The following is a 56413-nucleotide window of genomic DNA, read 5'->3' on the forward strand; positions in this document are numbered from 1 at the left end:
AACGCCCCAGATTCGGGATGCCATCTTGCGCATGCGGGAGCGCGGCATACTGACAATTCCTTTTATTTCCAATCAGCAGAACGATGAAAACGACGTGTTCGTTGGCATTGATAACCGCGCAGCAGGGGCTACGGCCGGACGGCTGATGGGACGCTTTGTTTGCGCACAACAGGGCGTTGTGGCCGTTATTACCGACACAGTGCAGGCACGGGACAGTCTGGAAAGGCGGCTGGGGTTCGACGATGTCATCAACCACGATTTTGCCAACCTGAGAGTGTTACCGACCCTTGAAACCTACGCTGATCCGGAACGAACACAGCGAATCATCCGGACCATTATGGCCAGTCAACCGGACCTTGTCGGCATTTATATGATGGGGTCGGAGGCCCGGGTTCCACTTGAAATGCTTAGCCAGTTCAGAACCGATGAAGACTTGGTAACCATCGCCCATGAGAAGACCCCCTCCACTGTGGCGGCCCTAAGGGATCGAAAGCTTGACGCGCTGGTTGCCCAGAACCCTGGGCACCTGGTAAGAAGTGCGGTCCGGATTCTTCGCGCTAAATGCGAAAACCGACCTACCCTGGCCTCACAGGAAAAAACACGAATTGAAATACTGATCGCGGATAATCTTTACTGATCCATGTTGAGGAAAAGCCAAGGACGTGCGGAGACACCGTGGTCGGCTCAGTGGCGGAGGCGACTCTACCCGCCCCCGCCTGAATCCGGTGTTATTCCAACACTGGGCGTGCGTTGGTTGACTGGATGGGGCGGTTGTTGTGATGGTGCATAACCTGCAGGAACTGGTCGATCTGCGCCTTGGACGCTGAGATCGGTTGCTTCATCACCAACCAGCGCACACCCTCTGAGCAAGGTGGGGTGGTTAACGAGCCGTTAAAGCGGTAGTAATCATGCTCTTTCGGCAGGATTTCCAGAGGAGAGATGTCTGATGTCAGGGCTTTTACCTCCCCTTTTTCGGGCATCTGTGCCCACGCCTTTGCAAGCGCCGTATTTTCCTCACCTTCGGTAACCATAACCGCTACGACAGCCAGGTTGCCATCGTTGTCAGCATGGACCAGGTGACCTTCCATGGGGTACGACTTGCCATGTATCTGGTTTTCGCTCGGCACGTGAAAGTGGAACTGCTTGAGCTCGAACTCGATGCCATCAACGGCGATGGTGCTACCCGGAAGCGTGTTTACCTGAACGGTATGGCCGTTATTCAGGATCTCTGAACTGCCAGCCCCATACTTGAAGAAAACAGGCTCCAACTTGGCGTCTATGAAGCCCGCCAGGTTAATGGGCGACTGATTGCTCCCTGCGCATGCGCCGTATTCGGGGCTGAGTTTCGCCCAGTTGTCGGGCCCTGTGTCGCCGGTATAGTCCCAGGCTGCACCATTACCGCTGAATGCAAAGCTTGAAAACAACAGCATACCAACTGCAATCAATGCTCTTTTCATGATTCTCCTCTCGAATACTTTGTTTAGGGAGTCGACAAGATAGAGGGCCCGGCGTTAAGGCCGCGTTAAGGTATGTCAGGAGGGTTCAACCGAGGGCACAGAAGGAAAGGACAGCACAAACCGGGTTCCCCCGCCTTGCGGAATTTCAAGGTGGATGTCCCAGCCGATATGATCCGCCACACGTTTTACGATCGACAGCCCCAGCCCCGCACCTTCATGTGCCGGCCGGTCATCACCGTGGACGAACCGTTCAAACAATCGCTCGCGCACGTTTTCTGGGATGCCTGTGCCGGTGTCTTCAATCACCAGGCTGCCAGCGGCAAGTTCGACGCAAACCAGGCCCTGTTCCGTGTGCCTGCATGCGTTACGCAGCAAGTTGCCGATTACGATACCGGCCAGTTCCGGGCGCACAAGGGTCGAGACCTGTTCAGACCATTCCAGCCTGCATTCGACTTCCTTATCCCGCAGTAGCGGCCTGCAACGTTCCATTTCCGATTCAATAATAGGGTTAAGCGCAGTACGAGGCGCATCCAGGGATTCCGGGCCACGTGAAAGCAGGAGCAGTGCACTCACCCGTTGCGCGGTCTCGTCCACCACACGCCGGATGCGCTCAGCGGTAGTGTATTGCGCCGGCTGCCCTGATAGCTGCGAAGCCAGCACTTCTGCCGCACCCAGTATGACGGTCAATGGCGTGCGCAACTCATGGCTGACGTCGCCGGTGAACAATCGCTCGCGATGCAGGATTTGCTGGAGTTCATCGGTGCGCTTGGCGAAGGCCCGCGCCAAGACGCCAATTTCATCGTGCGCACGCAGTGAAGGCAATTCGGTTGGCCCGGCGTTGCGGGAAACAGCATCGGCAAGCGCAGCGACCGGCGCGATCGTACTGCGGGCACTCAACACGCCGAGGATCCCGGCTAACAGGACGCTGAACACAAAACCGATGGCCAGGGAAAGGAGAATGACCAGTTCAGTATGCTCGAGCTCTTCGACTTCCTGTACCACGGCATAACGGCTGGCATCGTGATCGCGCAGCAACGCGTGAACATGCCGATCGCTGATCGGTAGCTCATGGATGCCGGCGGACAATGCCCTCAGCTCTGTCGGAATAGCTTCATCAATGAGGAATCGCACGTCCGGTGGCGCATCCGGCATATGCCCCTTCTGATGGAATTCAATCAGCCGATTGGCCATCTTTGCCAGTCGCGCATCGATGACCTGCTCTTCAATGACTTTCACCGAGATATAGGTAACCAGACTAAAGGCGCCGGCTACCGCAACTGCGAGCAGGATATAGGTGAGCGTAATGCGCTTTTTGAGCGAAAGTCTAGGCTTCACCGGGCACCACGAGTCGATAGCCTGTACCCGGCAGGGTCAGCAGCATCGAATGGGAAAACGGTTTGTCGAGCGCCTGGCGCAACGTATGAATATGAGTACGCAAGGCATCGCTGTCCGGTGGATTGTCACCCCACACTTCGCGCTCAAGCGCTTCACGAGGCAGCAACGCCGGCGCGACACGCATTAGTGCGACGAGGATCTTGTAGCCGGTCGGCGTCAGCTCCAGTGCCTGGCCGGCGCGTGTGGACTGGCCGGTGCTGGTATCCAGTTGAAGATCACCAAAGGTCAGAACTGACTGCACATGCTCGTTGCGCGCACGGCGTACAAGGGCTTTCAGGCGCGCATCCAGTTCCGGGAGTGAGTAAGGTTTGACCAGGTAATCGTCGGCGCCGACCTCGAATCCGGTCAGCTTATCATGCACCGTGTCACGCGCGGTCAGCATCAGAATCGGCGTCGCCAGCCGATGCTCACATCGAAGCGTGCGGCACACCTCCACGCCATCCATGCCCGGCAGTGACAGGTCGAGGACAATCGCATCATGGATGGACTCCGTTGCGCAGCAGACCCCGGCCTTGCCAGTGCGCGCCACGTTCAGCGTATAGCCAAGCGGTTCCAGATAGCCGTACAAGTTCGCGACAATATCCGGATTATCCTCAATGATCAGCACATGCATGGGTTTTCCGTCTAACATCCAAAACGGCATTCGGAACAATGTCTATTGTCCACCATCCACTGGTAGCGTTCCCGTTATTTTTCAGGAAACGGCGTTAGACATTCGTCAGGTACTGCCCTTGGCTGAGAATCAGTTTTGAGCGGAATATGGTGCCCGGAGCCGGAATCGAACCGGCACAGCCTTACGGCCGAGAGATTTTAAGTCTCTTGTGTCTACCTATTCCACCATCCGGGCATTCGGAGGGGGTTGTGAGGAGCTTTTGAGGGGCAGGATTGTATAAGGCCCTGCCCGGTAACGCAATTGGGATTGCGGGTGAGGATGGTGAAGCCGGGTTAGGCGGGCCGCTGCGCCCTGCCCTTGTAGATATAGCCGGCGAATTTCGGTGCCTTTGGTAGGTAACAGTTTTCCAGTTCGGTGATGTCGAAACCCGCTTCCTGGATCAGTTCTGTGATCGGGCGGTTCAGGTGGCAGCCGCCGGCAATTTTCTTCCAGCCCGGGGTGATGCGGTGTTGCCACTTTCGAACGCCCTGGTCCGGGGACTGGCCGTGTTCCAGGAACAGCAGTTCGCCACCGGGCTTGAGCACCCGTTTCATCTGGTCCAGGGCGGCCCGCCAATCCGGGATGGTGCACAGGGTGAAGGTCAGCAGTACGGTATCTACGCTGTCATCCGGTAGTGGGATCTTCTCGCCGGGCAGGTCCAGCCATTCCACGTTAACGGGGGATTTGGCGAGATTGGCCTGGGCCTTGCGCCGCATGCCTTCGGACGGCTCCAGTCCGTAGACCAGGCTTACTGTGTCGGGGTTGTAGAATTCGAGATTGATTCCGGAGCCCATGCCTACCTCCAGCACGGTGCCCGTTGCCCGGGGAACGACCTGGCTGCGCAGTTTCATCACCGGCCCTACGGAGCAGGAATAGTCGATCAGGTGCGGCAGTATTCGTTCGTCGTAAAAGCCCATGGTTATCCCCGTGCTTGTCTTAAATCAATAGGTGCGACATTCTGTCCCTTGGTTTCCGCCATGCTATTGGTAGCATGGTAACCATCTGCCGGCGAAAACAACACTACAATCCAGTCAAGGCAGCGGCCAAACGGGCGCCGTGTCCGTTTATTGTGTTCACTGTAGTGTCCGGAGGTTCCGCATGGAGCTTGATCCCATTATTCTATCGCGAATCCAGTTCGCGTTTGTGGTGTCCTTCCACGCCATATTCCCTGTGTTTACCATCGGGCTGGCGTCCTATATCGCCGTGCTGGAAGGTTTGGCGTTCAAAACGAATAACCCGGCCTGGGTGAAGCTCTCTGCCTTCTGGACCAAGGTGTTCGCTGTGGTGTTCGGTATGGGTGTGGTGTCGGGCATTGTGATGTCGTTCCAGTTCGGCACCAACTGGAGCAATTTTGCCCAGGCGTCCGCCAACTTCCTGGGGCCGATGCTGAGCTACGAGGTGGTGACGGCCTTCTTCCTGGAGGCATCTTTCCTTGGCGTGCTTTTATTCGGCCGTGACAAGGTGCCCGCAGGGGTTCACCTGTTTGCGGCGGTGATGGTGGCAACCGGTACCTTTATCTCGTCGTTCTGGATACTCTCCGCCAATAGCTGGATGCACACCCCCGCCGGTACGGAATTCCGGGACGGGGTGTTCTTTGTCACCTCCTGGAGCGAGGCGATTTTTAACCCGTCCTTCCCCTACCGCTTTGCCCACATGGTGGTAGCGTCGTTCCTGACCGGCTCGTTCGTGGTGGCGGGTGTCAGTGCCTGGTACCTGCTCCGCAAGCGTGAGGTGGAGGCGAACCGGCGCGCGCTGTCCATGAGCCTGTGGCTGATTCTGGTTCTTGCTCCCACCCAGGCGGTTATCGGGGATTTCCATGGCCTGAACACATTAGAACACCAGCCCATGAAGGTAGCGGCGATGGAAGGCAACTGGGAGACTTCCCGCAACGTGCCACTGCTGCTGTTCGCCATTCCGGACCAGGAAAACCAGACCAATCACTTCGAGGTGGGCATTCCCAGCCTGGCCAGCCTGATACTCACCCACGAATGGGATGGCGAAGTGCCCGGGCTGAACGAGGTGGCAGTGGATGAGCAACCGCCGGTGGCGATCGTGTTCTGGTCGTTCCGGGTGATGGTTGGCCTAGGCGTATTGATGATCCTGTTCGCTTTTACGGGCCTGGCGTTGCGAGCCGGTGGCCGCTACTGGCGCACACCCTGGTTCCTTCAGGGGTTGCGCTTGATGAGCCTGACGCCCTTCGTGGCGGTACTGGCCGGATGGTTCGTGACGGAAATCGGCCGCGCGCCCTGGCTGGTGTACGGGCTGATGAGCCATAGTGAGGCTGTCACCCCTTCGTTGACTGGCGGTATGGCGCTGTTTTCACTGATTGGTTACATCGTGGTCTATTCTTTGGTGTTCAGTGCGGGCGTTTATTACCTGATGCGTGTCCTCTATGTGGGCATTGAGGACAACGAATTCGAGGAGGAGAATGAGGCCGACAGGCCGAAACGCCCCTTCTCTGCCAGCCATGTACCGTTTGAGATCGATGACAACGGTAGCCACAAGCCACTGAACCAGGGAGGCCACTGATTATGGAACAGTTCGATCTGGCCCTTATCTGGGCATTTATTATCGGTTTCGGCATCATTATGTATGTGCTGATGGACGGTTTTGACCTGGGCATTGGCATTCTCTTCCCCTTCGCGCCAAAAGAAGAGGACCGGGACACCATGATGAATTCCGTGGCTCCGGTCTGGGATGGCAACGAGACCTGGCTGGTGCTGGGTGGCGCTGGCCTGTTGGCCGCGTTCCCCCTGGTCTATTCCACCATCCTGCCAGCACTGTACATTGGCGTGTTCCTGTTGCTGGCTGGCCTGATCTTTCGTGGGGTGGCGTTTGAGTTCCGCTTCAAGGCCAATACCTCTCGTTACCTCTGGAACTGGGCCTTCGCCGGTGGTTCAACGGTGGCGTCCTTTGCGCAGGGCGCTGTGGTCGGGGCCTATATCCAGGGCTTCGAGATTACCAACCGGGTATACACCGGCGGTGCGCTGGACTGGCTGACGCCATTCACGGTTCTGACCGGCTTCGGGCTAATGGCAGGGTACGCCCTGCTGGGCTCTACCTGGCTGATTATGAAAACCGAGGGGCGCCTGCAGGAGTGGGCCTACAGGATCACCATTCCACTGTTGCTGGGCGTGCTGGGCGTGTTCGCACTGATCAGTATCTGGACACCGTTTGTGGACGAGATGGTGAAGGACCGCTGGTTCTCCAATATCACCATTATCTGGATACTGCCGGTACTCGCCCTGCTCTGCGCGTTCCAGGTGTATCGCTCCGTGCGCAACCGGTTTGAGGGCATGCCCTTCGTGGCCACCGTGGGGTTGTTTATTTTCACTTACCTGGGGTTGATTGTCAGTCGCTGGCCCTATGTGGTGCCGCCGGAGTATACGCTGTGGGATGCCTCTTCCGCCTACGGTTCCCAGCTGTTCCTGCTGCTCGGGCTGCTGTTTGTGATTCCCATAGTGCTGGCCTATACCGCCTGGACCTATTGGGTGTTCCGCGGCAAGGTGCGCGCTGGGGAGGGCTACCACTAGGTGGTTGAGCAGGCCGTGGCAAGGCGTTGGTTGGGCGGGCTATCCGCCCACAGCCGGCCGCTGATCCTGGCGACGGTATCGGCGGGTGTCGTGGTGGGCATTGCCACCATTGTACAGATGGCACTGCTGGCAGGGATTGTCCATCAGGGCATCGTTGAGAAGGTACCAGTTGATGAACTTTCCCTGCTGTTCACCGGTGCCATCGCCGCCATCCTGATCAGGGGTGTTGCCCAGGGGCTTCAGGCCCGTTATGCGGCACGCTGCAGCCGCACAGTACGCAGCGAGGTAAGGCATCAGATCAACCGTTGCTGGCAGGCCAGTGGGCCTGTTGCCATTGGCCAGACCTCCGCCGGCACCCTGGCCAGGGAATGGCTGGATCACACCGATGCCCTGCACGGCTATTTCGCCCGTTTCCTGCCCCAGATGATGCTTGCGGTGATTGTACCAATGATCATCCTGGTGGTGGTGTTCTCACTGGACTGGCTGGCCGGTGTGTTCCTGTTGCTGTCCGCCCCCCTCATCCCGCTGTTCATGGCATTGGTGGGGATGGGTGCGGAAAAGCTGAACCAGCAGCACTTCCAGACCATTGGCCGGCTTTCGGGGCAGTTCCTGGACAAGGTGCGAGGGCTCACCACTCTGCAGTTGTTCGGGCAGACAGCACCGGCGGCGGAGACTCTGCGCAAACGGTCGGACGATTACCGCCGCATTACCATGAAAACCCTGAAGATCGCCTTCCTGTCGTCGGCGGTGCTTGAGTTCTTCTCCTCGGTGGCCATTGCCGTTGTGGCGATTTACATCGGCTTCGGGCTATTGGGATACATCAGCTTCGGGCCAGCCGGGGAGCTTACCCTGTTTTCGGGGCTGCTGATCCTGTTGCTGGCGCCGGAGTTTTTCCAACCCCTGCGGCTGCTGTCCCAGCACTATCATGATCGTGCCGCGGCCATGGGCGCCAGCGCGGAGATTGTGGACCGACTGCAGAATGGTGATCCGGCAGGGGAGCCCGCAGAACCGGCGCACCAGCCGGAATCGCCGGACATCATCGCCATTCGCGACGTATCCCTGGCCTATGATATCGCACGACCGATTCTGGACCGGGTATCGCTGGTGATTAACCAAGGCGACGTCATCGCGCTCACTGGCCCTTCCGGTGGTGGCAAGTCATCCCTGCTCTACCTGTTGGCGGGCTTTATGCAGCCGGACCACGGCCACATTTTGGTGTTCGGTGACCGGCCTGGAGAACAGACCTTTGGGTGGCTGGGGCAGTCGCCTTTCCTGGTGCACGGCACCTGGGCTGACAATCTCCGCCTTACCACTCCGGGCGCCACCGACATCGCCATTGAAACGGCACTGCATCATGTTGGCCTTGAAGGCCTGCTCAGTAGTCGAAAGCGGGGCATCTACAGTGCCATTACCGAGGATGGCCAGGGTTTGTCCGGCGGGCAGGCGCGGCGGCTGAGCCTGGCACGGGTATTCGTTGCCAATTACGACCTGATACTGCTGGATGAACCCACGGCCGGGTTGGACAGCGACAGTGAGATCTACGTGCTGGAAGCGCTCCACAAACTGGCCCAGGCCGGTAAAACCCTGGTTTTTGCCACCCATCACCAGGCCTTGCTGACGCTGGCAAACCGCACACTGCTGGTGACAGAGGGAGGTGTTCGGGATGCATGAGCTCACGCCCTGGCTGGCCCTGATTTTCCGCCGCCCCGGCCGCCTGGTGATCGGCGGCGCGCTGATACTGGCGACCCTGCTTGCGGGCATGGGCCTGCTGGCGTTGTCCGGCTGGTTTATCACCGCTACGGCACTTACGGGCATTCTGCTGGCAGCCGGCGTGCAGGCATCGCTCAACCTGTATGTTCCTGGCGGAGGGATTCGTTTCTTTGCCGTGGCGCGTACGGTCGCCCGCTACGCTGAGCGGGTTTACAACCACGATACCGTGCTGCGCCTGCTCACCGATATCCGCGTCACGCTGTTCAAGCAGTTGTCCGTCGCAGGTCGGAAACGCAGAACACAGTTGCGGGGGCCCCAATGGTTGTCCAGGCTGACCAGTGATGTGGACGCCCTTGACACCCTGTACCTTCGACTGATCGCACCGACGGCCCTTGCAGCACTGGTAACCGCCATGCTGCTTGTGGCCGCTTGGGTGGTGTATCAGGTCGAGCTGGCTATTGGCCTGGCGTTGGTGCTGATTCCTGCCTTTTTGGTCGCTACGGTTGCGGTCTACCTGCGTACCCGCTACCTGGTTTACCAGCAGACCGATGCCCGCGAACGGGTACGCACCGATGTGATTGAACACATTGAGGGCTTTGGAGAACTTACGGCAGCGGGCCGCACCGGCAAGCACGCCGCCCTCTGCCTGCGCCAGGCGGGCCAGATTAACCGCAACGAGGCCCGCGCCGACACCCGCACCGGATGGAACCTGGGGCTATCGCAGGTGATGGTAAACCTGGCGGTGGTGCTTGCTTTGTGGGTGGGGCTTGCACTGTTCCAGGGTGGTGCAATCTCGGGGCCGATGGTTGTATTGCTTCCCATCGCGCTTCTGGGGCTCCAGGAAATCTATTCGATGCTCCCGGATGCCTTTGCGCGGCTGGGGGGAACCCTGGCGTCGGCGGCCCGGTTGAACCAGGACTGTACTGCACCCGCTCAGGACCAGCGCACTGACTGCAAGGCCCCGGTGGACAGAGACCATGCCCTGGAGCTTGATCAGGTCACCATCCGGTTCGGTGACCATGCACCCGTGCTCAGTCATTTTGATTTCGCGGTTCAGAAAGGCCAATGGGTTGGAATCATTGGCAGCTCTGGCGCCGGCAAGTCGTCACTCGCCGAGGTGATGGCAGGGTTGGAGCAACCGGCGTCCGGTACCGTTCGCCATATACCGGCTGCCTACCTGACCCAGAAGACCGTTCTGTTCGACGATACCCTGAAAGCCAACCTGCTGATTGGCCAGCCAGACGCCTCCGATGCCGAGCTATGGCGAGTGCTGGAACTGGTGGCGATGTCAGACCGGTTTGTTCACGAACCCGCGCAGCTCAATACCTGGCTGGGTTCCATGGGCAGCCAGTTATCCGGAGGCGAGGCCCGGCGCATTGCACTGGCGCGAGTGCTGCTGAACGAGGCGCCTCTGCTGATTCTGGATGAGCCTTTTACCGGTGTGGATACCCACACCAGGGCCAGTATTGCGACGGGAATGAAACAGTGGCTGGAGGGCAGAACCGTCATTTCTCTGGGGCACGCGCCGGAGGCCTTGCCTGCCTCCGACCGTACCATCCGGCTCAGTTGAAGAGCCTCAACTGGTTTCCAGCACCTCAAAGGTCAGGCCCGCCTTTGCGGTAAGGCGCTCAAAGAGCTTGCCATTGAGAAGTGACGAGGGCGTCCAGAAGCCACCCTGCTTGTCGCCATCCACGTCGAACGCCAGGCTCACTCCGGCCTCGCCCAGCATTTTTCCGGTGGAACCGTAACCCGGGTCGCGGTCACCGGTTACCTTGGTCTTGATGGTTTTGCCATCGGCGGTCTTACCCACGAAACGCAGATCGTAGAAGCCGTTTTTCTGGGCTTCGGGGCTTGGTCCCTCGCCCGGCTTGGGCACGAACTTCTCGACCACCCAGCGGGTCGGCCTGAAGGCCGACGCGGTAAAGAAACCACCGAGGGCCCCGGTAATACCGTAGGCCGCAAGACGACCCTTGGTGCCGCGACCGGTCATCATGGCCTCGTCGTAGGTGAACTCCTTACCATAGCGAGCGTTCTGCAGCGCGTTGGAGCGATGCACAACCCGGGTGTTGATAGCCCCCATCACGAAAGGCGCCAGCCAGACCCCGAAATCCCTGTCGAACTCAGCGCCTTTCAGGCTGGGCTGACGGGTTTTGGAGCGATGCTCAGGCGGGCAGATGGAGAACGGGTTCGCCAGCTCCTTGCGCAACTTCGGGTCGGCGGCGGCTTCCTTCGCCACGTTCATCATGCTGGCGACGGTGCCACCGGAAAACTCCCCTTTGGCGACCTTCACTCTCATGCGCACGTCCTGGCAGGGAGTGCCAAAGGTTTCCTCGGCCTTCTCCTGCAGGAACCAGACACCCATGTCTGACGGGATGGAGTCGAAGCCACAGCAATGGACGATGCGGGCTCCGGTTTCCTTGGCTTTGTCCTCGTAGGTTTCCACCATCTTGCGAATCCACTGTACTTCACCGGTCAGGTCGCAATAATCGGTTCCGGTTTCAGCGCAGGTTTTCACCAGCGGTTCGCCATAGAGCGCATAGGGGCCGACGGTGGAGATCACTACACGGGTCTGGTCGCACATGGCTTTGAGGGCGCTCTCGTCGCCGGCATCCGCGACAATCACCGGCAACTCCCCTACGCCTTTGCCAAGATCCTGCTTCAGGGTATTCAGTTTGCTCTCAGAGCGCCCGGCGATGGCCCAGCGAACGTCCTGGCCGACGCCATAGGTTTCCAGCAGATAACCGGTGAGAATCTGCCCCACGAAACTGGTGGCACCAAATACCACGATATCGTAAGCGGTGTCCGTTTTTGTGCTCATTCGTTGTCCTTAATCCGTCAGGATCGGTTATGAATTGGCAGAAGCCGACCGTGAGGCCTTTGCGCCCATCAATACCAGGAAAAGCGCAACACCCAGGCCCCAGAAGCCATTGAGAATCAACCCGCCGACCCAGGTCTGGGCAGTAACGGCAAGGCCTTTGAGCGGGAAGACCACAAGCATGGCAACGGCTGTCGGCCCGATGGCGCCTACTATTACATTACCCAGCCAGAACTTAAAGCCGGCGAGGCGGCCAAGAATAGCCCAGAGCACCATCCCCCAGAGGCCGCCAAAAAAGGCCAGGGAAAAAACAGCGGGGACACCGAGCGGCGGTACCGGGTTCATATTAAAGGGTGCTGCTGGCACCATGCCTGCGAAGTAGAACAGTGCAAACAGGCCCTGATGGAAAATCAGGGTCGCCAGCAAACCACTGACAAACGCTTTTAACCAGATCATGTCATTATCCTTGCAGTTGTTTCCCTGAAGATTGCAAAAAAGCGTCGCATCGGCCAATCGAATCGTCGTACCGATACTGCACACTCTTTCAGACTGAATGAACCCGAATCCCGGAGGTTAACCCATTGAACACCCTGCTTCTGGTACTGAGCCTCATACTCGCTATCCTGAGTGCCTGGCTGTTCTGGCAGGTGCGCTTACAGAAACAGGCCATTGGCAAGGCGATGGCAGAGAGCTATGACCCTGATAATACACGGGAACCGGAAATAATACTTACGCTGCGGGTGCGGGATCCGATCGCCCTGGCCAAGCGGGAGTCGAAATCGGCCCGCATGCTGGCTGATCGGCTGCCCGTTATGGTGAAACGGCTGGTTTACCAGGAAGTGATGAAAGAACTGGAGATGGAATTGGCAGAGAGGGAAATCGACGTGGACATGAATCTGGAGTACCGCTAGGAGACGTTATGGACGCCATGACACTGCTCAGTTCCGCCGCCATTCTCACCACCGGGGGCTTGCTGGCCGTTGCGTTACGCGACCACAGGCGCAATACCCATCAACTCCGCATTCTCACGGCGCAGCAGATTTCGGCGAACAGCCACCTGCAGAAAAGCCGTATGGACTTGATGGAAACCCGCAACCGTGCCCGGCTACTGGAAGAGACGGTCAAGAACGGTACCAGCGCGGTTGAGAAAGTGCACAAGGCCATAACCACCACAACCTTCAGTCTGATCGACCGCTTTTCCACCAACGAGGAGTTCCGGGAAAATGCCCGCCGGGCCCGGGAAACCCACGACCAGACCAGCAACCAGATCTACCGTTCTGTTCACACTACCAACAAGGCACTGCACATCCTGGCCGATACCCTGTTTTTCGGTAAAAAGGAAAAGCATCTGACGGCGCGGAAAAAGCCGAAAGACAGACATTAAAAAAGGCACCATTAGGTGCCTTTTTACGGAAAGTCAGAAAGTTACAGAACTTTCTTCAACTCTTCCTCAAGCTGCGGAACCGCTTCAAACAGGTCCGCAACCAGGCCGTAATCGGCCACCTGGAAGATTGGCGCTTCCTCATCCTTGTTGATCGCAACGATCACCTTGGAGTCAGACATACCGGCCAGGTGCTGGATGGCACCGGAGATGCCAACAGCGATGTACAGTTGCGGTGCAACGATCTTACCGGTTTGGCCAACCTGCATGTCGTTGGGCACGAAGCCGGCATCGACAGCGGCACGGGAGGCACCCACAGCGGCACCCAGCAGATCAGCCACCTGCTCCAGCATCTTGAAGTTGTCGCCGTTCTGCATGCCGCGACCACCGGAAACCACGATACCCGCGCTTCCCAGGTCCGGACGGTCAGACTTGGCCAGCTCTTCGTTCACGAAGGCGGACAGGCCAGCGTCCTTGACCACGTCCAACTGCTCAACCGCAGCGGAGCCGCCTTCACCGGCAACCGGATCAAAGGCCGTCGGGCGAACCGTGATGACCTTGATGCTGTCGGTGGATTTCACCGTGGCAATGGCGTTACCGGCGTAGATCGGGCGAACGAAGGTGTCTTCGGACTCCACACGCATGATGTCGGATACCTGGGCAACGTCCAGCAGCGCAGCAACGCGCGGCATGAAGTCTTTACCCACGGTGCCGGCGGCGGCCAGGATATGGCTATAGCTCTTACCTACCTCGGCAACCAGCTCACCCAGGTTCTCACCCAGGAAGTGGCCATATACGGCGTTGTCGGCAACCAGTACCTTGTTCACACCTTCGGCCTTCGCCGCTGCTTCGCCTACAGCGCCGCAGTTCTCGCCGGCAACCAGTACGTCGATGTCGCCACCGATGGCCTTGGCAGCGGCCACAACGTTCAGGGTGGCCTGCTTCAGCTCGCTGTTGTCATGTTCAGCAATTACAAGGATGCTCATTTAGATCACCTTCGCTTCGTTCTTCAGTTTGTCGACCAGCTCAGCTACATCAGCCACTTTCACGCCCGCCTGGCGAGAGGCCGGGGCCTCCACTTTCAGGGTGGAAAGGCGCGGAGCCAGCTCAACACCCAGGTCAGCCGGGGTCATGGAGTCCAACTGCTTCTTCTTGGCCTTCATGATGTTGGGCAGGGACGCGTAACGGGGCTCGTTCAGGCGAAGGTCGGTGGTCACCACCGCCGGCAGGTTCAGGGCCACGGTCATCAGGCCGCCGTCGACTTCGCGGGTCACGTTAACCTTTTCGCCCTCAACAACCACCTCGGAAGCGAAGGTGCCCTGGCCCATGCCAGTCAGCGCAGCCAGCATCTGGCCGGTCTGGTTGTTGTCGGAATCGATAGACTGTTTGCCGAGAATGACCAGCTTGGGCTCTTCCTTCTCGACCACGCTCTTGAGCAGCTTGGCCGCTTCGAGAGACTGAACCTCTTCGTCGGTTTCGATGTGGATACCACGGTCGGCACCCAGTGCCAGGGCCGTACGGATTTGCTCCTGGCAGGCCTTCGGGCCGATGGAGACCACCACGATTTCGCTGGCAACGCCCTTCTCCTTCAGACGAACCGCTTCTTCAACAGCGATTTCGCAGAATGGGTTCATTGCCATCTTGACGTTGGCGAGATCAACGCCGGTGTTGTCCGGCTTGACGCGCACCTTTACGTTGTAGTCGATAACTCGTTTTACAGCGACCAGAACCTTCATAGATTCCTCGTTCTTCTACGATGAGTTTACATTTGAGAACAGCACATGCTCGCGGGACCTGCTGTCTGTAAGGCGTCATAATACTGCAGGCAAAGGCCCCCGGGGTCAATAGTCCCTCAAGACGTCACAGCGCCGCATTCGCGGCCAATGAACACCGGTTGACTCCACCTGAGCGTGAGACGATACTAAAAAACGATTCAAAACACACGTTTTGGCCCAGCGCCAGCAAACAATGCCAAAGGTAAGCCCAAATTTCAAACAAACGTTTGTTTGATTATTCAATTGCGGTATCCTTTTACTTTATAAGACAGGTGCTTTCACTTTGAAGGAGTCGTCTATACGAACTTTTACCGGTATGATGACGCCCCTGAGAAATTGCCTGTTGGCATCACTAAAACAGATGAGGAGACCAACGTGGAACGCGAATCGATGGAATTTGATGTTCTGATCGTCGGCGGTGGGCCAGCTGGCCTTTCGGCAGCCTGTCGTATCATGCAAATGGCTCAGGAAGCCGAGCAGGAACTGACCGTCTGCGTCGTTGAGAAAGGTTCCGAGATCGGGGCTCACATTCTGGCGGGCACGGTGTTCGAGCCCACTGCCCTCAACGAATTGTTCCCGGACTGGAAAGAGAAAGGCGCACCGCTGAACACGCCGGTCACCCGCGATGATATTTTCCTGCTCAAGAATCAGGAAAGCGCCACCAGGGTTCCAAACGCCTTTGTGCCGAAGAACATGCACAACCACGGCAACTACATCATCAGCCTGGGCAACCTGTGCCGCTGGCTGGCCGAGCAGGCTGAAGGCCTGGGTGTTGAAGTCTATCCCGGTTTTGCCGCCTCTGAAACCATTGTTGAAGACGGCCAGGTGAAAGGCATCATCACTGGCGACATGGGCGTTGCCCGTGACGGCTCCGAAAAAGACGGCTACATGCCGGGGATGGAACTGCGTGCCAAGTACACCCTGTTTACCGAAGGCTGCCGCGGCCACCTGGGCAAGCGCCTGATCCAGGATTTCAAGCTGGACGAAGGCAAGGATCCCCAGCACTACGGCATCGGCATCAAGGAACTGTGGGACATCGACCCGGCCAAACACGAGCCTGGCCTGGTGATCCACACCACCGGCTGGCCCCTGAACGAATCCGGTTCCACCGGCGGCTCCTTCCTTTATCACCTGGAGAACGGCCAGGTCTATGTGGGCCTGATTGCCGACCTGTCGTACAGCAATCCGCACCTGAGCCCGTTTGACGAATTCCAGCGCCTGAAGCTGCATCCGGAAATCAAGAAGCACCTGGAAGGTGGCAAGCGAGTGTCCTACGGTGCCCGCGCCATCACCAAGGGCGGCTTCAACTCCCTGCCCAAGATGAGTTTCCCCGGTGGTCTGTTGCTCGGCTGTGATGCCGGCACCCTGAACAGTTCCAAGATCAAGGGCTCCCACACCGCCATGAAGTCCGGCATCCTGGGTGCGGAAGCGGTGTTCGAGGCGCTGAAGGACGGCAAGAGCGGTGAGGAAATCACCAGTTTCGAGGAAAGCTTCAAGGACAGCTGGCTGTACAAAGAGCTTTACGCCGAGCGCAACTTTGGCCCGGCCATGCACAAGTTCGGCAACATCGTCGGTGGCGGTATCGCCTACTTCGAGCAGAACATCCTGCGGGGTAGCCTGCCATTCACGTTCCACGACACCACGCCGGACTACGCAACCCTGAAGACCGTAGACCAGGCGAAGAAGATTGATTATCCGAAGCCGGATAACAAGCTGACCTTCGATAAGCTGTCGTCGGTGTTCATTTCCAACACCAACCACGAAGAAGACCAGCCGGTTCACCTGAAGCTGTCCAATCCGGACATCCCCATCCAGGAGAACCTGCCGAAGTACAACGAGCCCGCGCAGCGCTACTGCCCGGCCGGTGTGTACGAAGTGGTTGAGGCGGACGATGGCAGTGGTAAGCGGTTCCAGATCAACGCGCAGAACTGCGTGCACTGCAAGACCTGCGACATCAAGGACCCGGCCCAGAACATTACCTGGGTAACGCCGGAAGGCGGTGGGGGTCCGAATTATCCAAACATGTAACAGAGTTTGAATAGCCATAAAAAAACGGCCCCTTTTGGGGCCGTTTTTTTGGACAACGATGATGAGATCAGTGAGCGTGACCGTGCTCTTGCTCTTCATCAGTTGCTTCGCGCGCTTCAACCACTTCCACATCAAAGTGCAGGGTCTGGCCTGCCAGCGGATGGTTAGCGTCGATGGTGACGGTTTCGTCGCCTACTTCCACGACACGGACTACCTGGGGGCCGCCCGGAGTCTGTGCCTGGAATTGCATGCCCGGCTCGATGGTGTCCACACCTTCAAACGCAGAAACTGGGACTGGCTGGACCAGCTCTTCGTTGACTTCGCCGTAGCCTTCAGCAGGCTCAACAGATACTTTCACCTGATCGCCGGCGTTCTTTTCGTTCAGCGCATTTTCCAGTCCGCCGATAATGTTCTGAGCACCTTCCAGATAAGACAGAGGCTCGCGACCTTCTACACGGGAGGAATCCAGTTCTTCTCCCTGGTCGTTGGTGAGCGTGTAATGGATGGTGACAACACGAGGTTGGGCCATGTGATCTCCTTGCGTGTCGCAATGACTGTTTGATTTAAATTTGGGTAATCGAAAGTAATCTTGAACAGCCAGACTGCACAGAGGGACTAACGACCACCGGGCCTCGTTAGAGAGCCAGGCTCGGTAACAAGTTCGAAAATACAGTTTAACAAGTGTCGGACTGCGTTTTCTACCGTGAGTTAGTTGGGACGGTGCCCGGTAATTCAACCGCCGGCGGCAATTTTATAGAAATTTCCGCTGCTCCAAACACCTATGACGGTATCGGCTCCGGCTTTTTCTTCGGTAACCAGGCCGGCAAGATCGTAATAGGCTGCTGTGACAAGCCTCGCTTCAACACCATGACGCACTCCAACGACCGGCCGTGGTTCATCGGTTCCCTCGTAGGTGCCTATAGAAAGAGGGTGATCCTCACCGATAACCAGCGCCTCGCCAGTGTTGGTTGTTACCGACAGAACCTGATCCCTGCCCTCACCGGACACTTCCAGCGAGTGGGCCAGAATCGGCGCATCCTCAACAGTAATCCGCCACTTTTCAACCGGCGTGACCAGATAGTGGTGCCCGTCGCTTTCTCTCCGCAGGATGGTCGAGAACAGTCGTACAATCGCCTCCCTTCCGATAGGCTTGCCCTGGTACAGCCACTGTCCGTCACGGTTGATGACAATATCAATGTCGCCGGACAGTTCCGGGTCCCACTTCTCAAGCGGTGGCAGCCCCTTGCCAGGAGCCTGTGCGCTTTCCACCTGCTGCGCGATTGTCTCGGGTTTCTGGGTCATAACAGCGATTCCTGAGTGAGTGCATCACGAAATATGGGCGCTGGGGAGCTGATTTTAAAGGTCCGGCGAGGATTATTGTGCAGAACGGCAAAGCCTAGGCGTCAGGGCAGGAACTGGGCTCTCAGGTCCGCACAGCCAGGGCCGGCGACCGGCATTTCAAGTACCACTGCCTGGGCTGTCATGAACGGAATCCCTTTCCGGTGTCCATCCACCAGCAGGGTTGATAGGCTGCCAACAAAGGGCATATGGGATACCACGAGCAGTGGCGAAGGCGCCGATTCAATCAATTCATCAAGGCAACGGCCGGGATCATCGTCCGGTGTGATGAAATCCTTCTCGGTGACCGGGCAATTGAGAATCTCGGACGCAATGGCGGCGGTTTGCCGGGCTCTTACCAGCGGACTGCACCAGATAAACTCCGGCCGCCAGGGAGACTCCGCGATCTGCGCAGCCACATCCGCCACCCCGTGGCGACCAAACTCCGTCAGTTCCCGCTCCCTGTCGAGCGTGTGCCAACCGGCCTCGCCGTGGCGCATGATGATCAGATGCACTGGCTTCCCTCCGGTTAATCGAAACCCTACTGGGTAATGGTGCGTGGAAGGATGAATTCCACGTCTGAGTTCTGGACTGACATCATAAGGCTGTTGATAACCGCGCTGATGGAGGCGCCTTCGTAAAGGATTTCATAGAGGCCGCGCACCAGTGGCATATAGATACCAATGGCCTCGGACTTCTCCTTCACCAACTTGAGCGTATAGATACCCTCTGCCACCTGGCCCAGCTCGGCAACGGCATCGTCCAGCGCTTTGCCCCTACCAACAGCATAGCCGACCCGGTAGTTCCTGCTTTTTGGCGAGGTACAGGTGACGATAAGGTCCCCTACGCCTGCCAGGCCCATAAACGTCATGGGATTGGCGCCCATGCTGACAGCAAACCGGCTCATTTCGGCCAGCCCACGGGTGATCAGCATGGCCTTGGCGTTCTCGCCCAGGTCCCTTGCCGAGGCGAGACCGGCCACAATGGCGTAGATATTCTTCAATGCACCGGCCAGTTCAACTCCGTAGACATCCACATTGGCGTAAACGCGCAGGTACTCGCACCCAAGCAGCTCCTGCACTGTGCGCCGCACGTCAGGGTCCTTGGCGGCGATAACCGTGGCCGTGAGGTCCTGGCTAACGATTTCACCCGCCAGGTTGGGGCCACTGAGCACCCCGATACGGCAACGCGGAATCTCTTCCTGGAGAATCTCGCTCATCAGCTTGAAGCCGTGCTCCTCAATCCCCTTGGTAAGGCTTACGACAATCTGCTCTTCGCGAAATACACCGCTGTTGTCGCGAATAACCGAGCGGAAGGCCTTGCTGGGAATGGCGACGAAGACGATTTCGGCCTTGCCGACGGCTTCCGGCAGGCTCGTGGTGGGCTGGATATCGCCGGTCAGTGTCACATCCGGCATGTAGCGGCTGTTGACACCGGTTTTGCGGATTTCGTCGGCCTGGGCCTTATCTCTCATCCAGAAATGAACTGTGTGACCGTTCTCACCCAGTACCTTGGCCATGGCAGTACCAAAACTGCCACCGCCAAGAACGGCCACATCATGGCCGGTCGGAGCGGGCTCCGGGGACCGGGGGGCATTGTTGTCAGGCATAGTCGTTCCGTTGTTTTTTATGGCTCAGCCGGACTCTTCACATTCCAGGGCGCGCACCAGGTTCTTGAATTCTTCCCGGTTACGGCTGTTCAGGCCCATCAGCACCCGGTGGGCATCCAGCACCTTGTCCCTGACCTGTTGCTCGCTGGCACGCAATACGGGGATTTCTTCCAGTTCCTCAATGCGGGAAGCAGGCTCCCGGACAATGATGAAAATCTTGTCGAAACCCATGGAAGTGATGATTCGGGTAATATCCTGGTTGGTGGATATCATGGTTGGCAGGAAGTTGCTGCGTTTCTGGGCGGCCATGGCTATTTTGGCGAGGAGCCCGAGAGTGGTGCTGTCGATAATCTCGGTTTCGGTGAGATCAATCACCACCGTCTTGAAATCGGGGTCCTGAGTGATGGACTCAACCAGATTGTCCAGCGTCGAACACAGGTTCAGCCGGATTTCTCCAATAAACTTCAGGACATAAATGCCCTGCTTTTCAGCTTGCAGGATCTTGTAACCAGCCATTGAATCCACTGCCACTATTTCGACGTCGGGCCATTGGTACCAGGATCGGTATCCGTTACTGATACGATAGCAATATCATCAGGTAACTCTGTGATCTCGTCGAGATTCAGAGCGTCGCTCAGGGAAGCAATAGTGTGACTACCTCCCGAGACGAGTTCAAGTAGTGTCTTCTCCTTTTCATCAAGGCTTTTGGCCTTGATGACCTCCAGTATACCGTCCGAGAACAGGATCAGGTGGAACGGCTGCTCCAAGGGAATCTCGTAAACTTCCCATTCCGGAGCCTCGAACAGCCCTACTGGCAGGCCGCTACCTTCCAGGAACTCCGTCCTGCCACCCTCAAAAGAAAGAATCGGCATGGGGAAATGTGCACCCACCGAATAACGCAGACTCCTGTCGGTGGTCGAAATAATCCCCACGAACACCGTAACGTGTTTACCCAGCCCGGTATCAAGTAGCTCGGAGTTGATGCGCTCAAGGAATCGATCCGGATACAGGATATCATCACTGGAACCACGCCGGAGATTGCGCTGCAGGCGGTTGGTCAGGTTTTTCAGAAGTACTGTGACGAACGCAGAACTGGCGCCATGGCCGGATACATCCGCGATATAGACAAGCACCTTGTCTTCGGATATACGAAAATAATCCAGGAAGTCGCCACTGAGAAACAGTGAGGGCTTGATCAGATGGTTAACAGACAGGCCGGAAAGTACCTGGTCCTGGTCCGGCAACATCCTGAGCTGTACCTTGCGGCCCGCCCGCTGGTCGGCACGCAATTCCGCAATGCCGTCCCGCAGGTCGCGGTTGGCTTCTTCCAGTTCCTGGCGATACAGTTGGTTAAGTCGATTCACCCGTACCCGGTCAAACAGCTTGCCAATCACGTCATCAAGGGCGCCGCGATCATCGGAACAGGGTTTGAGTACGATATCCGCGGCACCTGCCCTGAGGGCATTGACGATTTCCGGTGCATCAGCGGTGGAATAACAGGCGACAATGGGCGTGAAGGTTTCGGCGTCTTCCAGCCTGCCTGCCAGCTCTCCGATGGCTTCCGGTGACAGGTCGGCGAAAATGATATCGGGAATGTTGTCGTCGAACAGGGAACGGGCGGAACTCAGGTCCGGATACCCGGTCACATAGAACCCCCTGGCCTCAAGGTACCGACCCAATTCTGAACGGGCATGCTCATCCGAATCAATTATAAGAATGCGCTCGGTGCGCGATGTCATGGTTATTGCCCTAAACTACCAGCGGTAAACGGGAAATTGGGTTTCTGTTACCTATTCTGGCACGCCCCTGTGATATAACAAGACATGTTTGATGTTTTTGGGAGGTTGTAATCTATGAGAAGTGCCGTTAATGACCTGCTCGGGGCTTATGACAAGCTGATCATGGACCCGGTTCACGGCGGGATTCCGCTTTACCGGCACGAGATCCAGGTTATTGACCACCCCCTGTTCCAGCGCCTGCGCAATATCTGCCAAAACGACATCCTCAGCCTGGTTTTCCCGGGGGCGACCCACTCACGCTTCCTGCACAGCATTGGTGTGATGCATGTGGGCACCCGCATGTTCCGCTCGATGATCGATGCCTATCTGAGGGAACGACAGCTCAGCGAGCAGACCGACCTGAGCCTGAGCCAACTGGATGCCATTGATTACCTGGCCAAGACCATCCGCCTTGGCTGCCTGCTGCACGACAGCGGGCATTCCAGCTTTTCCCACCAGTTTACCCAGGCCCGGCGCATACACGACCTGATGTCCCGGCCGGACCGGTTTGATGACCTCTGGAACGGTGTGGACTATTCGGTGTATCACAGCGAAAGGCCCGAGGAACTTGAGCACGAACATTATTCCGTAAGGGTTGCCCACGAAGTGCTGTCGTCCATCGGCCTCGAATCCGCCGGGCTGGACCCGAGGGATGTGATTGGCATTATGGAGACCACGGATGTGAGGCCCAGCGAGGCCTTCTGTCGGCACGCCCGCACCTTCTGGAACTTCATTGCCGGCGAAGACGCCGAATCCGGTGTGTTGAGCGAGGCAGATACACCCCGGCTGGTCATGGACCTGCTCTCATCCATTGTCTCGGGCGAGATAGACGCCGACCGGGCTGACTACATGCTGCGGGACGGCTTCCACTCCTCCGTCACCATCGGCGGCTTCAATCTCGACCACCTGCTGAGCAACCTGCGTTTTGGCTGGGATGTGCGGGAACCCTGGCTGGGCCTGGCCATCACCCAGAAGGGCCTTGGAGCGCTTGAGGATTTTGTCTACAGCCGCCACCAGATGTACCGCAAGGTCTACGCCCACAAGACCGCCCTGGGCTTTGACTGGCTGTTGCGGGAAGCCATCAACGAAGTGCTCGAAGACCCCGAGATTTTCGACTGGGTGGATACCTGCCTGAGCGACATGCGCTATTTCGCGGAGCTGACCGACAGTTTCTTCTGGGAGGCCTTCCGCAAGGTGTCGCGAAAGAAACCCGGCAGCTATTCACGCTGCATTGTCGACCGCGTAAAACTCAACCACCTGGACACCCGGGAAGACCTTTCCCCAGCGGGCATCCGGGACCACAGCAACTGGCTGTCGCGGGAATTGAACCTAGACCCGGGCCAGGTGGTCACCTGCTCCATGCGGGCCCGGTTCTCCAACATCCAGGACAACTTCAACGGCATCAAGGTACTGGTGCGGGACCCGATCAACCGTAAACGGTCCCTGCGCAAGATTACCGACATCAGCGCCTTCTTCAGCAAGTTCAGCGACGGCACCATCAACCACTTCTACGTTCGGCCCGATGTGCTGAAAACCGGTTGAACGCATTCAACCAGCCAGCATGTGCTCCACCAGGCTGCTGGCACTGTTGAACGCGCCTTCAACACGGCCGCCGCTCAGCCAGTCACCGGCCAGCCCCACACGCAGGTCGTTGAACCAGCGAAAACCAGGTTGGTCCGTTGCGGAGGATTTTGCATAGAGCCAGCGATGGGACACCCGCTCGTCTGGTTCCACGCTGATTCCGGTAACACGCTGGAACGCCTCTATCATACGCTCCTCAACCTGCTTCGCCGGGGTATTTTCGTTCTCTCGCGACCATTCGGAGTCGGCGTGCAACACCCACCATTCGCCGCTGGCGCCTTCCCTGCCCGGTTTGCTGGAGTTATTGGCAATCCAGTTCAGCACCGGGTCCTGGCAGCGCATGGCCTCATAGGGCTGGCCCAACGGTTGGCTGAAATGGGCGGCGACGGCCCAGCAGGGCTGGACATGGCCGACCGGCCCCTCCAGTTCATCTGCCAGCGATTGCAGCCCGCTGTTACTGAACAGATCCCGGGCCTGGGCCGGCGGCGCGGTCACGATTACAGCGTCAAATGGCCCGTAGGATTTGCCGTCGGTGTCCAGCAGGGTCCATTCGGGATCCTGACGGACCAGACGTTCAATACGGGTCTGCGCCTGAATATCCAAGGCCCCGGAAAGACCGCGGGTAATGGCCGTCATCCTGGGGATACCGACGTAGCGTTCCTCCCGCGGAAAGGGCTTCCATTGCCCTTCGGTGTTCTGGTAGCCAAATCGTCCAGACCAGGAGCCGAAGCTGCCCTCCCCGGCATGACGGCGCAGGAACTCGGAGAACGCCGGATTCCGGACGGTAAAGTACTGGGCGCCGATATCGGCGGATCCCCCTGGAACACGCTTTGCGGCCATACGACCACCCGGGCCACGGCTTTTCTCAAATACCGTTACGGAATGATCGTGCTCCCGGAGCAAAAGAGCGGCCGTCAGCCCGGCCAACCCTGAACCAACGATGGCTATCCGGCGTATAACAGGCGAGTGATCGATTTGGTTAAACATCGTTTACGGTGCATCCAGATTCGGTTGATGGAACGTACATACCGTCAGGCGTTTCGTTGGGGCTACCCGACAAGCACGCTGTACAGGTTAAACCACGAATTAAAGGGCAATCAGGGTATGACCCGAGTGCAAAACTGGCTGACAAACATTCTGAGGTGGTTCGATTCCGCCGCAGGTTCGGATCACCTCGACACAAGTTCGCGTGCTTTCAATTTTCTCAGGGTAGTGCCCTTTATAGCACTTCACCTCGCCTGTCTGCTGGTCATCTTTACCGGTACCAGCACTTTTGCGGTCATCTTCGCGGCCGCGTTCTTCGCCGTGCGCATGTTCGCCATTACCGGCTTCTATCACCGCTATTTCGCCCACAAAACCTTCAAGACCAGTCGCGTGGCACAGTTGCTGTTTGGAGTTCTGGGGGCCAGTGCAGCCCAGCGCGGCCCCCTGTGGTGGGCGGCCCATCACCGCCACCACCACCAGCACTCAGATGACGAAAAAGACCTCCACTCCCCTCATCAGGGCGGATTCTGGTGGTCGCATGTGGGCTGGTTTACCTGTGACGCCGGGTTCGCCATGGACGAGCGCCGGGTAAAAGACTGGATGAAGTTTCCGGAGCTGCGCTTCCTGAACCGTTTCGACTCTCTGGTGCCAGCCGCGGCTGCAGTTGGTATCTATGGCCTTGGTGAAGTTCTGGCGGCCCGGGCACCAGGATTGGGTACCAACGGCCTGCAATTGCTGGTGTGGGGATTCTTCATCTCCACCGTTGTGTTGTTTCACGCTACGGTATCGATCAATTCACTGTCTCACGTCTGGGGCAAACGCCGCTTCGAGACATCCGATGATAGCAGGAACAACGCCTGGCTCGCCCTGATCACAATGGGCGAAGGCTGGCACAACAACCACCATCGCTGGCCGCAATCCGTGCGCCAGGGATTTCGGTGGTATGAGGTGGATATGACCTGGTACGGACTGTGGTTGCTCGCGCGCCTTGGAATCATATGGGACATGAACCCGATTCCAGAACACATTCAGGAAGAAACCCGCCAACTGGACGCCACGAGGAGGAGGAAGTCATGAGTACCGCCTCAATTATTGAAATGGGTAACAAGAACTCATCCGTGCACGAAACCCTGGGGCGCTTCAAGCAGCTCTTTAACAACCTGTGCGCCGGTAACATGGCGGAACTGTCCAGCGTCTACAGCGAAAGCGTACGTTTTACCGACCCGTTCTCCAGCGTCCGCGGCATTGATGAACTCACCGAGTACCTCACCGGCGCCTACGCCAACGTGATTTCCTGCGGCTTCGATTTCGGCGAGCCGGTGGTTAACGGCGAGGACGTTTGCATCCCCTGGGTCATGCACCTCAAGCATGAGCGTATTCGCAAGGGCAAGGCCGTTGACGTGGATGGGATCAGCCAATTGGTGATCCGCGGGGGCCGCGTTGTCTCCCATCGGGACTATTTCGATGTCGGCCAGTTGCTCTATGAAAACCTGCCACTGATGGGCGGTGTTATTCGCTGGATAAGGAATCAGGCAGGATGAGTGTAAGGCTTGAATCAACCTCCAATATCTGGATCACCGGCGCCAGCTCTGGTATCGGCGAAGCAGTCGCGCGGGCGCTGGTGGAACAGGGCCACAACTTGATTGTCACCGGGAGACGACAGGAGGCGCTGGACAACCTTAAAGCGCTGGCGCCGGATCGGATTACACCAGCCCGCGCCGACACCACCGGCAAAGAGGAACTTCAGGGCATCGCCGGAAGCCTGGAAGCCCATGGTGACCTGAACATGGCGATCCTGAACGCCGGTACCTGCGAGTACCTGGACATTGCCGACTACGACAGTGATGTCATCAGCAACAATATCACCACCAACGTAGTGGGCACCGCCCGTTGTCTCGACATTGCCCTGCCCGCGCTCCGCCGCACCGTCGCCAAAGGGCAACCGGCGACCCTGGTGATCGTCAGTTCGTCGGCGTGGTGGTTTCCGTTCGGGCGTGCTGAAGGCTACGGCGCCTCAAAGGCCGCACTCACCTATTTTGCCCATTCCCTGAGAGCCGACCTGGCGCAGGAAGGCATTGATGTGGTGGTCGTATCCCCCGGGTTCGTCAAAACGCCCCTGACCGATCGCAACGATTTCCCGATGCCCTTCCTGGTATCGGCGGAGGATGCAGCCGGGCGCATCGTTAAAGGGCTTAGGAAGGGCAGTAACGAGATAGCCTTCCCGAAACGCTTCACCTGGATGCTCAAAGCCCTGGGCGCCCTGCCCCAGGGGCTGATTGACCGAATAGCCGCCAGCATGAGCCGGCAAAGCAGAAAAGAACAGGAAACCAATGGATGAGTAACGAACGTCAACGTATTGCAGTCATTGGCGCTGGGGTCTCCGGGCTTACGACAGCCTGGTTATTGTCGGAAAAATACGAAGTGGAGCTTTTTGAGGCCGGTGACTACGCCGGTGGCCATACCAATACCGAGAGGGTAACGGCCGGCGGGCAGCAGTGGCCGGTAAACACGGGTTTTATTGTGTTCAATGACTGGACCTACCCCAACTTCATGAAGCTGATGGATCGACTGGGGGTGGCCTCCGAGGTCAGCGACATGAGCTTCAGTGTCGACTGCCATTCTTCCGGCCTGCAATACAACGGCACCAGCCTGAATACCCTGTTCGCCCAGCGCAGTAACCTGCTGAACCTGCCCTTCCTGCGCATGATCCGGGAGATACTGCGGTTCAACAAAGAATCCCGGGCGGACCTGGCAGAGGGACACATCACAAACGATGAAACCCTGGGCGAGTACCTCAACCGCAACGGCTATTCCCGGTACTTCCGCAACTACTACATCGTACCCATGGGGGCCGCCATCTGGTCAGCACCCGAAATCGTCCTGGAACAATTTCCAATCCGCTTCTTCCTGCAGTTCTTTAATAACCACGGCATGCTCTCGGTGGACGACCGCCCCACCTGGCGGGTTATCTCTGGCGGCTCAGCCCGCTACGTGGACGCAATGATGGAACGACTGGGCGACCGTACCCACCTGAACAGCCCCGTCACTTCCGTGGTCCGTGAGCCAGATCGGGTTGTCGTGACCAGCAAAGGCGAGCATCACGATTTCGACCAGGTGGTGTTTGCCTGCCACAGCGATCAGGCCCTGGGCATGATCGCCGATCCCTCGGCAAAGGAACTGGACATCCTTGGAGCCATCACCTACCAACGCAATGATGTGGTGCTGCACACCGACCGTTCGGTCCTGCCCTCAAATCGACGGGCATGGGCGGCGTGGAACTATTTCATACCGAATCACAGCACCGAGCCGGTGTCGGTGACTTACAACATGAATATCCTGCAGAATTTTGATGATGCGCCGGAAACCTTCTGTGTCACCCTGAACCGCAGCCGTGACATCAATCCGGACCGCATCATCAAGCGATTTGATTACGCCCACCCGGTGTTCACTCTGGAGGCGGTGGCCGCCCAGAACCGCTACGACGAAATTGGCGGCCACAACCGCAGTCACTTCTGTGGTGCCTACTGGTTCAATGGTTTCCATGAAGACGGCGTAAACAGCGCACTCCGCGTCACCCGGGCCCTGGGTGTGGAGCTGTAACCATGAACGCTGCCGTGCCGGACAATATCATTGCCAACCGCCTCCACAGCCAGTGGCTGGAGGGTACAATCAGGCATCGCCGTAAGGCTCCGGTTCGCCATGAATTCAGTTACAGCACTGGTATGCTGGCGCTGGACCTGAGTGAGTGGCACTCCGTTACCCGGATCAGCAGGCTGTTCTCACTGGAGGCGTTCAACTGGCTTTCCCTGCGTCGCCAGGACTACTTCCGGCCCGAAACCAACGACTTGCTGGAAGCGGTGAGCAACCAGGTTCAACAGGCTACCGGATGGCGGCCGGACGGCACCGTGGAACTGATCACCCATCCCCGCTACTTCGGTTACGTGTTCAATCCGGTCAGCTTCTATTTCTGCTACAACGCCGGCGACCGACCCGCAAATGGTGCAGTGCCCCGGGTTATTCTGGCCCAGATTACCAATACGCCCTGGAAAGACCGCCACGTCTATTGCCTGGAAACCACTGGAACCGAGCCAACGACTGTCGGCTGGCGAACCGAACGGTTCGGGTTCAGCAAGCGCTTCCACGTTTCGCCGTTCAATCCCATGGATCAGCAGTATCAATGGACGTTCAGTTTCCGTGGTCCCGAGTTACGCATTCACATGAACGTCCTGCAGGGCGAGCGTAAACATTTTGATGCCACGTTGGTGGTCCGACGCACCCCCCTGGATCGTAAAGAACTTCACAGGAGCCTGAGGCAGTTTCCGTTGGAAGCCCTGAAGGTCGTGGGTGGTATTTACTGGCACGCCCTGAAACTGAAGCTTAAAGGCGTGCCCTTTTTCACCCACCCCGACAAGCTGCCCGAGGATGACCCCGCCCACCGGCTGGGCACCGAAGATTCAGGCCTGGACGTCACTGACGCCAAAGACCGAACCAAGACAACCGGAAAGGTAAGCTCATGGAGAACCTGAACACCTCATTCGAATCCACTGGCACTGGCGATCTGCCGCTTACCAGCCGGGTGGCCAAAGCCCTTGTCTGCCAGCAGCTTTCACTGCTGGAAGCGGGAACCCTGACGATTCGTGAGCCCGGCTCTACATACATGACGTTCGGAGATGGCGACACCCGATACGCATCGGCAGAGTTGATTATCCACGATTCCAGTACCTGGAAGGATCTGCTCACTGGTGGCAGCGTAGGCGCGGCGGAAGCTTACGTGGCCGGCGACTGGTCCACCCCTGACCTGGTCACTCTGTTGCGGTTCTTCACCCGCAACGTGGACCACATGAATGAGTTCGAAGACCGGTTCAGTTGGGTGACCAAACCCGCCTTGAAAGGCCTTCACTGGCTCAACAGGAACACCAGGGACGGTTCGCGCAAGAACATCAGCGCCCATTACGACCTGGGCAATGACCTTTTCGAGACGTTCCTGGATCCAACCATGATGTATTCCTCCGCGATATACCCCACCCCGGAAGCATCGCTGGAGGAGGCTGCTGTCCACAAACTGGATACCATCTGCCGCAAGCTGGACCTTCAGCCGGAAGACAGGGTGATTGAAATCGGCACCGGTTGGGGTGGCTTTGCCGTGCATGCGGCAAAGCACTATGGCTGCCACGTAACAACCACCACGATCTCCTCCGAACAACTGGAACTGGCCAGGAAGAAGGTAGCCGATGAAGGCCTCGAAGACAGGATTGCCCTGCTGTTTGACGACTACCGTGACCTTGAAGGCCAGTTCGACAAGCTGGTCTCCATCGAAATGATTGAAGCCGTTGGCCCGCAGTTTCTTGACAGCTACTTCTCGCAGATCAGCCGACTGCTGAAGCCGGATGGCCTCGCATTGGTCCAGGCCATCACTATGCCGGAACAGCGCTACAGGCGCGCCCTCAGGAACGTGGATTTCATTCAGCGATTCATCTTCCCGGGCAGCTTTATCCCCTCCTTCGGGGCCATTCTGGAATCCGTCCGCAACGGTTCAAACCTGGTGATGACGCACGCCGAGGATATCGGCTTTCACTACGCTCGCACCCTGCAGGACTGGAACCACCGGTTTATGGCCAACCGGGAAAGGCTGGAGCGCTTGGGCTACGACGAGGCCTTCCGCCGGCTTTGGCAATTCTACTTCGCCTATTGCGAAGCCGGGTTCAGTGAGCGTGCCATTGGTGTTTCCCAGGTCCTGTTTGCCAAACCAGGCAACAAACGGGGGAATATCCTGAGCGTATGATCCAGAACGACACCCTGCGCAACAGCCTCAATTTCATCCTGTTCCAGTCCGGCTGGTTTGTCTGTGTTCTCTACCCAGGCCTGCCAGCAGCCGGCTTCGTCGCCTTGCTGCTTGCCTTCCATCTGGCGCTCGTAAGCCAGCACCGGTTTGTCGAACTGCAGTTCATTGGGGCCGGCACGGTGCTGGGTGGCGTTTTGGATGGCATCTGGTTCCAGACCGGGATCCTTGATGACGGCAGTGGCAGTGTTCAGCTCACGCCGGTGTGGCTGGTTGGCATCTGGGCGATTTTCATGACCACCCTCTCCCACTCTCTTTCGTGGATCGGCAGTAAACCCTGGCTGCCGTTCGTGTGCGCGCCGGTTGCCGGGCCCTTTGCCTACTGGTCCGCCAGCAAGCTCGGTGCGGTCGAACTGCCGGACATGCCGCTGTCCCTGATCGCGCTGGCGTTCGGCTGGCTCGTCGTCTTCCCGGCCCTGCTCTACCTGCGCAAATTCCTCTACCCGGAGCTGATCAGATGAAACAGATCGCTACGCTGCTCGCCTGTTCCCTTCCCCTGACGGGTATAGCCGCGGACATGCGGTTCACGGGTAAAGCGACACCTCCGGACAGCGACAACGTGATCTACGAGGAACGCCATGTTGTCGAGGGTGAATGCACGGGAGGGCTTTTCCGGCCCACATCCCAGACGGTTACCTACGTTCGTGGGGATGCCAACACCTTCGCCAAAAAAACGCTGACTTACGATCAATCCCCTCTGCGCCCATCCGTGGATTTCCAACAACCGGGTTTCAACGAAGTCATGGACATCCGCAACCGCAATGACTCCGAACTGGATATTAAATGGCAGACACCCGAAGGCAATACGGAAACCTCAACCGTGGCTATCACAGAAAAGCTGGTTGTAGATGCCGGCTTCGACAATTTCGTTCGCAGATATTGGTCGGAAGTGACGTCCGGTGAGACCGTTGCGTTCGACTTCCTGGCGCCCACCCGTAGCAAAGCCTACGGATTTGTTCTCGAACCCACCGACGATGATCGTATCAATGCGGCCCACACGGTAAGGATTGAACCTTCCGGAACCATCCTCAGCTTCCTGGTGGACCCCATCCTGCTTGGCTACAACGAAAACGGGGCGCTTACGGACTACCTGGGGTTGACCAATATTCGCAAGGACAAAGACAGCAACTATAGGGCCCACATCCGCTATACCGTGGAAACCACCCCGGATTGTGAACTGACCCGCTGAAACCGTCCTTGCAGCCAACGCGGACACCGGGGTCTGTTATGGTAGACTTGCTGTTCTCCCAAATAACCATGACAGCCAGTCACAATAGAGAGTCTCCGCCGATGATGTTTGTCTCCTTCAACGTCAACAGTATCCGCACACGGCTGCATCAGCTTGGAGCCGTGATTGATAGCCTGAATCCGGACTTTATCGGCCTGCAGGAAACCAAGGTGACAGACGAGGAATTTCCGGAGGAAGCCATCCGCGAACTCGGTTACCACGTCCATTTCCATGGCCAGAAGACCCATTACGGCGTCGCCCTGCTGTCCCGTCAGGCACCGGACAGCGTCCTGAAAGGCTACCCCTGGGACGGAGAGGATTCCCAGCGCCGGCTGATCACAGGCGAGTTCACGGTTGGCGGTCGCAAACTGACGGTCATTAACGGCTACTTTCCCCAGGGAGAAAGCCGCGATCATCCGGTTAAGTTTCCGGCCAAGGAAAAGTTCTACGCGGACCTGATGCGCTATCTGGATGATCTGAAGGCGGCCAACAGCGAAATCGTGGTGATGGGAGATATGAACATATCCCCCACCGACCTGGATATCGGCATCGGAGCCGACAACGCCAAACGCTGGCTTCGCACCGGAAAGTGCAGCTTCCTGCCGGAAGAGCGGGAGTGGCTGGAACAGGTTGAAAGCCGTGGGTTTACGGACGTGTTCCGTCACCTCCATCCTGAAGAGGCGGATACGTTCAGCTGGTTCGATTACCGCAGTAAAGGGTTCGAGAGAGATCCACGCCGTGGTCTCCGTATCGACCTGATCATGGCCAGCGAGGCCCTACTGCCAAAAGCGAAAGAGGCAGGGGTAAGCTACGACATTCGTGCCATGGAGCGGCCTTCGGACCATTGTCCGGTGTGGGCCAGCTTCGAGCTTTGAACGTCCTTTGCCGGGCCGCGACATGAAGAAAATCAAAACCCGCGACCGCATCCTTGAGGCCAGCCTGATGCTGTTCAACAGCATCGGCGAGCCCAATGTCACCACCCTGTTGATTTCGGACGAACTGGACATCAGCCCGGGTAACCTTTATTACCATTTCAAGAGCAAGGGCGACATCGTCGGGGAATTGTTTGCCAGCTACGAGCATGAAATGCATGATCTGCTGGCCGTGCCGGAGGATGCGGACATCAGTCTGGACCAGCAGAGCTTCTTCCTGCACCTGCTGTTCGAGACCGTTGCCCGGTATCGGTTTCTTTATCAGGACCTGGTGAACGTACTCTCCCGATACGAACAGCTCCAGACACGCTTCCGGCGCATCCTCAAGAAAAAAACCAGCGGTTTCAGGACGATCTGTGAGAGTTTTCGGCGCCAGGGCATCATGGAGATCACCGATGGCGAGCTGGACGCCCTGTGTGACCAGCTAACCCTGACGGCCTGCTATTGGAGCAGCTTCGACAGCCTGTCACACCTGGAGGACCGGGATTCAATGGACCCGGGCCGCGGTGTCTACCAGATGATGTACCTGTTACAGCCCTACCTGGGCCCGGAGGAAAAAGAGCAGATTTACCTGATGAGCCGGGACTATCTCTGAAGGCACCGCCCCGGGGCAGGATGTTATTCCTCTTCAGAACGGTCTTCGGTTTCTTCCTTCAAACGATGGAGCTCTGCTTCCAGGGCCTGAATCCGGCGCTCCATTGCTTCGATCTCCTCACGGCGGTGGATACCAAGGCGACGTAACGCCCCGGACACCCGCTCGTCGAACAGATTCTCGAGCCTGTCCCAGGTTCCGGTGGCCTTATCCCGCACATCACCCACGCGGCCTTCCACCGAGCGGACGTGCTTTTCCACCACGCCCCGGGTCTTGTTCTCCAACTGCTCGCCTTCCTGGACCAGGCGCTCGAAGAACCGGCCAGCGTCTTCCTCGGCCTTGGTATAAGCGCCCAGCCCGGCCAGCCAGATTTGCCTGGCGGAACCCTTTATCTTACCTGCCAGTTGCTCATCATTTTCCGGCTTGTTCTCGTTTTCGTCAGACATGCAAAACCTCGGGGGACTTGGACTCTCAGTAACTGTTGATTGTATTACAGCGGGCTCTCAATTTCAGTCAACAACCTGAAATCCCCGTTCAGAAAACGGAACCAGACGCCCTGAGAGCCCCACAGTGAGCGGCTTTAGTATAAGCACACTCTCGATATGAAAAAATGTGATCAAACGAATCGTTCGCAGGCTTGAAGTGTTCAAAATATGGTCAATACTTCACTGTACCGGCGTCACCTGCTGATGCCGGTTGTCTGGAAGTCTTTCATGGATACTACTCGCACGCCTCTGCCCGGCCACCAGTGCCGGGCTTTTTTATGCTCCCGGCTGGGTATATAGTTATTCCTTAAATGAATAACCTTAGAACCGTGTAGAGGAGAGGAAATCCAATGATTGAAATCGCGTGGGAAAACTTCACGCCCTGGTCCGCACTGGCGGGCGGCGTCATTATCGGGTTGGCAGCTGCGGCATTTGTGCTGCTGAACGGACGAATAGCCGGTATCAGCGGCATTCTTGGCGGGCTGCTTATACCAAACAGGAACGACATTGCCTGGCGGTTAGCCTTTCTCGCAGGAATGATTTCCGCTCCTCTGCTCTGGGCAATGACCGCAAACTTGCCGTCCATCGAAATCAGGGCCGGCTACCCGGCGCTTATCGTTTCCGGGCTATTGGTCGGCATCGGCACCCGGTACGGGTCCGGTTGTACCAGTGGCCATGGTGTTTGCGGCCTCTCCCGCCTTTCTCCCCGCTCGCTGGTTGCAACACTGACGTTTATGGCAGCCGGCTTTGTCATGGTTTATATCGTCCGTCACCTGTTGCCAGGAGCCTGATCAATGAAATTCAACCTCGCATCCTTGGGCGCCGGCTTGCTGTTCGGAATCGGACTGCTGGTCAGCGGCATGGCAAATCCTGAGAAGGTCCTCGGCTTCCTGGACCTTGCCGGGCAATGGGATCCTTCACTCGCCTTTGTCATGGGCGGTGCCATCCTTGTGGGTCTGGTTGCCTTTACCGTGGCCAAGAAACGTACGCTGTCCTACCTGGGCTTCGAAATGCGCCTGCCAGGATCCAGAACAATCGACCGCCGGCTGGTTATCGGCAGCCTCCTGTTTGGTGCCGGATGGGGATTAGCTGGCTTCTGCCCTGGCCCCGGCCTGGTGGCCCTGGGCGCAGGTAAAGCCGGGGCCCTGGTATTCGTCGCTGCCATGATAGCGGGTATGGGCCTTTTCGAGCTGATTGAGAAAAACAGGGTCCGACATTGAAAGTTCCCATGGCCCGGGCTCTGACAGCGGCGGTGTCCTGTGGCATTATGCTCGGGCACTTATGTGACCGGTTAGAGGATCGCTTATGGACATCAGACGTATCGACGACATCTTTTCAGTGTCTCCACAACTTTCAGTAGAAGACGTGCGTGAAGCCGCGAAGCTGGGTTTCAAAACCCTTGTTGCCAATCGCCCGGATGGCGAAGAGTACGGGCAACCGGCCATGGCCGATATTGAAGCGGAGGCCCGCGCCAATGGCATGGAGTGGGTCTACCTGCCGGTGGAGTCCGGCAATATCTTCGATAATGACGTCGACCGGTTTGATGAGATGATCCAGCAGGTGAGCAAGCCCGTACTTGCTTTTTGCCGCTCCGGAACCCGTTGCACCGTGCTCTGGGCACTGAGTTCGGCACGCACTGAACCGGCTCGGGACATCCTGACCAAGGCCCGGAACGCCGGCTACGATATTGGTGGCCTGGCGCCCCGGATGGCTCAACAGGCAGGCAAACAGTCCTGATCCCCCCCGACCGGACACTAACCATCACCAGGACCAAGCACCATGCAGTACAAGGGTACCGCCGATTTTCGCCATGACCACCCGGAAAAAACCGGTGTACTGGTCACCAACCTGGGAACCCCGGACGCCCCCACAACCTCCGCCCTGCGTCGCTATCTCGGGGAATTCCTCTGGGACCCGAGAGTGGTGGAAATGCCCCGCCCGATCTGGTGGCTGATCCTGCACGGCATCATTCTTCGACTGCGACCCAGCCGCTCCGCGAAGGCCTATGCCGGCGTGTGGCAACCGGAAGGCTCCCCCCTGCTGATCCACACCGCCAAACAGGCGGAAGGTATTCGCAAGGAACTGCAGGCGAAGTACGGCAACAATCTCGTCGTGGGATTCGCCATGCGCTACGGCAACCCGGGTATTTCCAAGGTTCTTGATGAAATGCAGGCGCAGGGCGTTCGCCAGTTGCTGGTACTGCCGCTGTACCCACAGTATTCAGCGTCTACCTCCGCCTCCACCTTTGATGCCATTGCCCATGACTTTACCCGGCGGCGCTGGCTCCCGGACCTGCGGTTCATTTCTCACTATCCCGACTATCCGCCCTACATCGAAGCCATGGCAAACCACATCCAGGCGCACTGGGACCAGCACGGGCGCAATGAGAAGCTGATTCTTTCCTACCACGGGGTTCCCCTTAAGTACCTGAAACGGGGCGACCCCTACCATTGTGAGTGCCACAAGACCTCTCGCCTCCTGGCAAAACGGCTTGGCCTGGAGAAGGATCAATACCTGACCACCTTCCAGTCCCGCTTTGGCCGCGAGGAGTGGCTTCGGCCCTACACCGACGAAACCCTTAAATCCCTGCCCGGAAAGGGCGTAGAATCCATAGATGTGTTCTGCCCCGGCTTCTCCGCCGACTGCCTCGAAACCATTGAGGAAATCGACGAGGAAAACCGGGAATATTTCATGGCAGCGGGCGGTGAAGGTTTCAGCTATATTTCGGCGCTCAATGCCACGCCAGCCCATATCAGCGCGCTGACCCAGTTGATTGAGGAAAACCTGCAGGGCTGGCGGGTACCAACCAACGAACCGGAAGAGCTGGCTGAGAGGGTCAGGCTCGCGGATGAACAGAGGCAGGCCCAGTATTCGGGCCGGGAGCTGTGAGATGAAACTGAACTGTGACCTGGGAGAAAGCTACGGCGCCTGGAAGATGGGCCAGGACGATCAGGTCATGCCATTGATTGATATGGCAAACGTGGCCTGCGGTTTCCACGCCGGTGACCCCTCGGTTATTCAGAAAACCGTAGCCCTGGCGGCAAAACACGGCGTTGATATTGGTGCTCACCCCTCCTATCACGACCTGGCCGGTTTCGGGCGCCGATCGATCAGCCACAGCCCCGAGGAAATCCACGCGCTTATCCTTTACCAGCTTGGCGCACTGGAAGGCCTGTGCCGGGCGGAGGGGCTGAGACTCTCCTACGTGAAACCCCACGGCGCCCTGAACAATGACATGATGCGGGACATGAGCACCCTGGAGGCGGTCATGGCGGCCGTTAAAAGCTACCGGAACGATCTTCCTCTGATGCTTCCGGTTACGGTGAAGCATGAGCAACACCGCAAGCTGGCGGACTATGTCGGCCTTCCGATACTGCTGGAAGCCTTTGCTGACCGCGCGTACGACGACGAAGGACAACTGGTGTCACGACGGCTGCCCGGTGCGGTGCACCAGTCTCCGGACAAGATTGTGGAGCAGGCCCTGTCGTTTGCCACCAGGGGCGGGGTCAACAGTTCCTCCGGCAACTGGCTGACATTGCCAGCCGACAGCCTGTGCGTACATGGCGACAACGAGGCGGCACTGAGCGCCATTCGAGCCATCCGGCAAGCCCTGCAATCCAGCCAGTCATGATCTCGGCGGTTTCCGAAGACAGCTTCCTTATAACCCTGTCCGATACTGTCAGTGAAGACCTCCCCGCTCGCCTCGGCAGCCTGTGCGACTGCATAGAGGGCCAGAACTGGCCCTGGCTGACAGACCTTGTGCCTTCCTACACAACCCTGCTGGTAGTCTACGATCCGCTCCAGGTGGATTTTCGCCAGGTAGAGGCAGCCCTTAAGACCGTCGTGTCAAAAGCGCCTACCGCCGGCAACGAGACGACTGACAGTCACAGGCGGGAAGTTATCCGAATTCCTGTGTACTACAGCCCGGAATCCGGGCCAGACCTGGAATCCCTCGCGGCTGCCTGCGAGCTATCGGTTGACGAAGTAATCAGGCGGCATACCGCGGAAACCTATCAGGTTTACGCCATCGGCTTTGCCCCGGGATTTGGCTTTATGGGCCAGGTTGACCCGTCAATCGCCCATCCCCGCAAGGAAACCCCGAGAAGCCATGTACCGGCAGGCAGCGTTGGTATTGCCAACCGGCAAACGGCGGTCTATCCGGTGGCGTCACCCGGGGGATGGCAACTGATTGGCCTCAGCCCTCTACGGCTGTTTGATTCCGAGAAGCTGTCACTGTTGCGGGCCGGCGACCGGGTCCGGTTCCTTGCCATCACACGGGATGAGTACCTGGAACAAGGAGGCGCACTGTGACTTCCGCCATCCCGGGGCTACGCGTTCTGTCTCCCGGCCCAAAGACCACAATCCAGGACACCGGCCGCACAGGCTATCGTCGTCACGGGCTTGCTGCCGGCGGCGCAGTGGACCTGCACGCCTACGCCTGGGCTAACAAGCTTCTCGACAACCCTTTCAATGCCGCCTGTGCGGAAATAGTCATGGGCGGGTTCCGGGCCGTGGCTGAAGGTGACGTGACTATCGCCATCGCTGGCGCCAATTCCCCGGTTTCCATCAACGGGCGCCCGGTGGGCTCGTGGCAAAGTCATCAATTAAAGTCAGGCGATGAGCTGGATATCGGTTACACCCGTTCGGGCCGCTTTCTTTACCTGGCCATGGCGGGCGGGATTGACTCTGCCATTCGCTTCGGGAGCCGCAGTATTGTTGTTCGGGAAAAGCTGGATGGTTCGGAGCCATTGCGGGAAGGCGAGATTTTAAGGCGTCTTGCACCCTCACCCGAACAGTCGTCTGATATTCGCCAGGTTCCGGAGCGGTTTCGCGGGCAGTACGACGACACGCTGACGCTCAGGCTGATCCCCGGTTACCAGATAGACTCATTCAGCCAGGACCAGTTGCTTCGCCTCACCACGTCGTCCTACACCATCTCCGAGCAGTCGGACCGCATGGGGTTCCGGCTGGATGGCACTCCCATGGCCGACGTACCCCCGGGGATTGTTTCAGAAGGTATTGCTATCGGTGCTGTCCAGGTACCAGGCGATGGGCTGCCGATTGCGCTGCTGAACGATTGCCAGACCATCGGCGGCTACCCCAAGCCCGGAGTGATCGCAGCGTTGGACTGCGGCAGACTGGCCCAGCGCCTGCCCGGGCAAACTGTCCGATTCCGCTTTGCTGATATTGCGGACATACAGAATGAGCGGCGCCTGTTTCACCTGCATTTCGTCCGCACAAACTGGGACGAATCGGGGAACGCACTGCACTGGACATTATAAAGGTTGGCGAAAAGCCGGTATGGGGAGTACTGTTCGAAGTAATGCTGATAAGGGTCTTGCTGAAAGGGAAGAAAGTGGCGGTGGGCCAGGGATTCGAACCCCGGGAAGGCTACTAACCTTCGGCGGTTTTCAAGACCGCACAACGAAGTGCATAAAATTGGCGGGATTTTAAACACTTACAGAACAACGTGTATATTATTTTTAGCCTTCTATGCGCCTGTAATGCATTGATTTCATAGAGGTGCGCATAGTTATAATATACAGATAACGCGGCACGGTTTGCCCCAAAATTGCCCCAAGAGGACAAAGGCAAATGATAGTCACCACCGACATGCTCCGCGAACTTGAGAAAGCCGTTGCCCCAGACGCCCAGGCGGAGATCCGGATTTACGCCGCCGGGTGCGATATCCGCGTTCGCTGGAACGGTGGGCTGAGAGAGGCGAACCAGAATCTGGGTGCGGAGAATATGGCGCAGGTGGCTGACTACAGGGAGGATCAAACACGGAGGGCTTGGGATAGGTTGATTGTGAAGTTTCAGGGGTTGAGGGATATGAAGCCGAGGTGATCCGCTCTCCCCTTTTAAGGGGATGCGCCTGTAGTGGGTGGGTGGTATGCTCAAGCCCATCTCACGACGGAAGGTGCCTCATGATACGGATAACGCTCTCCCTGCTCTGTGCGCTTCTGGTGGTTGGCTGTGCGTCCACCAACATAACTGGGTATTCTGACCCTGCCTACGCATCTACAAGCTATACCAGCGCCGTTGTCGTGGCCGAGAATGCGGGGCTTGAGAGGGCGTCGCAACTCGAAGGTGGCATTTGCGAAGAGTTTTCGGCGGCTGGCATTTCGTGCAGGCCTTTCCATAGTATCTTTTCCCCTACAAGAACGCACGGCCCTGACAGTGTTTTCGCTGAGCTTGAGCGGCAAGGCGTCGGGGCTCTGATCGTTCTGCTGTCCGGCGGAAACTATTCGTCCAGTCAGAATATCGGATACCAGAGCTACGGATCGGCCAGCGTCACCGGCAACCAGGTGCAGGGGCAATCAAGCTCCGTGGCTCTCACAGCCTTTTCTCGCCAAAGCCACATGAGAATTGTGGTGGTGGATACGGGAACCCGGGAAACAGCGTGGCTTGGGGATGCAAAAACGGAGGGGCAAGGCGCGGTGAACGTGACCGATAGTGCATTCCTGTCCAGCCTTACAAAGAAGGTGGTGCAGGAGTTATCGGCATCGCCTCACTTTTCGGCAGAAAAGTAGCCGTGTGTGATTTCTGGGCAGGAATTATTCTTGCGGTAATTATCGTGGCCGCATCTGTCGCCTGGAAGCGCGTTAAGGCCGCCGACGAGTTCTCTCAAATGTCCTGGATGGACTGGTGCGGGCGCTTTGCGCTTCAGGGAGTGGGCGTCATTTTTTTGGGCGGAATCTTTGATTGGATGCCGCTTATGGCTGCAGGCGTCTTTATGGTCTGCTCGCTTTACTTGATCGCCATCCTTGGCCTTCTCGGTCGCTTCGATGAAATGATTTCAGAGATCGTCAGAGCAATACGTCGGCGCTAATCCGCCTCGTTATACCGCTTGTTGAACTGATCAATCGCCCGCTTCATCTGCTTCTCGATCCGCTGCAACTTCTCGTCTTCCTCGGCCGCCGACAAGTCCATTACCTCGATGCGGTCACGCTGCTTGCGCAACATCTTCAGCCGGTCCTCGGTGGACTTCATGACACCCTGCAGACGCAACTTCTCACGGTAGTCCTTGCTGAACTCGATCCGTTCGCGCCCTTTGAGGTTTTTCCGCTCGGATGTGAGCTGATTGATCTCGTTGCGGCGGTCGTAAAAGATTGACTGATCTTCGTAGGGCAGCACCTTGCCGTGAATCTTCCGCCAGAACGGAACCTCCCGGTCTTCGCGCTCCACGCCGGTCAGCACCTTTGTCACGTAGTTCGGCGTGCGACTGGTGAAGAAGTCATACGCACCACCGCCGTAATAACCTACCAGGAACTGCATCACGTCCGGGCTCAGGTCTACCGCACCGCTGCGGAACTCGCTGCCGCCGGTTGCCTCATTCAAGCCCGCAGCCAACTCCTTGAAAGCCTCCGGTGTACTGCGGAAGTACAGCGCACTGTCTGGCTTCTGAGTGCCAAACGGGAAGTTTTCCTTAAAGATCGGGCCGCCCATGAAGTTCTCGTTCAGGGAGATGCTGGCCACCGGGCGCAGGATGGTTGGCCAGATATTTTTTGCGACTACGCCATAGATTTCTTCAGACTGCTCAAAGCCAATGGGTGAGAAGCTGCCCAGGGCAGCCATTACAACATTGCTTGCGGCGTCGCCTGCAGATTGGCTCTCGCTGAGAGCAAGGTGTTCCATCTGCGTGCCGATAACCGGAAAGATGTTGTACCCGTAAGGCAGTGGAATCGTCCAATATTCCCCGGGCTCGCCACCCACCAGCGACTTCATGATGACGATGTTCCGCTCTTTCACATAGTCGGGCACCTTGTCCCACCAGTTCACCTCGTCGTCATCCTCGCCGGCCACCAGGCGGTTCAGCATGGACAGCGCGAAACCACCAACGGCCATGCCGACAGCGATCTTCTGCGCCGTGTGCATGCGGCGCCAGGCCGGGTCACCTTTCACACCATTCAGCCGCCCCAGGGTGCGGACAAAGTTGGCGGTACCCTGCACGGAGGCATTGGCGAACATGTACAGGGCGTTCATCATGGTGCCGAGCTCGCCCTTGCGGTTGAAGTTCACCGTCATGTTCTTGGCCAGTGACGCGGCCTGTGAGCGGGGTATTCCCGCCTCGATCGCGTTGACGTAGGCAGACAGCCGCACGCCGTTCTCGATGGCGCTGTTGGTGTTCTCTACCCAGTCCGTGGTGATCTTGAAGGCCCTGCGTAGCGTATTCGTTGCGCCACCACCCGCCACGGCAATCATCTTCTCCAGATCCTTCATCTGGCCGTCGATGTCCTTCATATCGAACCAGCCGGTTTTCGCGCCATCGGCCCGGAACTGATCGAAGTGCGCCTGCCATTGGCCAAGCTTGCCGCCCTTCTTCTTGCCTTTCAGGCTGGCATTGATAGCCCGAATGGAGGTGCCGACATTCTTGAGCGTCTTCGCAGCGATTTTCTTGCCGCGAACCTTGCCGTCATCACTGGTCTGCTCCGAGGTAAGGTTTAGGATTGCGGTCTGGATATCCCGGGAGAAGTTGGAGATGACGAACTCCGGGTTATAGCTGGTGTTCAGCGAGGACATGACCCGGGTAACGGCGGCCAGTGAGCGGATCAGCAGGTTGCTGTTGTCCGGCCCGATGTTGCGCATGGCGTTCATTAGCCGCTGATCCTCGATGCGGATGTAGTGCGTTTTGCCATCCACTTTGGTAGTGAAATAGCGGTCGCTCATCATCGCCATCGGGATAGTCTGCTCGCGGACCTCCACCTTCATCTTGCCGGTAGCGGGATCCTTCACCCGAACAGCCTTACGCTCTACCTCCGGGTTCTCGTCGGTGTAGATGCGCCAGTAGTTGTCATTCGGGTACGCCTGCACCAGGTTCATGAACGACTGACCAACCTCGTTCTTGCGGCGGCGCAGTACGGCTTCGGACAGGTCGCTGATGGTGTTCGCCAGTGGAGAGGCGGCCTTGCTCTTACGGCCGGCCGCCATCTGGGATTCCTTGCCAGAGATCGCGAAGCCTTTACCAATGCGCGGTGTGTCGGACTGCTGCTCGTCAGTGGCCCAGCCCTTCAGGGGCACGTAGTGCTTGTACGAGGACTCCCAGGCACCTACGGTATCCTCGTCCAGCAGTCCGGCACTTTTCAGAATCTTCCGGCGCATGGCCAGCATATCGTGGACGCGCTTGGCCAGAGCCTGATACTGCGGCAACTTGCCCTCTTTCTCGACCTTGGCAATGATGGCGGATGCCTCGGCGTCGGTCATGCCGGACCCACCTTCCGGAATCTCCGGGTTGCGCTCGGCAATGACGGCGTTACGCTCGGGCGCGTGCAGGGCGTACAGGAACTCGTCCAGTTGCTTCAGGGATACGTCGTTCTCCGACATCTCCTTGGCCAGCGGCTCTACCATGTTCTCCTGGATCAGCCGGACATCGTTCTCCACCTTGCCATGGAACAGCTCTTCGGCGCGGTACGCATTGGCAGGATCGGGGATTTCACCAAACTGCTCTTGAATGTTCTTCTGAACACCCTTGAGCACCGTGTGTTTGTCGGCGATCTTGGAGACGAGGTAGCGGGTCAGGGTATCGCTGGGCGGGCCGAACGGCTGGGGGTCAAGGTCTGGAATGCCGGCACGACTGAAGCGGAAGCCGGGAGGGATTACGCCTTCGTCGCTCTCGCCTGTGTCATTTTGCTGATCATTGACCGGGATCTTTGCTGCAGCGATGCGATCTCGGATGGCGTCAAGTGATACGGCTTTTCGGAAATGCCCTGCTTCGCCCTGGGTGAGCGAGTCGATGCCATAGCCGAATTCTTCTTGGAGGTAGTCATTCAGTGGTTCTCCATGCTTATTCCACAAATCCTGACGCATTTTCTCGGTAAGAGCAAGTTGTCCTTGTTCGCCGAAGCCGGTCAGCGTGGTAGCGCCAACGACAGTTCCGCCGTTCGCTTTAATATGACCGCGCAATCCTGCCAAGGTTCCGCCCATGGTCATGGTGTCATCCACAATCAGGTAGCTTTGGCCGGCAACAACGGGGCCCTCAAAGGTCGAGTGGTTGGCCAGACGGTAATCCGCTCCGGTGCCGGTCCTTCTGGCCCTCACCGATTGCACGATATCAGCCTCTACATCCAGCCCCAGGGCCTCGCCAAGTTTCACGGCGTATGCTGCAGGAATGGCATTGTCGCCACTTGCCTCTTCCGCCATTACCGGCACAAGGCGCGGGCGGCTGTCGCCAGCAATAGATTTCACGCGACTTATCGTCGCCTCAGTTACAAGGTCATCCACAAGCTCCGTCGCTGCGGCAATGTTACCTGCTTTAGCCTCGGCGTAACGCGGGTGTTTTTCGGCAGCGCCGAGCTCTGCGGCAAACGGCACCTTCGGGAAATCGGCGGGCCAAGCGGCGCGTTCGCTGCCGGATCTGCCTGCACGACTGAAGCTGACATCCGAGTCGCCTGGTCGCGAGAATCCACCCTGCTCCACAGTCCGCTGCGCCCCCCTCAAAATATTGAGCAGATCAGTCTCGCTCATCTCCAAGGTAAAGCCAAGTTTGCGCAGCCCCTCCCGGATCGCGGACACGATGCGATTCCAGAGTTTTTTGTGATTGCCGCTCTCGGCCATATGTGCCAGGAGCTCTTCTCCCACGGTCAGGCGGTGCTCGCGGTTGTTTGCGTCGAAATTGCCGTCAGGGTAATAGTCCCGAATGATCTGCTTGGCACGGTCCGTGCTGGCAAACCGCATGTACACTTGGTTCAGCAGCGGCTTCAGGTCGTTACCCAGCATCTTGCGCAGACCGTAATGGCCGACCACTTCGTGCAGGATGACTTCCTGCAACGCCTGTTCGTTCGGAATGCGGGGCGCCAGCACATACACCTGGTCATTCCAGAACACGGCGCGCATTTCGGATTCGGCTCCGGCTTGGCGGATGGCGTCACGTAGGCCTTTCGGGAAATCGGCAATGCGGTCCTCAACAAAGACTTCCGGCTTGCCTTTCCAGTTGGCCATGTAGGCGTCTGCCATGGGCTGAGCCTGGGCCCTGGTCAGGGATTCGGTGCGCTGATCTGGGGCGCGGCGGTAGTCACCGTCGCGGGAGAAGTACGCTTCTACCTGAGAGAGCTGGCTATCTACCGCCCGCGTAGATACTACGTCCTCACTCCAAATTACATAGTTGTGGTAACCATCACCATCGAAGCGGCTGTTCCCGTCTAAATAACGAAGACCTGGAATGCCTGCGTCGCTCAAAGCGGATGAAGCCGCCTTTGGAGAACCATGTATAGCCGCCAGTCGTTTATAGACCTGCGCCCCGCGCATTTCTGGCTCGTATACGATTCTGTTCGGGTTGAAAGCATCATCCAGTTTCTCCAGCGCGCGCTGAATTTCCTTTGGCTGCTCATCTAGGCGCTTGTCGTAATCCAGGAGTTCGTTATCGTCTGGAATTTCAACTTCATATAAATGCTTGTTTTTATCCTCATGGAGGTTAAACGATTGCGGCCACGAAGGCGCCTCACCATTTTTCAGTTTATCAATGACTTCCGATAGCAACTTGTCGGCGTGCTGATTCCCTCCTTCTTCGCCAACCAACTCTTCTATAGATTCCGCTGCTTTCTCGTAATTACCATCATGGATTTCTATCGTCTCTTCCACGAAGAGCTTCATTTCTAGAAGCTCCGTTTCGCTCATTGGCAGGTTGTCGTTCAATGCTGGGTTAGAGACAAAATCCCGGTAGTACTCGGCGATTGATTTATCTCCCGCAAAATACAGCCCCCACCCATATGCTTGCGCCCCCTCACCGGTGCCCATTGCCTCCAAGCTAAACTTATCGAATTTGTGCGGTGTGCCATGGTAAGCGAGCCGAAACATCGGCCGCAGATTTGCTCGGGCGTCTGTACCAGGCTCTTTGGTGCGGTTTTTTGGGGTCGTAGATGATGGCTGGCTGCTGACCGGCTGCTTGCGGGCAGGATCTGCGGCCCGTGATTTTTGTGCGGGCTTTGATTCTTGATCGCTGATTGGCTTGGTGGTGTCTCCGTCTCGCATCCACGCCTTGAACTCGTCGATGCTCATGCGAGTGACTGGCCCAACCTTCCAGCCTTTTTCGTAATTGGCCAGATACCCTTCCTTCGCTGCTTTCTCGTTGCGGAAACCCAGCATCACCTTCACTTCGTCAAAGGTGCCGTCGGCATTCACCTGGTCAATGACGAATACGCGGTCGCTCTCCGGGTCAGGGCCAATGAACACGTCCAGATTGTCGCCGTCGGCCGCCTTGGTGCCTTTGATGTCGCCGTAGTGGTGAGCCATAGTGGACTCCCACTTCTTACCATCCGGGTCGGTACCGGAGCGGACGGAGCCCTTCGGGTTCTCGATGGCGATTTCCAGGCCCTGGAGGCGTATGCGGCCCTTGCGGTAATTTCCCGCCTCTTTCTGCCTATCAGTGGGGTTGGTGTCGGTTTCGGCGGCGGCCACGGAAAGGGCGTCTTCCTGATCAGCAACTCGCTGGACGCCGCCTTGATCGCCGCCCTCCTGCCCTTGCCCGGTCAGCACCTCAGTGATCTGGTTGCCTGCATGCATCCCGCGATATGATTCGTATCCCGGCACATCATCTGATGGCTTCCACAATTCCAGCGGGTATCTTCCTGACGCAGGCTCGTTGTGAACAGGTATGTCTCGGCTATCGGGCGACGCCCCCCACCGCCCCTCGTTGTCATTCCATGTTAGCAGTGTCGCCTTACCGTCTTTAATGGCAACCCTAGCCCCTTTTATATCGAGACCATTCAGCCCTGCTGCCGAAAGCCTCGCAGCGTTGGCGTCGAGATACACGGTTTTTGCAGTGCGCGCCTTTTGCCCGTCATCGCCTTCATGCCCAGGAGTGTCTCTAGCTGCCTTATTCCGCGTTGTTGTGCCATCGCCATGGACCTTGTAGGTTGACCCTTTGGATGTCCGAAATTCACGTGCGGACTCCGGAGCATCAAACTGTGCATCGCCCGCCTGCAGGGTTTGGTTCATTTGCTTGCGAGCCCGACCTATCGCCGACTGGCGATCCGATTCGCTCGGATTCTTCCGTGTGTATTCGGTGGTGCCATCGTCCAGCGTTCTGCGATCAAAGTGCTTGCTGGCGAATACCCTGGCAGCCCCCCTCAGGCGCGCGCCTTTTGGCAACGTGAAGCGGCGAATTGCATTCTGGTTGACGTAATCGGCCTGATATTCTTTGCCGCCAACAACGCCTGTGCCTGGCTTGCGATGCTCACCCCCTGAAAGGTACTCGCCATCGAACTCAATCATCGCGCCCTTATTGCCGCCCTGACCGATAGCCAGATCTGGATCATCCGTTACGAACAGATTGCGCACGGCGCCCCGCTCAGGAGAATTCGAAAGGGTTTCCCGGATCAGATCGCCCACGCTTTCCGGGCTCGTCTCGCGGTACATCCGGCCTTTCATGGGTTTGATTTTTATGGTGCCAAGACCTGCCGAGATCTCCGCTGGCATTTGGCCGGCGTCAGGTTCGGGGGCGGGCGCGTCAACGGGGGATTTTTGCTCGGCTTGCAAAGGGGGGTTCGGTTCAGGGGTCGCCTGGACCGCCTGGCGATCCACTTCGGTAGCTTCCTGCTCCGGCGCCACTTCAGCTTGATCGACAGGCGCGCTTGTCTCTGCCTCTTCCAGCGGGGCGCCGTCATCGGTGGTGGCTTGCTGCTCGACCGGTGCAGCGACTGTATCGCGCTGCAGGTTGCGACTGACAGGCTGCCCGTCGCCAGCGGCTGTTTCCGCAGCAGCCTCTGCTGGTGAGAGGGTTGGCACGTCCTGATCGAAGGCGTCAAACGGATTGGGTTTCTGGCTCGCAGGCGCTTCCGGTGATGATCTTTCAGGTTCCGGCTGCACGATGGGCGGCGCGGGCTCGGGTGGCGTTTGGTCCTCGCGATTCCTGAGCCGCACAACAGGCTCCATCATGGCGGCCATGCCCGGACCTGCAATGCCGCCGATGATGGCGCTGTCGGCCATCAGGCTGCGAGCTTCGCCCCATGTCATGTCCGGGCGGATTGTGCCCTTGTCGATCCCCGCCTGCAGGCCAGCCGTTACGGTTTCCTGCAGCGACTCCGCGATAGCGGTTTTGCCGAGCTTGGCAAAGAAGTTCATGCCAGGCTTCAGGATGGTGGCGATCGGCAGGTATTCCGGAATGGCTTCGGCGGCCGCCTGCGCCAGCGCGTATTGCTGCGACTCATCGACGGACAGGCCTTCATCCCGCGCGGTACCGTAGGACTCACCACCCACCTGACCGCCAATAATACTCATGCCGGCGGCCGGGCTGCGCGTGATCGCGCTGGCCAGTAAGGCCGGCGTCATTTCAGCAATGCTGCCGATGGCCGCGCTGGTGTAATATTCGGGGCTGCCAGGCTCCGCGTTGACCGGCTTCATGGTGGACTGAGCATCCTTACGGAGATCTCGCCCCTTGTCGGCTACACGCTCCGGATTAATCAGCCCCATGTCGGCAACCTGCGCCTGTTGCTCGGGCGTCAAGTCCGTAGACATGCGAGTCTTTAGAGACTCCAGCGCCTCCGGAATGGGCGTCTTTGGATCGATCAGACCCTCATTTCCGGCCCAGGCAAGTGCCTTGTACTCGTTGGGCGTGATTCCCAGGCGTTGCGCAGACTGCTTCGTGAATCGCTCGCGCTCCTGCCCCATGTCCTCGCCCAGCATCTGAACCAGGCCGCCAAAGGATTGCTGCAAGCGCTCCGGGACGTTATCCAGGCTCTTGCCGGTTGCCTCCACGAACGAGTCGTACTTCTTGGGCTCAGGCTGGCCGCGTTTGCTCGCGGCAGGAAAGGATCGCCCGGCCCTTGCGGTCGTAGACGGCCCGTACTGTTCTGGCGCCGGCGCTCCCGCGTCAGCATCAAAGGCATCGAACGGATTACCGACAGGCTGCGCGGGCGGCTCTCCGCCCTGTACATCGAACCGATCAAAGGCGTTAGCCATTAAAAGCCCTCCGGCAGATAGCCGTATTTGGCGCGGAACTGTTCGGCCAGATCCGGGTTGTTGCGCAGGTGCTCGACGGCTGAGGGTGGTGCGGTCTGCTGCTGTGGCTGGCTATCCAGATCGCGATTCACTCGGCCGGACACGCTGCCGTCTTCCTGCGGTACACCGGTGCCATCACGCGGCAACGTCTCAGTCTCCGCCCCGACAAGTTCAAGGCCTTGTGGTGCCGGTTCGCCACCCTGCCCCTGCTCGCCGGTCCCTCGAGTACGTGAACGGATCATGGCCAGCGTCTCAATGGCCTGCTCTCGCATCTGCTCCGGTGTCCGGTAATTGTCGTCACCCGGGAACACGCCGCTGGATTCCTGGAACTTCATTTCCTGGGTGACGAAGTCATTAACGAAGCGCGACGGGTCAGTGCGGCTCTCGTTAACGCGGTTGAAGGCCACATCAAGGTTCGGCGCCATGCCGTTGGCGACCATCCATTCGGCGGTTTGGACATCGGCCGGCGGCTTGTTCGACGTGCCGGGCGGGTCCATTTGCGTCAGCTTGCCATCCGGGCCGGGCTGTACCCATCCAAGTTGCGGGTGCTGGAAGGGTTGGCCGTGGCGGCCTTCACCCTCTGGCTTGATGCCATACGCCGCATTGGTGGCCGCATCTCCTTCAACGCCGAGCGCTGCCAGTTCCCGGCGCTTGCGGTACGCCTCGCTGGTTTTGGTCTCCGGCAGTTTGGTACCGGTGCGGGCCGCATGCTGACGGATGAGTCCCTGAAGCTCCGGGCTGGACTGAACCGACTTGTACATCAGTTGGTGGCCCTTCAGTTTCTTCAGTGCTTCCTCCAGCGGGATCGCGCGAACCTCGTCATCCTTGGCGCTGCGATTCGTAGTCACCGGCGCCCGGCGCCATTCTTCGCCGCCCGGTCCTTTGTCCAGCACATCCAGATCGACCATCAGGCTCTTGCCGTCCGGACCTGGATAAACGCCGGCCAGCCGTTTCTGTTCAAGCCGGTGAGCGCCGTCCGCGCCCTCGTATTCTTCTCCGGTGCCCTTGTTGATCTCGGTACGGAAAACCCGCTCGAAAGCACGATTGAATTCCGGATCCTTCATGGAGATCTCGCCGCCCACGGTACGCTCGAGCGTCTGCAGCGATTGCCCGAACTCGGGATCCACATAGTTCGACCAGTCCACATCAAAGCGGCGGCCGTACTCGTCGGCAATCTCCGGATCGATGTTGCCGGACTGGATCCCTTGCTGCATCGCCTGCACCAGACGACCATCGTCCTCTCGCTCCCACTGACTGCGTTTCTGATCCATGGTCTCGCCCTGCCAGCGGTGTGACTCCGCCGCGCGACCTGCCTGCGCTTCCTGCAGCCCCATCCGGCGCTCGCGCTTGTCCATGGTGTCCATGAACTCGTAGCCTTGCATGAAACCCTGGGCCAGCCCCACTCCCGCACGTCCTGCCATGATGAAACCCTCTTAAAAAATGGATGAGGCCAGGAGGCCGATACCGGCACCGACGCCGGCGCCCAGCGGGCCGCCTACCATGAAGCCAATGCCCGCCCCTGCGCCTACCGCGCTCATCTTCTGCGACTTCTCGGCCGCTTCGATGTTGTCGCCCGCCCGTTCCCGGGCATTCGCCAAGCTGTCAGCCCGGCCCATGGCGTGCTTGGCCTGGCTCTCGTATTGCCGGCCTACATTGATCAGTCCCGCCATTATCCATTACCTCGCTGTTGTGCCACGGTGGAGAGCCCGCCGGCCATGATGCCCATCTTCTGATCTTCCATCGCGGTACGGGTTGCGTTGCGAGCGCCCGCCGTGGCCGCCGCCTTTTTGAGCCCGAACGTGCGCTCGCTGGCTTCCGACTGATCGCCGGTCTGCCGAACGCCGTAGCGGCTCATCTCCCTATCCGTCTGCTCGCGGCCCGCATCAAACGATTTCGCCATGGTGAGTCCGGCCTTATCGACCGCCTCGTTGGCGTACGTGGAATCGTTGATGCGACTGAACAGCATGTCCTCGACCGGCGCAAAGCGCTTGCGGTAGTCCTCCCACTGCGCCCGGTGGATCTTGGCCATGTTGTCGGAGCCGGACATGCGTCCGCCGGCGGCAGGCTGCAGGATCGTCGGGTCATAGCCGGGCTTGTACACGCCGCCGGCGCTGATAGAAGACGGTGTTGATTCCGGTACCGGGGTCTGTGCCGCAGTCTCGTTGGCGGTATTCAAGGCAAGGTTGCACATAATTCTCTCCTACAGGCGGCTGACGTAAGCGCTGTTGCCGTAAAGCGGGGTGGTCTGGCCCTGCGTATTGAGCCCTGGGGCGCCGGTCATCGCCTGGGTGCCCGCGCCCGCGACGGTACCGGCAAGATGCAGTCCGGCCTGGCGGTTCTCGAAAGAGCGATTGGCGCGGTCGATGGAATCCCGCGTGGCGTCCGCTGCGACGGTACCCATGCCGCTAATGGAATCGGTGGCCTGGCCCTGCCCCATCTGGACAACGCTCTGCAGGCCCTTCAGCCCACGGTTGTCCACCGCCATTTCGGTTTCGTTGAGGCCGGTACCCAGGGAAAGCGAGCGGTCTTCACCAATGCCGTCCATGGCGGCACGGAAGCGGCCGCTGTCCGGCGTGATCCCGTTCGCGGTGAGTGTATCCGTCAGGTTGTCTTCCGCATCACCAAAGGCCTGCTGGACACTGGCGTTCGCACTACCCCGGGCGGACTCAAAGTCGCTGTCGGAGGTCTGTACGGCCTCAATGAACTGGTTCTCGATGGGCACAAAGCGTGTCTGGTAATCGTTCCAGCGCTCTACCGCAATGCGGCCCAGCTCCTTTTCTTCTTCGGTCTGTTCCGGCTTATCGCTACCGCCACACATAGATGCGCTCCTACACTTGCTTGAGGATGTAACCGATGGCATCAAACCCCAGGCTTTCGCACAGGGCCTTTACCTTGTCTGCCTGGATGCCCAGACCGTTACCTATCAGGATCTCCGCAGCTCCCCGCTCCCGGCCCCAATCGATGTACCGCTGGATCAGCTGGTGGGCGTAGCCGCTGCGACGGTATTGCGGGTGCACGTAGAAAACGCGCTCTGCTGCTACCGGTGTCGGCGTGTACCACGGACTGGCGAGCTCAGCGATCAGGAACCCGCACACCAAGCCGTCATCTGCATCCACGCCAATGGCGAGAGAATTTTCCCGGGTAATCATTGCGGCCAGGTTCCCCGCCAAGTGCTCTGGATCAAACTGCAGTCGCGGTATCCATCCGGCCTCGTGGCCCACCTCTTCAAACAGGGCGACCATGGGCGGGATATCGATGAGCGTGAGCGGGCGAATGGTGTTAGTCATGGATGAGCCTCTTGTGGGCGGCAGTGACCAGCTTGGCGTACGCCACATCGCTGCTGAAGCTGGCTTCGCAGTGGTCGTCCTGCCAGAAGAAGATCCGGTTGATGATTGCCCGAGCGATGCGCCACCGCCGTTTGTCGCGGCTTATGTGGCAGCGGGCCGATACCGTCATGTCCGGATTGCCTTTCAAGATGGCGCAGTTGATCCCCTGGGAGAGCCATGTAGCCATCCCGCCAAGCCAGTCACGCATGGGTTATTCCTCAAGCCAGAACGAGAGATCGGACAGTTGCGCCGAGGTCGGTGCGGGGTCCATTTGCCGGAACATTTCGGCTTTGACATGCAGCAGCGCGCCGCGAGTGGCCCGGTTCAACTGGACCTCGCTGTAAACCTGCTGCAGTTCGGCCTTGGTTAACTGAATGAACGAGTTATCGCCCCGCTTCCATGTGAGCTTGCCGCCCTGAAGTGTCGGCAGATTGTCGAACAATCCTATAGAACCATTCATGCGGGCATCGCTGCGTTCGTCGCAATCGAAGTTCCCGAAGGTCGTATCCACCGGGGCGACTTCGTGGGTGTCGCGCCACTGCTTGATGGTCGCCCAGGTTGCAGGCCGGTTATCAGGATTAAGCTGGAAGAACCGCTTCAATGGTCACCTCCGCATCCAGATAAGGAATGGCGGTAAATCTCAGGGTGTAGGTGCCCGGCAGATCGACCGAGAACTCCACAACGCCGTCGGTTACCTCGTCTACTTGACCATCTGGCCACCGAACCGACGTACCGGCCGGCACGCCCGTAATTGCTGCCGTGTCGCCGCCATCCGCTACGATCTGGGTCGCACTGACGGTGAACGGGAACGGTTGCCGCGCGAGCACTTCGCCATCGGCGACATAGGCGGTGGCGTCGTCCATCTCTCCGTAGATCGGCACCAGGTCCTCGTCACCTTGAGGCTGCAGCGCCGCTTCTTGTGGAGAGCCGGAATAAATCCGGTCGATGCGGCCGTCCGGTGCGTAGATCGCCCATCGGTTCATCGCTTGGCTTCCATGATGGTTAATGCTCGGTGTCCGACGGTAATGTTACTGCCCCCGGAGTTGTCGATATGAATGTAATACGTCGCAGAGGGCGAGGATGGCATGTAAAACTGGATGGAGCCGGCGCCCGCTATGTTGTATACCGGGCCGGAGAAATCTGAACCTTGCTGGTAAGCCCTGCATATGCTCACCGGGCCATATATGGTGACGCCTCCCCGCCGAACACTCAGCCGGGCCGCATGGTTGGAGCTTACTGACCCTGGCGCGCCAAGCACCTCAACGCTGGCCGTTACAATAATTGGCGCTCCGGACAATGACGCAGAAAGTGACAAAACGTTGCTCCCGGTTGCTGAGGCTGTCGTGGTGGACGAAGACGAGACTCCCCTCGGAAACGTCACCGCCTGCCCCTGGATCTGCAGGGTGTCCACGTACGCATCACCGGTGAAAATTTTGTTGCCGTCGATCAGGGTGGTGCCGGGACGTATCCAGTTCTGGAACAGGGAGGTATCGGCGTTCTCCGCCATTTGCGCCACTTGCGCGAGGTCGTAGGCGGTGCCGGCAATCTGCAGGGAGCTGGCGATGTACCCGGAGTCTGCCTCAATGTGGCCCCGGGCAGTAATGTTGTTGAACTCCGCATTGCCAGAGCGGTTGATGATGAACCCCGCACTGCCGGCGACGTAGTTGTTCGACCGGATGCGGTCGTTGATCGAGAGATCCCAGATTTCGGCGATGTCGATTTTCGCGCCACCAATGGAGGCGTTCACGATGTTGGCGCCGGTGATGGTCGCCAGCTTGACCTGCAGCCCGGTGATGTACGCTTCCGGGATATAGGCCGGCACATTGATCACGAACCGCTTGTGGCCCTCCACCTGCGCATACCCGAAGACCAGTTGCGTGTCGCGGGCCGCAGCCATGCTGGCGTAATTGGCGTCGGGATCGAACGGGGTAATGCTCTGGCCTGGGTCGATGAAATAGACCGCGTCCGACGCCACGATGAATTCGCTGGCCCCGTTCACATTGGCCAGGCCGATGCCGGCGACACGCCCGTTCACGTCCAGTTTGATCGTGTACTGCGCGGACAGGACGGTTACATCGTCTTCCACACTCTGCACGGCCGACACTTCGGCCTTGGTCTGCAGGGCGGCGGCGTTGCCATCTACGCTGGCCGTGAGGGTCGTTACATCGCTTGAGATCGCCGTAATGTCGGTCTCATTAGCGGTCACCCGCACATCCAGATCTTGCAGCGCTTGAGCGTTACCGTCTACGTCCAGCGCCTGCACATCGGCCTGTAGCTGGGTAATGTCGGAGCTGTTGGCGCTGATCGTGCCTTCGGCAGTGGTTACCCGGCTGTCCAGCAGATTCAAAGCCTGGCTGTTGCCGGAAATATCGCTCTGCGCGGTGGTCAGGTCGCTTTGCAGTAGGGTGATATTAGAGCTGTTGGCGGTAACGGTGCCTTCAGCGACAGTTACCCGGCTGTCCAACGTCCCGATAGCGCTGGTGTTTGCAGCAAGATCGCTTTCCGTGTCGGTGACTCGCACGCCAAGCGCGGTTATATCGGTTGCGTTGGAGGTAATATCGCCGTCGTTGGCGGTCACTCGTACATCCAGGTCATTAATGGCCACCGCGTTGGCGGCAATCAAATCGCTGAACGTGGCGTAATTGCCGACCTCGGTCCAGTTCGCGCCCTCGGCGGGTGTCGGAGCCGGGGCTGTCATCGCCACAAGTGCGCGCCAGGCCCTGTCGTTATAGCTCACCAGGTCATCAACGGCGTAATCCGTGGAGGTGTCATACACGGAGATATTCAGAAGGTCTGACAGGGCTGCTTCGGTCGAAGCTATGCGCCCGCCGTGGTCCGACAGCGTGGTCTGGATGGAGGGAATCGACTGTATCGGCGTCAGTAGCTCGCTGGCCAGTTCGCTCTCGGAGATCAACCCCTCGATCTGGCCAATGATGTAATCCGGGTGCAGGGCGCTCTGCGCGTACGTTCCGGTAGTCGCATTGAACGGCCCCGGGTTGTCACTGGTGGAGACGGCACGAACCCAGTAGTAATACCCTTCCCCGCTGCCGACAGGATCCGCGTACAGTCCCGCCCGGGAGGTGGCCACCAACGTCGCGTTAGCCAGGTTGTCAGCATCGTGGCGCCAGATCTCTGTGTACGCATAACCATTCTGGTTGTAGCCGTCCCACCCCAGGAAGATGAACCCGAAGCCGCCGTCGGCGGTCAGGTTGGTCAGCGGGCCCACGTAGGTCGGTGGTGGGGGTGTCACGCCATCGCCGGGCTGCAGCGAGCCACCAGCGGACAGGCGCCCGAGCTTGCTGGCCACCAGGTCCCGGTAGGTCACCACGCGATCCAGTTTGTCGCCCCGCTCGCCCTTCCAGATACTGACCAGTTCGCGGAGCTTTTCGACCGCGACATCCTTGCTGCGCGAGGGCGGGATGCTGGGCAATTTACTCACGTAAGTTGCTCCATCGCCTCGGCCGCCAGTATCCGGCGCACCGTGCGCGTGCCCTCCATTTCGACTTCAAAGCGACGCCCCAGGGCAGCGGCAGGCAGCCAGAACGGATCAGGGGAAGTCACCTGCTTCTCGTAGACCAATCCGGATTCATTGAACAGGCGGAAGACCAGAGAGTCGTCCGGGGTCGCCGGGTAACTCTCCGCATCCACGCGGGCCGCCGCCATATTGATCGGCTTGCCCGCGATGCTCACACCGCTGCGCCACAGATACGTCAGGCGGTTGGCGGCGTCCGCATCCCACCGAACGATCTGGCCACCGATCACCAGGTACAGGTCGCCGGACTTCGGGTCGCTGTAACCGGCGTCCGCGTAGAAATCCAGCGTCACATACGCATCGCCGCCCGCAGTGATCGCGAAACCGGCATTGCCGTCAGCCCCTTCGTAGAAGCCGATGTACCAGTCGTGCAGCCGGTAGGCGTGAACGGTGGACGGATTGACGCGCTCCCAGTCGTAGGTGTCGATCACTCCGGCCGTAATGATGGGGGCATTGCCGGCGCCGTCCACGGCTACCAGTCCATCCCCGGTGGCGTACACCGCAAACTCACCCATATCCACCATGCTGCGCTTGGAGGCGCATGCGCGGGGCGTCTCGATGTCGTCCTGGGACGCGGCGGCCGGACTGGTGAATGACACAATGGTCGGCTGGCCGGTGGTGGAGACGACGATGCCGCCGCGGACTCCGACAATCCCGACGATCGGTTGGTCCATGGTCAGGCGGTAACCGGGTGGCCACGCGTGAGGCACGAAGGCCTCGGACAAACAAAGCTCTTTGCCGACGAACCCCGCCATGACGCCGTTGGGCAGCGCGATCAGCCCGATCATGTCCTCCGGTGGCGGGTACCACTCATAGGAGGGCAGCACCTCGCCCAGGTCTTCGCCGGCCACGCTGTCGGTGTACGAGGTCTGTGCCGCCGGAATCTCCGCCACGAACTGGTACTCGGTATCCCCGGACGCACTGGCGGCGCGATAGATGCGCTTGGCAGTGACGTTGTAGTTGCCGGTCGGGACAGTTGGAATATCGGTGAGGTCTACCGACTGACCACTGAACACCTCAACAATCTGCGAAGCCGGTGCGGGCGGCCCCTCTTCGCCGCGTTCCGTCACCCAGGTAAAGGTGTAGGGGCGGCTCTCGCCTTCCTCGTCGTCCGGATCGGCGGTGCCGGTCACGGCGACGGTGACAGGAGTTGAGGGGGCAGGCACGCCCAGACGGTAACGATTGGAGGGGTACGCGCCGGCACCACTGGTGGCGATGGAGGCGTAGGTCATGGCCGGAGCACCATCACCGGTGAAATAGGTGGTGGCCTCGGTATCGGAGGGCAGCGGGCCCTCGGCCACGTCTGCATCGGTGTCGAACTCGAACCAGAAAGCGGTGTCGCCGAAACGGTGAATGGTTTTCACGCCGACGACGGTCGTGCTCTGGATGGTTACCGGGCCGCGAAAGGACGACAGCGCACCGGTCTGCAGGCGACAGTTACGTGCGACCTGCGCCTCACCAACTTCCAGCAGATGCGGCTCGACCGCCGGACGAGCGCCCCGGATAAAC

General features: G+C 58.6%; 56 protein-coding genes and 1 tRNA gene (2 of these 57 running past the window's edge). 29 read left to right on the forward strand and 28 right to left on the reverse strand.

Going from position 1 to position 56413, the window contains the following annotated elements:
• On the forward strand, positions 1 to 637 hold the 3' portion of the coding sequence (locus NLU14_RS08280) for a LacI family DNA-binding transcriptional regulator (protein ID WP_275705757.1). The gene continues 389 nt to the left of window position 1, outside the view; only the last 637 of its 1026 coding nucleotides appear in the window; the start codon falls outside the window, past its left edge; its stop codon occupies positions 635 to 637.
• Between the two features lie 91 nt (positions 638 to 728).
• On the opposite strand, the gene NLU14_RS08285 is transcribed toward NLU14_RS08280, so the two are convergent.
• From NLU14_RS08285 to NLU14_RS08305, 5 genes are all read right to left on the reverse strand, one after another.
• Positions 729 to 1457 (reverse strand): carbonic anhydrase, encoded by a 729-nt coding sequence (locus NLU14_RS08285; RefSeq protein WP_275705758.1) that lies wholly within the window; start codon positions 1455 to 1457, stop codon positions 729 to 731.
• Positions 1458 to 1532: 75 nt separating this feature from the next.
• A complete protein-coding gene (locus tag NLU14_RS08290; protein ID WP_275705759.1) occupies positions 1533 to 2792 on the reverse strand; it encodes a sensor histidine kinase in 1260 nt (419 codons plus the stop codon).
• Complete coding sequence (locus tag NLU14_RS08295) at positions 2782 to 3465, reverse strand: response regulator transcription factor (RefSeq protein WP_275705760.1); 684 nt, start codon at positions 3463 to 3465, stop codon at positions 2782 to 2784. The genes NLU14_RS08290 and NLU14_RS08295 overlap by 11 nt, the downstream gene beginning before the upstream one ends.
• A gap of 147 nt (positions 3466 to 3612) precedes the next feature.
• Positions 3613 to 3699, reverse strand: a tRNA-Leu gene (locus NLU14_RS08300).
• Positions 3700 to 3797: 98 nt separating this feature from the next.
• Complete coding sequence (locus NLU14_RS08305; RefSeq protein ID WP_275705761.1) at positions 3798 to 4421, reverse strand: class I SAM-dependent methyltransferase; 624 nt, start codon at positions 4419 to 4421, stop codon at positions 3798 to 3800.
• Between the two features lie 181 nt (positions 4422 to 4602).
• Here NLU14_RS08305 and NLU14_RS08310 point away from each other — a divergent pair, with 181 nt between their 5' ends.
• The 4 genes from NLU14_RS08310 to cydC are packed head-to-tail and all read left to right on the forward strand — an operon-like array spanning position 4603 to position 10317.
• Positions 4603 to 6033, forward strand: a complete 1431-nt coding sequence (locus NLU14_RS08310; RefSeq protein ID WP_275705762.1) for a cytochrome ubiquinol oxidase subunit I — start codon at positions 4603 to 4605, stop codon at positions 6031 to 6033.
• A 2-nt stretch (positions 6034 to 6035) separates the two neighbouring features.
• Positions 6036 to 7037, forward strand: a complete 1002-nt coding sequence (gene cydB, locus NLU14_RS08315; protein ID WP_275705763.1) for a cytochrome d ubiquinol oxidase subunit II — start codon at positions 6036 to 6038, stop codon at positions 7035 to 7037.
• Positions 7038 to 8708 (forward strand): thiol reductant ABC exporter subunit CydD, encoded by a 1671-nt coding sequence (gene cydD, locus NLU14_RS08320; RefSeq protein ID WP_275705764.1) that lies wholly within the window; start codon positions 7038 to 7040, stop codon positions 8706 to 8708. It begins immediately after the preceding gene.
• On the forward strand, positions 8701 to 10317 hold the full coding sequence (gene cydC, locus NLU14_RS08325) for a thiol reductant ABC exporter subunit CydC (protein ID WP_275705765.1): 1617 nt from the start codon (positions 8701 to 8703) through the stop codon (positions 10315 to 10317). The genes cydD and cydC overlap by 8 nt, the downstream gene beginning before the upstream one ends.
• 6 nt (positions 10318 to 10323) lie before the next feature.
• Here cydC and NLU14_RS08330 read toward each other — a convergent pair whose 3' ends face one another.
• Together NLU14_RS08330 and NLU14_RS08335 are read right to left on the reverse strand one after the other, a co-directional pair.
• A complete protein-coding gene (locus NLU14_RS08330) occupies positions 10324 to 11565 on the reverse strand; it encodes a saccharopine dehydrogenase family protein (RefSeq protein ID WP_275705766.1) in 1242 nt (413 codons plus the stop codon).
• A 27-nt stretch (positions 11566 to 11592) separates the two neighbouring features.
• The gene (locus tag NLU14_RS08335) at positions 11593 to 12018 is read right to left on the reverse strand and encodes a hypothetical protein (protein WP_275705767.1); all 426 of its coding nucleotides are present in this window, start codon (positions 12016 to 12018) and stop codon (positions 11593 to 11595) included.
• Positions 12019 to 12143: 125 nt separating this feature from the next.
• Between NLU14_RS08335 and NLU14_RS08340 the strand changes: the two genes are divergently transcribed.
• A complete protein-coding gene (locus NLU14_RS08340; RefSeq protein ID WP_275705768.1) occupies positions 12144 to 12473 on the forward strand; it encodes a hypothetical protein in 330 nt (109 codons plus the stop codon).
• 8 nt (positions 12474 to 12481) lie between these two features.
• Positions 12482 to 12946, forward strand: a complete 465-nt coding sequence (locus tag NLU14_RS08345; protein ID WP_275705769.1) for a hypothetical protein — start codon at positions 12482 to 12484, stop codon at positions 12944 to 12946.
• A 41-nt stretch (positions 12947 to 12987) separates the two neighbouring features.
• Here the strand turns inward: NLU14_RS08345 and NLU14_RS08350 are convergent, their stop codons facing one another.
• On the reverse strand, positions 12988 to 13929 hold the full coding sequence (locus NLU14_RS08350) for an electron transfer flavoprotein subunit alpha/FixB family protein (RefSeq protein WP_275705770.1): 942 nt from the start codon (positions 13927 to 13929) through the stop codon (positions 12988 to 12990).
• Entirely contained in the window at positions 13930 to 14679 is a 750-nt protein-coding gene (locus NLU14_RS08355) for an electron transfer flavoprotein subunit beta/FixA family protein (RefSeq protein ID WP_275705771.1), read from the reverse strand.
• Between the two features lie 414 nt (positions 14680 to 15093).
• Here NLU14_RS08355 and NLU14_RS08360 point away from each other — a divergent pair, with 414 nt between their 5' ends.
• Positions 15094 to 16746, forward strand: a complete 1653-nt coding sequence (locus NLU14_RS08360; protein ID WP_275705772.1) for an electron transfer flavoprotein-ubiquinone oxidoreductase — start codon at positions 15094 to 15096, stop codon at positions 16744 to 16746.
• 67 nt (positions 16747 to 16813) lie between these two features.
• Here NLU14_RS08360 and NLU14_RS08365 read toward each other — a convergent pair whose 3' ends face one another.
• The 6 genes from NLU14_RS08365 to NLU14_RS08390 form a co-directional block, all read right to left on the reverse strand.
• On the reverse strand, positions 16814 to 17275 hold the full coding sequence (locus NLU14_RS08365; protein ID WP_275705773.1) for an FKBP-type peptidyl-prolyl cis-trans isomerase: 462 nt from the start codon (positions 17273 to 17275) through the stop codon (positions 16814 to 16816).
• A gap of 203 nt (positions 17276 to 17478) precedes the next feature.
• On the reverse strand, positions 17479 to 18048 hold the full coding sequence (locus NLU14_RS08370) for a DUF1285 domain-containing protein (protein WP_275705774.1): 570 nt from the start codon (positions 18046 to 18048) through the stop codon (positions 17479 to 17481).
• Positions 18049 to 18149: 101 nt separating this feature from the next.
• A complete protein-coding gene (locus NLU14_RS08375) occupies positions 18150 to 18599 on the reverse strand; it encodes a SixA phosphatase family protein (protein ID WP_275705775.1) in 450 nt (149 codons plus the stop codon).
• Positions 18600 to 18625: 26 nt separating this feature from the next.
• On the reverse strand, positions 18626 to 19693 hold the full coding sequence (locus NLU14_RS08380) for an NAD(P)H-dependent glycerol-3-phosphate dehydrogenase (RefSeq protein ID WP_275705776.1): 1068 nt from the start codon (positions 19691 to 19693) through the stop codon (positions 18626 to 18628).
• Between the two features lie 24 nt (positions 19694 to 19717).
• Positions 19718 to 20209, reverse strand: a complete 492-nt coding sequence (locus NLU14_RS08385; RefSeq protein ID WP_275705777.1) for an STAS domain-containing protein — start codon at positions 20207 to 20209, stop codon at positions 19718 to 19720.
• Positions 20210 to 20223: 14 nt separating this feature from the next.
• On the reverse strand, positions 20224 to 21432 hold the full coding sequence (locus NLU14_RS08390; protein ID WP_275705778.1) for a PP2C family protein-serine/threonine phosphatase: 1209 nt from the start codon (positions 21430 to 21432) through the stop codon (positions 20224 to 20226).
• A 114-nt stretch (positions 21433 to 21546) separates the two neighbouring features.
• On the opposite strand from NLU14_RS08390, the gene NLU14_RS08395 reads away from it, so the two are divergent.
• A complete protein-coding gene (locus tag NLU14_RS08395) occupies positions 21547 to 23013 on the forward strand; it encodes an HD domain-containing protein (RefSeq protein WP_275705779.1) in 1467 nt (488 codons plus the stop codon).
• A gap of 6 nt (positions 23014 to 23019) precedes the next feature.
• On the opposite strand, the gene NLU14_RS08400 is transcribed toward NLU14_RS08395, so the two are convergent.
• Positions 23020 to 24039 carry an NAD(P)/FAD-dependent oxidoreductase gene (locus tag NLU14_RS08400; protein ID WP_275705780.1) on the reverse strand — a complete coding sequence of 340 codons (1020 nt, stop codon included), beginning with the start codon at positions 24037 to 24039 and terminating at the stop codon, positions 23020 to 23022.
• A gap of 117 nt (positions 24040 to 24156) precedes the next feature.
• Here NLU14_RS08400 and NLU14_RS08405 point away from each other — a divergent pair, with 117 nt between their 5' ends.
• The 10 genes from NLU14_RS08405 (at position 24157) to NLU14_RS08450 (ending at position 32630) form a co-directional block, all read left to right on the forward strand.
• On the forward strand, positions 24157 to 25113 hold the full coding sequence (locus tag NLU14_RS08405; RefSeq protein WP_275705781.1) for an acyl-CoA desaturase: 957 nt from the start codon (positions 24157 to 24159) through the stop codon (positions 25111 to 25113).
• A complete protein-coding gene (locus NLU14_RS08410) occupies positions 25110 to 25577 on the forward strand; it encodes a nuclear transport factor 2 family protein (protein WP_275705782.1) in 468 nt (155 codons plus the stop codon). The genes NLU14_RS08405 and NLU14_RS08410 overlap by 4 nt, the downstream gene beginning before the upstream one ends.
• Positions 25574 to 26374 (forward strand): SDR family NAD(P)-dependent oxidoreductase, encoded by an 801-nt coding sequence (locus NLU14_RS08415; protein ID WP_275705783.1) that lies wholly within the window; start codon positions 25574 to 25576, stop codon positions 26372 to 26374. Before NLU14_RS08410 ends, NLU14_RS08415 begins: the two co-directional genes overlap by 4 nt.
• Positions 26371 to 27636, forward strand: coding sequence for an NAD(P)/FAD-dependent oxidoreductase (locus NLU14_RS08420; protein ID WP_275705784.1), 1266 nt, complete (start codon positions 26371 to 26373; stop codon positions 27634 to 27636). The genes NLU14_RS08415 and NLU14_RS08420 overlap by 4 nt, the downstream gene beginning before the upstream one ends.
• 2 nt (positions 27637 to 27638) lie before the next feature.
• Entirely contained in the window at positions 27639 to 28562 is a 924-nt protein-coding gene (locus tag NLU14_RS08425) for a DUF1365 domain-containing protein (protein WP_275705785.1), read from the forward strand.
• Entirely contained in the window at positions 28550 to 29818 is a 1269-nt protein-coding gene (locus tag NLU14_RS08430) for an SAM-dependent methyltransferase (RefSeq protein ID WP_275705786.1), read from the forward strand. The genes NLU14_RS08425 and NLU14_RS08430 overlap by 13 nt, the downstream gene beginning before the upstream one ends.
• Positions 29815 to 30336: a DUF2878 domain-containing protein gene (locus NLU14_RS08435; RefSeq protein WP_275705787.1), complete on the forward strand. Its 522-nt coding sequence runs from the start codon at positions 29815 to 29817 to the stop codon at positions 30334 to 30336. The genes NLU14_RS08430 and NLU14_RS08435 overlap by 4 nt, the downstream gene beginning before the upstream one ends.
• Positions 30333 to 31064: a hypothetical protein gene (locus NLU14_RS08440; RefSeq protein WP_275705788.1), complete on the forward strand. Its 732-nt coding sequence runs from the start codon at positions 30333 to 30335 to the stop codon at positions 31062 to 31064. Before NLU14_RS08435 ends, NLU14_RS08440 begins: the two co-directional genes overlap by 4 nt.
• 101 nt (positions 31065 to 31165) lie before the next feature.
• Complete coding sequence (xthA, locus tag NLU14_RS08445; protein ID WP_275705996.1) at positions 31166 to 31978, forward strand: exodeoxyribonuclease III; 813 nt, start codon at positions 31166 to 31168, stop codon at positions 31976 to 31978.
• A gap of 22 nt (positions 31979 to 32000) precedes the next feature.
• Positions 32001 to 32630, forward strand: coding sequence for a TetR/AcrR family transcriptional regulator (locus NLU14_RS08450; RefSeq protein WP_275705789.1), 630 nt, complete (start codon positions 32001 to 32003; stop codon positions 32628 to 32630).
• 23 nt (positions 32631 to 32653) lie between these two features.
• Here NLU14_RS08450 and NLU14_RS08455 read toward each other — a convergent pair whose 3' ends face one another.
• Positions 32654 to 33073, reverse strand: a complete 420-nt coding sequence (locus NLU14_RS08455; protein ID WP_275705790.1) for a phasin family protein — start codon at positions 33071 to 33073, stop codon at positions 32654 to 32656.
• Between the two features lie 389 nt (positions 33074 to 33462).
• Between NLU14_RS08455 and NLU14_RS08460 the strand changes: the two genes are divergently transcribed.
• The 10 genes from NLU14_RS08460 to NLU14_RS08505 all read left to right on the forward strand — a co-directional run bounded on the left by NLU14_RS08460 (position 33463) and on the right by NLU14_RS08505 (position 39944).
• Positions 33463 to 33903: a YeeE/YedE family protein gene (locus NLU14_RS08460; RefSeq protein WP_275705791.1), complete on the forward strand. Its 441-nt coding sequence runs from the start codon at positions 33463 to 33465 to the stop codon at positions 33901 to 33903.
• 3 nt (positions 33904 to 33906) lie between these two features.
• On the forward strand, positions 33907 to 34332 hold the full coding sequence (locus NLU14_RS08465; protein ID WP_275705792.1) for a YeeE/YedE family protein: 426 nt from the start codon (positions 33907 to 33909) through the stop codon (positions 34330 to 34332).
• 85 nt (positions 34333 to 34417) lie between these two features.
• The gene (locus NLU14_RS08470; RefSeq protein ID WP_275705793.1) at positions 34418 to 34849 is read left to right on the forward strand and encodes a protein tyrosine phosphatase family protein; all 432 of its coding nucleotides are present in this window, start codon (positions 34418 to 34420) and stop codon (positions 34847 to 34849) included.
• Positions 34850 to 34891: 42 nt separating this feature from the next.
• Positions 34892 to 36001: a ferrochelatase gene (gene hemH, locus NLU14_RS08475; protein ID WP_275705794.1), complete on the forward strand. Its 1110-nt coding sequence runs from the start codon at positions 34892 to 34894 to the stop codon at positions 35999 to 36001.
• A 1-nt stretch (position 36002) separates the two neighbouring features.
• Complete coding sequence (locus tag NLU14_RS08480) at positions 36003 to 36743, forward strand: 5-oxoprolinase subunit PxpA (protein WP_275705795.1); 741 nt, start codon at positions 36003 to 36005, stop codon at positions 36741 to 36743.
• Complete coding sequence (pxpB, locus tag NLU14_RS08485; protein ID WP_275705796.1) at positions 36740 to 37423, forward strand: 5-oxoprolinase subunit PxpB; 684 nt, start codon at positions 36740 to 36742, stop codon at positions 37421 to 37423. Before NLU14_RS08480 ends, pxpB begins: the two co-directional genes overlap by 4 nt.
• A complete protein-coding gene (locus NLU14_RS08490) occupies positions 37420 to 38394 on the forward strand; it encodes a 5-oxoprolinase subunit C family protein (protein WP_275705797.1) in 975 nt (324 codons plus the stop codon). The genes pxpB and NLU14_RS08490 overlap by 4 nt, the downstream gene beginning before the upstream one ends.
• 313 nt (positions 38395 to 38707) lie before the next feature.
• On the forward strand, positions 38708 to 38959 hold the full coding sequence (locus NLU14_RS08495; protein WP_275705798.1) for a hypothetical protein: 252 nt from the start codon (positions 38708 to 38710) through the stop codon (positions 38957 to 38959).
• A gap of 80 nt (positions 38960 to 39039) precedes the next feature.
• Positions 39040 to 39645 (forward strand): hypothetical protein, encoded by a 606-nt coding sequence (locus tag NLU14_RS08500; protein ID WP_275705799.1) that lies wholly within the window; start codon positions 39040 to 39042, stop codon positions 39643 to 39645.
• A 2-nt stretch (positions 39646 to 39647) separates the two neighbouring features.
• On the forward strand, positions 39648 to 39944 hold the full coding sequence (locus tag NLU14_RS08505; protein WP_275705800.1) for a hypothetical protein: 297 nt from the start codon (positions 39648 to 39650) through the stop codon (positions 39942 to 39944).
• Here the strand turns inward: NLU14_RS08505 and NLU14_RS08510 are convergent.
• The 11 genes in view from NLU14_RS08510 to NLU14_RS08560 are tightly spaced (at most 12 nt apart) and all read right to left on the reverse strand, a layout consistent with a single transcriptional unit that may run on beyond the window.
• On the reverse strand, positions 39941 to 48007 hold the full coding sequence (locus NLU14_RS08510) for an LPD38 domain-containing protein (RefSeq protein ID WP_275705801.1): 8067 nt from the start codon (positions 48005 to 48007) through the stop codon (positions 39941 to 39943). The two genes, NLU14_RS08505 and NLU14_RS08510, sit on opposite strands and share 4 nt — an antisense overlap.
• Entirely contained in the window at positions 48007 to 49467 is a 1461-nt protein-coding gene (locus NLU14_RS08515) for a hypothetical protein (protein ID WP_275705802.1), read from the reverse strand. Before NLU14_RS08515 ends, NLU14_RS08510 begins: the two co-directional genes overlap by 1 nt.
• 12 nt (positions 49468 to 49479) lie before the next feature.
• Complete coding sequence (locus NLU14_RS08520; protein WP_275705803.1) at positions 49480 to 49716, reverse strand: hypothetical protein; 237 nt, start codon at positions 49714 to 49716, stop codon at positions 49480 to 49482.
• Positions 49716 to 50237 carry a hypothetical protein gene (locus tag NLU14_RS08525; RefSeq protein WP_275705804.1) on the reverse strand — a complete coding sequence of 174 codons (522 nt, stop codon included), beginning with the start codon at positions 50235 to 50237 and terminating at the stop codon, positions 49716 to 49718. The genes NLU14_RS08520 and NLU14_RS08525 overlap by 1 nt, the downstream gene beginning before the upstream one ends.
• Before the next feature lie 9 nt (positions 50238 to 50246).
• Positions 50247 to 50864: a hypothetical protein gene (locus tag NLU14_RS08530; protein WP_275705805.1), complete on the reverse strand. Its 618-nt coding sequence runs from the start codon at positions 50862 to 50864 to the stop codon at positions 50247 to 50249.
• 10 nt (positions 50865 to 50874) lie between these two features.
• Positions 50875 to 51333 carry a GNAT family N-acetyltransferase gene (locus tag NLU14_RS08535; RefSeq protein ID WP_275705806.1) on the reverse strand — a complete coding sequence of 153 codons (459 nt, stop codon included), beginning with the start codon at positions 51331 to 51333 and terminating at the stop codon, positions 50875 to 50877.
• The gene (locus NLU14_RS08540; RefSeq protein ID WP_275705807.1) at positions 51326 to 51580 is read right to left on the reverse strand and encodes a hypothetical protein; all 255 of its coding nucleotides are present in this window, start codon (positions 51578 to 51580) and stop codon (positions 51326 to 51328) included. The genes NLU14_RS08535 and NLU14_RS08540 overlap by 8 nt, the downstream gene beginning before the upstream one ends.
• A gap of 3 nt (positions 51581 to 51583) precedes the next feature.
• Positions 51584 to 51973, reverse strand: a complete 390-nt coding sequence (locus tag NLU14_RS08545) for a DUF4376 domain-containing protein (RefSeq protein WP_275705808.1) — start codon at positions 51971 to 51973, stop codon at positions 51584 to 51586.
• Positions 51951 to 52355 carry a hypothetical protein gene (locus tag NLU14_RS08550; protein WP_275705809.1) on the reverse strand — a complete coding sequence of 135 codons (405 nt, stop codon included), beginning with the start codon at positions 52353 to 52355 and terminating at the stop codon, positions 51951 to 51953. Before NLU14_RS08550 ends, NLU14_RS08545 begins: the two co-directional genes overlap by 23 nt.
• Positions 52352 to 54811, reverse strand: a complete 2460-nt coding sequence (locus NLU14_RS08555) for a phage tail tip fiber protein (protein ID WP_275705810.1) — start codon at positions 54809 to 54811, stop codon at positions 52352 to 52354. The genes NLU14_RS08550 and NLU14_RS08555 overlap by 4 nt, the downstream gene beginning before the upstream one ends.
• A protein-coding gene (locus tag NLU14_RS08560; protein WP_275705811.1) for a hypothetical protein crosses the window boundary here: on the reverse strand, positions 54808 to 56413 show its 3' portion. It continues 14 nt past the right edge of the window; only the last 1606 of its 1620 coding nucleotides appear in the window; its start codon lies beyond the right edge, outside the window; the stop codon is at positions 54808 to 54810. The genes NLU14_RS08555 and NLU14_RS08560 overlap by 4 nt, the downstream gene beginning before the upstream one ends.

The organism is Marinobacter iranensis, assembly GCF_029207565.1.
Classification (GTDB): Bacteria; Pseudomonadota; Gammaproteobacteria; order Pseudomonadales; family Oleiphilaceae; genus Marinobacter; species Marinobacter iranensis.

Coding starts and splice junctions, on each gene's coding strand:
- NLU14_RS08285 (WP_275705758.1), bottom strand. CDS start 1,457: ATGAAAAGAGCATTGATTGCAGTTGGTATGCTGTTGTTTTCAAGCTTT.
- NLU14_RS08295 (WP_275705760.1), bottom strand. CDS start 3,465: ATGCATGTGCTGATCATTGAGGATAATCCGGATATTGTCGCGAACTTG.
- NLU14_RS08305 (WP_275705761.1), bottom strand. CDS start 4,421: ATGGGCTTTTACGACGAACGAATACTGCCGCACCTGATCGACTATTCC.
- NLU14_RS08310 (WP_275705762.1), top strand. CDS start 4,603: ATGGAGCTTGATCCCATTATTCTATCGCGAATCCAGTTCGCGTTTGTG.
- cydB (WP_275705763.1), top strand. CDS start 6,036: ATGGAACAGTTCGATCTGGCCCTTATCTGGGCATTTATTATCGGTTTC.
- cydC (WP_275705765.1), top strand. CDS start 8,701: ATGCATGAGCTCACGCCCTGGCTGGCCCTGATTTTCCGCCGCCCCGGC.
- NLU14_RS08330 (WP_275705766.1), bottom strand. CDS start 11,565: ATGAGCACAAAAACGGACACCGCTTACGATATCGTGGTATTTGGTGCC.
- NLU14_RS08335 (WP_275705767.1), bottom strand. CDS start 12,018: ATGATCTGGTTAAAAGCGTTTGTCAGTGGTTTGCTGGCGACCCTGATT.
- NLU14_RS08345 (WP_275705769.1), top strand. CDS start 12,482: ATGGACGCCATGACACTGCTCAGTTCCGCCGCCATTCTCACCACCGGG.
- NLU14_RS08350 (WP_275705770.1), bottom strand. CDS start 13,929: ATGAGCATCCTTGTAATTGCTGAACATGACAACAGCGAGCTGAAGCAG.
- NLU14_RS08355 (WP_275705771.1), bottom strand. CDS start 14,679: ATGAAGGTTCTGGTCGCTGTAAAACGAGTTATCGACTACAACGTAAAG.
- NLU14_RS08365 (WP_275705773.1), bottom strand. CDS start 17,275: ATGGCCCAACCTCGTGTTGTCACCATCCATTACACGCTCACCAACGAC.
- NLU14_RS08370 (WP_275705774.1), bottom strand. CDS start 18,048: ATGACCCAGAAACCCGAGACAATCGCGCAGCAGGTGGAAAGCGCACAG.
- NLU14_RS08380 (WP_275705776.1), bottom strand. CDS start 19,693: ATGCCTGACAACAATGCCCCCCGGTCCCCGGAGCCCGCTCCGACCGGC.
- NLU14_RS08385 (WP_275705777.1), bottom strand. CDS start 20,209: ATGGCTGGTTACAAGATCCTGCAAGCTGAAAAGCAGGGCATTTATGTC.
- NLU14_RS08390 (WP_275705778.1), bottom strand. CDS start 21,432: ATGACATCGCGCACCGAGCGCATTCTTATAATTGATTCGGATGAGCAT.
- NLU14_RS08395 (WP_275705779.1), top strand. CDS start 21,547: ATGAGAAGTGCCGTTAATGACCTGCTCGGGGCTTATGACAAGCTGATC.
- NLU14_RS08400 (WP_275705780.1), bottom strand. CDS start 24,039: ATGTTTAACCAAATCGATCACTCGCCTGTTATACGCCGGATAGCCATC.
- NLU14_RS08405 (WP_275705781.1), top strand. CDS start 24,157: ATGACCCGAGTGCAAAACTGGCTGACAAACATTCTGAGGTGGTTCGAT.
- NLU14_RS08410 (WP_275705782.1), top strand. CDS start 25,110: ATGAGTACCGCCTCAATTATTGAAATGGGTAACAAGAACTCATCCGTG.
- NLU14_RS08415 (WP_275705783.1), top strand. CDS start 25,574: ATGAGTGTAAGGCTTGAATCAACCTCCAATATCTGGATCACCGGCGCC.
- NLU14_RS08420 (WP_275705784.1), top strand. CDS start 26,371: ATGAGTAACGAACGTCAACGTATTGCAGTCATTGGCGCTGGGGTCTCC.
- NLU14_RS08425 (WP_275705785.1), top strand. CDS start 27,639: ATGAACGCTGCCGTGCCGGACAATATCATTGCCAACCGCCTCCACAGC.
- NLU14_RS08430 (WP_275705786.1), top strand. CDS start 28,550: ATGGAGAACCTGAACACCTCATTCGAATCCACTGGCACTGGCGATCTG.
- NLU14_RS08435 (WP_275705787.1), top strand. CDS start 29,815: ATGATCCAGAACGACACCCTGCGCAACAGCCTCAATTTCATCCTGTTC.
- NLU14_RS08440 (WP_275705788.1), top strand. CDS start 30,333: ATGAAACAGATCGCTACGCTGCTCGCCTGTTCCCTTCCCCTGACGGGT.
- xthA (WP_275705996.1), top strand. CDS start 31,166: ATGATGTTTGTCTCCTTCAACGTCAACAGTATCCGCACACGGCTGCAT.
- NLU14_RS08450 (WP_275705789.1), top strand. CDS start 32,001: ATGAAGAAAATCAAAACCCGCGACCGCATCCTTGAGGCCAGCCTGATG.
- NLU14_RS08455 (WP_275705790.1), bottom strand. CDS start 33,073: ATGTCTGACGAAAACGAGAACAAGCCGGAAAATGATGAGCAACTGGCA.
- NLU14_RS08460 (WP_275705791.1), top strand. CDS start 33,463: ATGATTGAAATCGCGTGGGAAAACTTCACGCCCTGGTCCGCACTGGCG.
- NLU14_RS08465 (WP_275705792.1), top strand. CDS start 33,907: ATGAAATTCAACCTCGCATCCTTGGGCGCCGGCTTGCTGTTCGGAATC.
- NLU14_RS08470 (WP_275705793.1), top strand. CDS start 34,418: ATGGACATCAGACGTATCGACGACATCTTTTCAGTGTCTCCACAACTT.
- hemH (WP_275705794.1), top strand. CDS start 34,892: ATGCAGTACAAGGGTACCGCCGATTTTCGCCATGACCACCCGGAAAAA.
- NLU14_RS08480 (WP_275705795.1), top strand. CDS start 36,003: ATGAAACTGAACTGTGACCTGGGAGAAAGCTACGGCGCCTGGAAGATG.
- pxpB (WP_275705796.1), top strand. CDS start 36,740: ATGATCTCGGCGGTTTCCGAAGACAGCTTCCTTATAACCCTGTCCGAT.
- NLU14_RS08495 (WP_275705798.1), top strand. CDS start 38,708: ATGATAGTCACCACCGACATGCTCCGCGAACTTGAGAAAGCCGTTGCC.
- NLU14_RS08500 (WP_275705799.1), top strand. CDS start 39,040: ATGATACGGATAACGCTCTCCCTGCTCTGTGCGCTTCTGGTGGTTGGC.
- NLU14_RS08510 (WP_275705801.1), bottom strand. CDS start 48,007: ATGGCTAACGCCTTTGATCGGTTCGATGTACAGGGCGGAGAGCCGCCC.
- NLU14_RS08515 (WP_275705802.1), bottom strand. CDS start 49,467: ATGGCAGGACGTGCGGGAGTGGGGCTGGCCCAGGGTTTCATGCAAGGC.
- NLU14_RS08520 (WP_275705803.1), bottom strand. CDS start 49,716: ATGGCGGGACTGATCAATGTAGGCCGGCAATACGAGAGCCAGGCCAAG.
- NLU14_RS08525 (WP_275705804.1), bottom strand. CDS start 50,237: ATGTGCAACCTTGCCTTGAATACCGCCAACGAGACTGCGGCACAGACC.
- NLU14_RS08530 (WP_275705805.1), bottom strand. CDS start 50,864: ATGTGTGGCGGTAGCGATAAGCCGGAACAGACCGAAGAAGAAAAGGAG.
- NLU14_RS08535 (WP_275705806.1), bottom strand. CDS start 51,333: ATGACTAACACCATTCGCCCGCTCACGCTCATCGATATCCCGCCCATG.
- NLU14_RS08540 (WP_275705807.1), bottom strand. CDS start 51,580: ATGCGTGACTGGCTTGGCGGGATGGCTACATGGCTCTCCCAGGGGATC.
- NLU14_RS08550 (WP_275705809.1), bottom strand. CDS start 52,355: ATGAACCGATGGGCGATCTACGCACCGGACGGCCGCATCGACCGGATT.